The organism is Streptomyces sp. NPDC046870 (genome assembly GCF_040704595.1).
Taxonomy (GTDB): domain Bacteria; phylum Actinomycetota; class Actinomycetes; order Streptomycetales; family Streptomycetaceae; genus Streptomyces; species Streptomyces argyrophylli.
In genome coordinates this window covers 57,672-108,686 of the sequence record NZ_JBEYXM010000027.1, presented here as the reverse complement: position 1 = coordinate 108,686, position 51,015 = coordinate 57,672, and the positions used below count along the sequence as shown (strand labels likewise).

General features: G+C 74.0%; 50 protein-coding genes and 1 pseudogene (1 of these 51 cut by a window edge). 32 read left to right on the top strand and 19 right to left on the bottom strand.

The genetic code is table 11. The annotated features are described in order from the left end of the window. The 3 genes and pseudogenes from AB0946_RS35635 to AB0946_RS35625 all read right to left on the bottom strand — a co-directional run. Positions 1-276, bottom strand: a pseudogene (locus tag AB0946_RS35635) (crotonyl-CoA carboxylase/reductase); the annotation flags it as partial. A gap of 428 nt (positions 277-704) precedes the next feature. Continuing rightward, on the bottom strand, positions 705-1,523 hold the full coding sequence (locus tag AB0946_RS35630) for a TetR family transcriptional regulator (protein WP_225808084.1): 819 nt from the start codon (positions 1,521-1,523) through the stop codon (positions 705-707). Positions 1,524-1,683: 160 nt separating this feature from the next. After that, positions 1,684-3,489, bottom strand: a complete 1,806-nt coding sequence (locus tag AB0946_RS35625; protein ID WP_366764848.1) for a 3-hydroxyacyl-CoA dehydrogenase family protein — start codon at positions 3,487-3,489, stop codon at positions 1,684-1,686. A 385-nt stretch (positions 3,490-3,874) separates the two neighbouring features. On the opposite strand from AB0946_RS35625, the gene AB0946_RS35620 reads away from it, so the two are divergent. Further along, positions 3,875-4,456 carry an adenylosuccinate lyase gene (locus AB0946_RS35620; RefSeq protein WP_366764847.1) on the top strand — a complete coding sequence of 194 codons (582 nt, stop codon included), beginning with the start codon at positions 3,875-3,877 and terminating at the stop codon, positions 4,454-4,456. A 7-nt stretch (positions 4,457-4,463) separates the two neighbouring features. On the opposite strand, the gene AB0946_RS35615 is transcribed toward AB0946_RS35620, so the two are convergent. The 3 genes from AB0946_RS35615 to AB0946_RS35605 all read right to left on the bottom strand — a co-directional run bounded on the left by AB0946_RS35615 (position 4,464) and on the right by AB0946_RS35605 (position 6,444). Beyond that, positions 4,464-4,982, bottom strand: a complete 519-nt coding sequence (locus AB0946_RS35615; RefSeq protein ID WP_366764846.1) for a GNAT family N-acetyltransferase — start codon at positions 4,980-4,982, stop codon at positions 4,464-4,466. Further along, positions 4,979-5,269: a hypothetical protein gene (locus AB0946_RS35610; protein WP_366764845.1), complete on the bottom strand. Its 291-nt coding sequence runs from the start codon at positions 5,267-5,269 to the stop codon at positions 4,979-4,981. The genes AB0946_RS35615 and AB0946_RS35610 overlap by 4 nt, the downstream gene beginning before the upstream one ends. 131 nt (positions 5,270-5,400) lie before the next feature. Continuing rightward, positions 5,401-6,444 carry an Rv2578c family radical SAM protein gene (locus tag AB0946_RS35605; protein ID WP_366764844.1) on the bottom strand — a complete coding sequence of 348 codons (1,044 nt, stop codon included), beginning with the start codon at positions 6,442-6,444 and terminating at the stop codon, positions 5,401-5,403. A gap of 134 nt (positions 6,445-6,578) precedes the next feature. Here AB0946_RS35605 and AB0946_RS35600 point away from each other — a divergent pair, with 134 nt between their 5' ends. From AB0946_RS35600 to AB0946_RS35560, 9 genes are all read left to right on the top strand, one after another. After that, positions 6,579-7,022, top strand: a complete 444-nt coding sequence (locus AB0946_RS35600; protein ID WP_366764842.1) for an SRPBCC family protein — start codon at positions 6,579-6,581, stop codon at positions 7,020-7,022. A 162-nt stretch (positions 7,023-7,184) separates the two neighbouring features. After that, a complete protein-coding gene (locus AB0946_RS35595; RefSeq protein ID WP_366764841.1) occupies positions 7,185-9,584 on the top strand; it encodes an MFS transporter in 2,400 nt (799 codons plus the stop codon). Between the two features lie 143 nt (positions 9,585-9,727). Beyond that, a complete protein-coding gene (locus AB0946_RS35590) occupies positions 9,728-12,184 on the top strand; it encodes a SpoIIE family protein phosphatase (RefSeq protein ID WP_366764840.1) in 2,457 nt (818 codons plus the stop codon). A 139-nt stretch (positions 12,185-12,323) separates the two neighbouring features. Beyond that, entirely contained in the window at positions 12,324-13,043 is a 720-nt protein-coding gene (locus AB0946_RS35585) for a class I SAM-dependent methyltransferase (protein WP_366764839.1), read from the top strand. A 70-nt stretch (positions 13,044-13,113) separates the two neighbouring features. Beyond that, positions 13,114-13,947 (top strand): M55 family metallopeptidase, encoded by an 834-nt coding sequence (locus AB0946_RS35580; RefSeq protein ID WP_366764838.1) that lies wholly within the window; start codon positions 13,114-13,116, stop codon positions 13,945-13,947. Further along, on the top strand, positions 13,940-15,256 hold the full coding sequence (locus AB0946_RS35575; protein ID WP_366764836.1) for a M20/M25/M40 family metallo-hydrolase: 1,317 nt from the start codon (positions 13,940-13,942) through the stop codon (positions 15,254-15,256). The genes AB0946_RS35580 and AB0946_RS35575 overlap by 8 nt, the downstream gene beginning before the upstream one ends. A gap of 3 nt (positions 15,257-15,259) precedes the next feature. Then, positions 15,260-17,227, top strand: a complete 1,968-nt coding sequence (locus AB0946_RS35570) for a prolyl oligopeptidase family serine peptidase (RefSeq protein ID WP_366764835.1) — start codon at positions 15,260-15,262, stop codon at positions 17,225-17,227. Continuing rightward, positions 17,224-18,147 (top strand): LD-carboxypeptidase, encoded by a 924-nt coding sequence (locus AB0946_RS35565; protein WP_366764834.1) that lies wholly within the window; start codon positions 17,224-17,226, stop codon positions 18,145-18,147. The genes AB0946_RS35570 and AB0946_RS35565 overlap by 4 nt, the downstream gene beginning before the upstream one ends. A 260-nt stretch (positions 18,148-18,407) precedes the next feature. Beyond that, on the top strand, positions 18,408-18,953 hold the full coding sequence (locus AB0946_RS35560) for a GNAT family N-acetyltransferase (RefSeq protein ID WP_366764833.1): 546 nt from the start codon (positions 18,408-18,410) through the stop codon (positions 18,951-18,953). 6 nt (positions 18,954-18,959) lie between these two features. Here AB0946_RS35560 and AB0946_RS35555 read toward each other — a convergent pair whose 3' ends face one another. Further along, positions 18,960-19,307, bottom strand: coding sequence for a VOC family protein (locus tag AB0946_RS35555; RefSeq protein ID WP_132782751.1), 348 nt, complete (start codon positions 19,305-19,307; stop codon positions 18,960-18,962). A gap of 80 nt (positions 19,308-19,387) precedes the next feature. Between AB0946_RS35555 and AB0946_RS35550 the strand changes: the two genes are divergently transcribed. Next, positions 19,388-19,810, top strand: a complete 423-nt coding sequence (locus AB0946_RS35550; protein ID WP_366764832.1) for a phage holin family protein — start codon at positions 19,388-19,390, stop codon at positions 19,808-19,810. Between the two features lie 64 nt (positions 19,811-19,874). Here the strand turns inward: AB0946_RS35550 and AB0946_RS35545 are convergent, their stop codons facing one another. Then, positions 19,875-20,828, bottom strand: coding sequence for an LLM class F420-dependent oxidoreductase (locus tag AB0946_RS35545; protein ID WP_366764831.1), 954 nt, complete (start codon positions 20,826-20,828; stop codon positions 19,875-19,877). Between the two features lie 197 nt (positions 20,829-21,025). Here AB0946_RS35545 and AB0946_RS35540 point away from each other — a divergent pair, with 197 nt between their 5' ends. From AB0946_RS35540 to AB0946_RS35480, 13 genes are all read left to right on the top strand, one after another. Next, positions 21,026-22,612 (top strand): NAD(P)/FAD-dependent oxidoreductase, encoded by a 1,587-nt coding sequence (locus AB0946_RS35540; RefSeq protein WP_366764830.1) that lies wholly within the window; start codon positions 21,026-21,028, stop codon positions 22,610-22,612. A gap of 63 nt (positions 22,613-22,675) precedes the next feature. Then, entirely contained in the window at positions 22,676-24,523 is a 1,848-nt protein-coding gene (locus tag AB0946_RS35535) for a transketolase (RefSeq protein ID WP_366764829.1), read from the top strand. Beyond that, positions 24,520-25,455 (top strand): non-homologous end-joining DNA ligase, encoded by a 936-nt coding sequence (gene ligD / locus AB0946_RS35530; protein WP_366764828.1) that lies wholly within the window; start codon positions 24,520-24,522, stop codon positions 25,453-25,455. Before AB0946_RS35535 ends, ligD begins: the two co-directional genes overlap by 4 nt. Positions 25,456-25,500: 45 nt before the next feature. Continuing rightward, complete coding sequence (locus AB0946_RS35525; protein ID WP_366764827.1) at positions 25,501-25,875, top strand: gas vesicle protein; 375 nt, start codon at positions 25,501-25,503, stop codon at positions 25,873-25,875. Between the two features lie 79 nt (positions 25,876-25,954). Then, complete coding sequence (locus tag AB0946_RS35520) at positions 25,955-26,374, top strand: gas vesicle structural protein GvpA (RefSeq protein ID WP_366752511.1); 420 nt, start codon at positions 25,955-25,957, stop codon at positions 26,372-26,374. Continuing rightward, a complete protein-coding gene (locus AB0946_RS35515; protein ID WP_366764826.1) occupies positions 26,371-27,141 on the top strand; it encodes a GvpL/GvpF family gas vesicle protein in 771 nt (256 codons plus the stop codon). Before AB0946_RS35520 ends, AB0946_RS35515 begins: the two co-directional genes overlap by 4 nt. A 31-nt stretch (positions 27,142-27,172) precedes the next feature. Then, positions 27,173-27,430, top strand: a complete 258-nt coding sequence (locus AB0946_RS35510; RefSeq protein ID WP_171151123.1) for a gas vesicle protein GvpG — start codon at positions 27,173-27,175, stop codon at positions 27,428-27,430. A gap of 2 nt (positions 27,431-27,432) precedes the next feature. Continuing rightward, positions 27,433-28,104 (top strand): DNA primase, encoded by a 672-nt coding sequence (locus AB0946_RS35505; protein WP_366764825.1) that lies wholly within the window; start codon positions 27,433-27,435, stop codon positions 28,102-28,104. After that, entirely contained in the window at positions 28,101-29,312 is a 1,212-nt protein-coding gene (locus AB0946_RS35500; protein ID WP_366764824.1) for an SRPBCC family protein, read from the top strand. The genes AB0946_RS35505 and AB0946_RS35500 overlap by 4 nt, the downstream gene beginning before the upstream one ends. Beyond that, complete coding sequence (locus AB0946_RS35495; protein ID WP_031025541.1) at positions 29,309-29,644, top strand: gas vesicle protein; 336 nt, start codon at positions 29,309-29,311, stop codon at positions 29,642-29,644. The genes AB0946_RS35500 and AB0946_RS35495 overlap by 4 nt, the downstream gene beginning before the upstream one ends. Continuing rightward, the gene (locus tag AB0946_RS35490; RefSeq protein WP_366764822.1) at positions 29,641-30,438 is read left to right on the top strand and encodes a GvpL/GvpF family gas vesicle protein; all 798 of its coding nucleotides are present in this window, start codon (positions 29,641-29,643) and stop codon (positions 30,436-30,438) included. The genes AB0946_RS35495 and AB0946_RS35490 overlap by 4 nt, the downstream gene beginning before the upstream one ends. Beyond that, entirely contained in the window at positions 30,435-30,623 is a 189-nt protein-coding gene (locus AB0946_RS35485) for a gas vesicle protein (protein ID WP_030643599.1), read from the top strand. The genes AB0946_RS35490 and AB0946_RS35485 overlap by 4 nt, the downstream gene beginning before the upstream one ends. Then, positions 30,620-30,916, top strand: coding sequence for a gas vesicle protein K (locus tag AB0946_RS35480; RefSeq protein ID WP_366764821.1), 297 nt, complete (start codon positions 30,620-30,622; stop codon positions 30,914-30,916). The genes AB0946_RS35485 and AB0946_RS35480 overlap by 4 nt, the downstream gene beginning before the upstream one ends. 170 nt (positions 30,917-31,086) lie before the next feature. On the opposite strand, the gene AB0946_RS35475 is transcribed toward AB0946_RS35480, so the two are convergent. Both AB0946_RS35475 and AB0946_RS35470 read right to left on the bottom strand, forming a co-directional pair. Beyond that, positions 31,087-31,908 (bottom strand): class I SAM-dependent methyltransferase, encoded by an 822-nt coding sequence (locus AB0946_RS35475; protein ID WP_366764820.1) that lies wholly within the window; start codon positions 31,906-31,908, stop codon positions 31,087-31,089. A gap of 132 nt (positions 31,909-32,040) precedes the next feature. Beyond that, entirely contained in the window at positions 32,041-33,537 is a 1,497-nt protein-coding gene (locus AB0946_RS35470) for a phosphatase PAP2 family protein (RefSeq protein WP_366764819.1), read from the bottom strand. Between the two features lie 487 nt (positions 33,538-34,024). On the opposite strand from AB0946_RS35470, the gene AB0946_RS35465 reads away from it, so the two are divergent. Further along, positions 34,025-35,644 (top strand): ATP-binding cassette domain-containing protein, encoded by a 1,620-nt coding sequence (locus AB0946_RS35465; RefSeq protein WP_366764818.1) that lies wholly within the window; start codon positions 34,025-34,027, stop codon positions 35,642-35,644. Positions 35,645-35,677: 33 nt separating this feature from the next. On the opposite strand, the gene AB0946_RS35460 is transcribed toward AB0946_RS35465, so the two are convergent. After that, positions 35,678-36,796, bottom strand: a complete 1,119-nt coding sequence (locus tag AB0946_RS35460) for a Vms1/Ankzf1 family peptidyl-tRNA hydrolase (RefSeq protein WP_366764817.1) — start codon at positions 36,794-36,796, stop codon at positions 35,678-35,680. A 57-nt stretch (positions 36,797-36,853) separates the two neighbouring features. Between AB0946_RS35460 and AB0946_RS35455 the strand changes: the two genes are divergently transcribed. Next, the gene (locus tag AB0946_RS35455; RefSeq protein WP_366764816.1) at positions 36,854-37,141 is read left to right on the top strand and encodes a DUF6158 family protein; all 288 of its coding nucleotides are present in this window, start codon (positions 36,854-36,856) and stop codon (positions 37,139-37,141) included. Between the two features lie 73 nt (positions 37,142-37,214). Here AB0946_RS35455 and AB0946_RS35450 read toward each other — a convergent pair whose 3' ends face one another. The 4 genes from AB0946_RS35450 to AB0946_RS35435 all read right to left on the bottom strand — a co-directional run bounded on the left by AB0946_RS35450 (position 37,215) and on the right by AB0946_RS35435 (position 40,675). Continuing rightward, positions 37,215-37,757 (bottom strand): type 1 glutamine amidotransferase domain-containing protein, encoded by a 543-nt coding sequence (locus AB0946_RS35450; RefSeq protein WP_366764815.1) that lies wholly within the window; start codon positions 37,755-37,757, stop codon positions 37,215-37,217. Between the two features lie 5 nt (positions 37,758-37,762). Beyond that, positions 37,763-38,416 carry a diguanylate cyclase gene (locus AB0946_RS35445; protein WP_366764814.1) on the bottom strand — a complete coding sequence of 218 codons (654 nt, stop codon included), beginning with the start codon at positions 38,414-38,416 and terminating at the stop codon, positions 37,763-37,765. Continuing rightward, positions 38,413-38,790, bottom strand: a complete 378-nt coding sequence (locus AB0946_RS35440) for a DUF2795 domain-containing protein (protein ID WP_366764813.1) — start codon at positions 38,788-38,790, stop codon at positions 38,413-38,415. Before AB0946_RS35440 ends, AB0946_RS35445 begins: the two co-directional genes overlap by 4 nt. 88 nt (positions 38,791-38,878) lie before the next feature. After that, entirely contained in the window at positions 38,879-40,675 is a 1,797-nt protein-coding gene (locus tag AB0946_RS35435; RefSeq protein WP_366764812.1) for a thiamine pyrophosphate-requiring protein, read from the bottom strand. 391 nt (positions 40,676-41,066) lie between these two features. On the opposite strand from AB0946_RS35435, the gene AB0946_RS35430 reads away from it, so the two are divergent. The 3 genes from AB0946_RS35430 to AB0946_RS35420 all read left to right on the top strand — a co-directional run bounded on the left by AB0946_RS35430 (position 41,067) and on the right by AB0946_RS35420 (position 44,602). Further along, positions 41,067-42,008 (top strand): hypothetical protein, encoded by a 942-nt coding sequence (locus tag AB0946_RS35430; protein WP_366764811.1) that lies wholly within the window; start codon positions 41,067-41,069, stop codon positions 42,006-42,008. Positions 42,009-42,275: 267 nt separating this feature from the next. After that, on the top strand, positions 42,276-43,535 hold the full coding sequence (locus AB0946_RS35425; RefSeq protein ID WP_366764810.1) for an aminotransferase class I/II-fold pyridoxal phosphate-dependent enzyme: 1,260 nt from the start codon (positions 42,276-42,278) through the stop codon (positions 43,533-43,535). Continuing rightward, entirely contained in the window at positions 43,532-44,602 is a 1,071-nt protein-coding gene (locus AB0946_RS35420) for an MBL fold metallo-hydrolase (RefSeq protein WP_366764809.1), read from the top strand. The genes AB0946_RS35425 and AB0946_RS35420 overlap by 4 nt, the downstream gene beginning before the upstream one ends. Positions 44,603-44,622: 20 nt before the next feature. Here the strand turns inward: AB0946_RS35420 and AB0946_RS35415 are convergent, their stop codons facing one another. Together AB0946_RS35415 and AB0946_RS35410 are read right to left on the bottom strand one after the other, a co-directional pair. Further along, entirely contained in the window at positions 44,623-45,243 is a 621-nt protein-coding gene (locus AB0946_RS35415) for a VTT domain-containing protein (protein ID WP_366764808.1), read from the bottom strand. Then, positions 45,240-46,013 (bottom strand): MBL fold metallo-hydrolase, encoded by a 774-nt coding sequence (locus tag AB0946_RS35410; protein WP_366764851.1) that lies wholly within the window; start codon positions 46,011-46,013, stop codon positions 45,240-45,242. The genes AB0946_RS35415 and AB0946_RS35410 overlap by 4 nt, the downstream gene beginning before the upstream one ends. A gap of 84 nt (positions 46,014-46,097) precedes the next feature. Between AB0946_RS35410 and AB0946_RS35405 the strand changes: the two genes are divergently transcribed. From AB0946_RS35405 to AB0946_RS35395, 3 genes are all read left to right on the top strand, one after another. Next, positions 46,098-46,529 carry a hypothetical protein gene (locus tag AB0946_RS35405; protein WP_171151089.1) on the top strand — a complete coding sequence of 144 codons (432 nt, stop codon included), beginning with the start codon at positions 46,098-46,100 and terminating at the stop codon, positions 46,527-46,529. 148 nt (positions 46,530-46,677) lie between these two features. After that, positions 46,678-48,825 carry a phage holin family protein gene (locus AB0946_RS35400; RefSeq protein WP_366764807.1) on the top strand — a complete coding sequence of 716 codons (2,148 nt, stop codon included), beginning with the start codon at positions 46,678-46,680 and terminating at the stop codon, positions 48,823-48,825. 137 nt (positions 48,826-48,962) lie between these two features. Beyond that, the gene (locus AB0946_RS35395; protein ID WP_014676038.1) at positions 48,963-49,388 is read left to right on the top strand and encodes an OsmC family protein; all 426 of its coding nucleotides are present in this window, start codon (positions 48,963-48,965) and stop codon (positions 49,386-49,388) included. A 134-nt stretch (positions 49,389-49,522) separates the two neighbouring features. On the opposite strand, the gene narJ is transcribed toward AB0946_RS35395, so the two are convergent. Then, on the bottom strand, positions 49,523-50,017 hold the full coding sequence (gene narJ / locus AB0946_RS35390) for a nitrate reductase molybdenum cofactor assembly chaperone (protein WP_366764806.1): 495 nt from the start codon (positions 50,015-50,017) through the stop codon (positions 49,523-49,525). 146 nt (positions 50,018-50,163) lie between these two features. Further along, on the bottom strand, positions 50,164-51,015 hold the 3' portion of the coding sequence (locus AB0946_RS35385; RefSeq protein ID WP_366764805.1) for a helix-turn-helix transcriptional regulator. Its footprint extends 12 nt past the window's final position; only the last 852 of its 864 coding nucleotides appear in the window; the start codon falls outside the window, past its right edge; the stop codon is at positions 50,164-50,166.

Genomic DNA, 51,015 nt, shown 5'->3' with positions numbered 1-51,015 from the left:
GGACACCGGCTCGAAGATCGAGGTCCACACCGAGTTGTAGTTCACCGAGGAGGCCATGACGGCCACCAGGGCCTCGCCCGGGCCCAGCTCGGGCACGGGGACCTCGTCCAGGTGGATCGACTTGCGCGGGTCCTTGTCGCGGGTCTCCAGGCCCGCGAACATCTCCGTCTCGTCCTTGTGGACGGTGATCGCCCGGTAGGAGTCGGGGAGCGGCAGGGCGGCGAAGTCGGCGGACGTGGCGTCCTTCGACTGGATCGCGTCCAGGATGTCCTTCACGGTCACGGTGTTGCCTCCGGCGGGTGAGCGCCCTGAGGGAAGGGCGCCTAAAGGATTCGTCGGTGCTGTCAGTGCTGCTGAGGGTGGTGAGGGTGTGCCGTCGGTTCGGCTCGGTGGTGCTTCGGCAGCGCTTTGTGGCGCGGGAGGTTGCCTGTGACGCAGGCGTCCGGGCGCGCAGGCCGTGGCTTGCTGGGACAGCCGGCGAGCGAACGGTCTCTGCTCGCCGGCCGCCCGGACTCCTTCAACGTATGACACCGCGTGTCACCTCGCAAGGCACTGAGTGCCAGAACTTCCTCTCAGATGAAATCTTTACGTAACAGATGAGCGATGATCGATCGAACGGGCCTCCCGTGCCGCCCCAAAAGGGGCGCTGACATGCAAAAACGGCCACCCGGAGGGTGGCCGTCGTCACAGCGGGGAAAGGCGGGTCAGCGCTCCTTGAGGGCCTGCTCGATGGTGCGCATGACCTCTTCGAGGGGCGCGTCGGTCCGTGCGACGGTCACCAGCACCTCGCCCTCGACGGAGGCCGCCGCGGGCGCGGGGGCGGCGGGCCGGGGGGCCGTGCCGCGGCCGGCGCCGATCCCCGTGCCGAAGGTCTTGCGCACGATGGCGAAGGCGTGGTCCAGCTGGGCCTCCACGTCCCCCTGCCCGCCCGCCCGCAGCCAGCGCCTGAGGACGTGGTTGTGCGCGGTGACGACCGCGGAGGCGGCGACCTCGGCCAGCAGCGGATCGTCGTTGGCGTCGTCGGCGTGCGCGTGCTCGTCGAAGTGGCCGAGCAGATACCGCGTGAACAGGCGCTCGTAGCGGGCCACGGAGGCGATCTCGGCCTCGCGCAGGGTGGGCACCTCGCGCGTGAGCTTGTAGCGGGCGACCGAGATCTCCGGCCGCGCCGCGTACATCTTCATGACCTCCTTGATGCCCCGGCACACGGTGTCGAGCGGGTGCTCGTGCGCGGGCGCGGCGTTGAGGACCGCCTCCGCGCGGATCAGCGTGTCGTCGTGGTCCGGGAAGATCGCCTCTTCCTTGGAGCGGAAGTGGCGGAAGAAGGTGCGCCGGGCGACTCCGGCGGCGGCGGCGATCTCGTCGACGGTGGTGGCCTCGTACCCCTTGGTCGCGAACAGCTCCATGGCTGCTGCCGCCAGTTCCCGGCGCATCTTGAGCCGCTGGGCGGCCGCGCGGCTGCCTGCGGCACTCTCCGGCGCGTCGGGCGTAGCTGGTGTACGTGAGGACTTGGCGGGCTGGGACATGACCCGAACGTACTGCATGCGCGTGGCCTGATGCGCAGGTCCGGGGTGTCCCCCGCCCCCGGGGGACGGGGGGCCGCCGCGCCGGACGGGCGGGGGAGGGCCGCCCGGCTCGAGCAGCCCGCCCCACTCCGGCTCCGTCCGGTACCAGTCGCCGACGCCGTCAGCGGCGGGCATACTCGCGGAAGCCGCGGCCGGTCTTGCGGCCGAGGCAGCCCGCCGCCACCAGGTGCTCCAGCAGCGGCGCCGGGGCGAGACCGGGGTCGCGGAACTCCCGGTGCAGCACCTTCTCGATGGCCAGCGAGACGTCCAGCCCGACCACGTCCAGCAGCTCGAACGGGCCCATCGGGTAGCCGCCGCCCAGCTTCATCGCCGCGTCGATGTCGTCCAGGGACGCGTAGTGCTCCTGCACCATCTTGATCGCGTTGTTGAGGTACGGGAACAGCAGCGCGTTCACGATGAAGCCGGCGCGGTCGCCGCAGTCCACCGCGTGCTTCCCGATCTTCGCGCAGACCTCGCGCACGGTCGCGTGCACGTCGTCCGCCGTCAGCACCGTCCGCACGACCTCGACCAGCTTCATCGCCGGTGCCGGGTTGAAGAAGTGCATGCCGATCACGTCCTGCGGGCGCGAGGTGGCGCGGGCGCAGGCGACGACGGGCAGCGACGAGGTGGTGGTGGCCAGGACCGCGCCCGGCTTGCACACCTTGTCCAGCGCGGCGAACAGCTGCCGCTTGACCTCCAGGTCCTCGGCGATCGCCTCGACCGCCAGGTCGACCTCGGCGAAGGCGTCGTAGGAGCCCGCCGGCGTGATCCGGTCCAGGATCCCCGCGGCGGCCTCGGCGGTCAGCCGGCCCTTGTCGACGGAACGGGAGAGCGACTTGCCGATGCGGGCCCTGGCGGCCTGCGCCTTCTCCTCGCTGCGGGCGGCCAGGACGACGTCGTACCCGGCCTTGGCGAACACCTCGGCGATGCCGGAGGCCATGGTGCCGGAGCCGGCGACGCCCACCGAGCGCACCTCGCGGCCGGCGACCGGGGAGGCGCCCGCCGCCGGGGTCAGCGCGTCCGGCACGACCGTCCCGCTGCCCGGCGCCTCGTAGGTGTAGAAGCCGCGCCCCGCCTTGCGGCCGGTCAGGCCCGCCTCGCTGAGCTGCTTGAGAATCGGGGCGGGGGCGTGCAGCCGGTCACGGGACTCGGCGTACATGGCCTCCAGGACCGTCCGCGCGGTGTCGACGCCGATCAGGTCCAGCAGGGCGAGCGGGCCCATGGGCAGGCCGCAGCCGAGCCGCATGGCGGCGTCGATGTCCTCGCGGGAGGCGTACCTGGCCTCGTACATGGCGGCGGCCTGGTTGAGGTAGCCGAAGAGCAGCCCGTCCGCGACGAAGCCGGGGCGGTCGCCGACCGCGACCGGCTCCTTGCCCAGCTCGATCGCGAGGTCGGTGACGGCGGCCACGGCCTGCGGCGCGGTCAGCACCGAGGAGACGACCTCCACCAGCCGCATCGCGGGCGCCGGGTTGAAGAAGTGCAGTCCGAGGACGCGCTCGGGACGGGCGGAGTCGGCCGCCAGCCGGGTCACCGACAGCGCGTTGGTGCCGGTCGCCAGGATCGTCTCCGGGCGGACGATGCCGTCCAGCTCGCGGAAGATCTGGTGCTTGATCTCGTACGACTCCGGAGCCACCTCGATGACGAGGTCGGCGTCGGCCGCCGCGGTGAGGTCGGTCGCGGTGCGGACCCGGGCCAGTGCGCGGGCGCGCTCCTCCTCGGTGAGCCGGCCGCGCGCCACGGCACGGGCGGTGGCGGCCTCCAGCGTGGCGAGGGCCTGCGCGGTCCGCGCCTCGCTGATGTCGATGCCGATCACCTCGCGGCCGGCCTTCGCGAGGACCTCGGTGATGCCGGTGCCCATGGTGCCGAGGCCGACCACGGCGATCGTCTTGAGCGGGGACAGAGCTGAGTCGGACAGGGGAGTGGCCATCGCGGGACTCCAGGAATGAGGTGACGACGAGGAGCGCGCCGGGTGCGCCGGGAGGCGCACCACGGAGCGGAGAGTGCGGGTGTTGCCGGGCTGCGAGCGCACACGCCCGGGGGCGCCGGCGCCACGGGCGTGCACACGCCCGGGAGCGGCGGAACTTCCGACCGGCTCTGTCCCGAAGCCGGGTCGTACTGCGGTACACACGGCGTACCGAACCGACCTGCTCGCTCGCGACGGCCGCGTCACCAGACCGTCGCCAGCGGATGCGAGAGGGTTACTCGCTCGTATGAGCTTAACCGGCGGGTAACGAGCGCGCTAGTCCCCGGGCCGGAACCGACTTTGTGAGGTGGCTCCCCTCCTCCGCCGTCACCCGCCTACGCTGGACCTCGTGGACGAAGAGTTGCGATCACTCACGGAGCGCTTACGGCGGGAGTCGGGCGGCTCGGCCGCGTTCGAGCACCTGCTGGCCACCGGGGACCACGGCGAACTGGCGGAGGTGCTCACCGCCCCCGGACAGCCCCTGTGGGCCAGGGAACTGGCCGCGTTCCGCCTCGGCCGGGCCGGCGACCGGCGCGCCTTCGAGTCCCTGGTGCTGCTGCTCAACCACCGCGACCCGCCGCGCTGCGCCTCCGCCGCGCACGCCCTCGCCCGGCTCGGCGACCCCCGCACGGCCCGGGCCGCCGCGGCCCTCGCCACCAACGAGCTCCGCGTCGCCTACGCCCTGCACCCGGTACGGCTCCTGGTCGCCCTGCGCGCCCCGGAGTCCGTGCCCGCGCTGATCACCACGCTGGAGCGGCGGCTGCGCCCGCACGACCCCTACCGCCGGGTGGCCCTCGCCTGCGTGGAGGGCCTGGGCGCGCTCGGTGACGCCCGCGCCCGGCGGGTCCTCACCGAGGCCCTCGCACACCCCGCGCTCGCCGAGGCCGCGGTGCACGCGCTGGCGCGGATACCGGAGCAGCAGCCGAGCTGACGCCCGGTCAGCCGCCCATCGCCCGCACGTACCGCACCTCGGGCACCGGTACGCCGTCCACCTCGAAGGGCTCCTCGGCCCCGTCGGGCCGGAACCCCGCGCGCTCGTAGAAGCGGCGGGCGGGAGCGTTCTCCTTGAGGACCCACAGGAGCATGCGGGGATACGCCCGGCACCGCTCGGCCGACTCGGCCAGCAGCGCCCGCCCGATCCCGCCGCCGAGCCGGGCCGGGTCCACGTAGAGCGCGTACAGCTCGGCGTCGCCGGTGCGCGTGCCGCCGTCCCGGTACGGCCCGAACGCCGCCCATCCGACCACCGCGCCGTCCCGCTCGGCGACCAGGTTCACCACGGAGCCGTTCCCCTCGGTGAACCGGGCCCGGCGCCGCTCGGCGTCCGCGGTGACACTGAGCCGGTCCAGGTACGGCTGCGGCATGAGCCCCCGGTAGGCGTGCCGCCAGCCGCTGATCCGTATCCCGGAGACGCGGTCGCAGTCGGCGAGGGTCATCTCCCGGATCGTCAGGGCACTCACCCGGCCACCACCGCCCGGAGTGCCCCCACGCCCTTCGGCGGTGGGGGAGCCTCGGTCTCCGGTGGGAACTCCGGCGCCACCCGCACCGCGGAGGAGGCGGGCAGGCGCTCGCCGGGCATGTGGGTGACGAGGTACGCCGGCTCCGTCACGTCCTCGGAACCGGCGCGCGCGGCGGCCGGGCGGCGCCGCGCGTTCCCGGACACCTGCCGCGTCCGGGCCGCGGGGAACACTCCGGCCGGGGCGGGGATACGGACCGGTCCACGACCGTCCCGGGTCGTCTCGCTCATGACCCCCATGATGACCCACCCCACTGACAACGCCCCGACCGGAAGGGCCCGTTGCCGAAGCGCCGCGCGGGCCGGGGGTGAGGGCCGTGGTGGCCCGGAGCCGGAGCCGCGAGGAACGCCTCGCGGCGGTCTCACAGGAGACTGAGCTGGACCGGCTCCTCGCCGGTGGGGGCCGGTGCCGGCTCGGCCGGACGGATCCGGCGGGCCAGCCCCGCGCGCGCGGGCCCGATGCCGTACTCCTGCGCCAGCTCGTGCACCTGGCGGGTGATCCGGCGCTGGTACCACTTGGGCGCGTAGGCGCCCTCCGCGTACAGCCGTTCGTACCGCCGCACCAGGTGCGGATGGTGCTGCCCGAGCCAGTGCATGAACCACTCGCGGGCGCCGGGGCGCAGGTGCAGCACCAGCGGTGTGACGGAGGTGGCCCCGGCCGCCGCGATGGCCCGTACCGTGTCCCGCAGCTGGGCCGGGTGGTCGCTCAGGAACGGGATCACCGGCGCCATCAGCACCCCGCAGCCGATCCCGTGCTCCCCGAAGGCGCGGACGACCTCCAGCCGGCGCTCGGGCGCGGGCGTGCCCGGCTCCACCGTGCGCCACAGCGCGGCGTCCAGGAAGCCCACGGACACCGAGACGCCCACGTCCGTCACCTGAGCCGCCCGGACCAGCAGGTCCAGGTCGCGCAGGATCAGGGTGCCCTTGGTGAGGATCGAGAACGGGTTCGCGTGCTCGGTGAGCGCGGAGATGATGCCCGGCATCAGCCGGTAGCGGCCCTCGGCGCGCTGGTAGCAGTCGACGTTGGTGCCCATCGCCACGTGGTCGCCCTGCCAGCGGCGGGAGCCGAGCTGGCGGCGCAGCACCTCGGGCGCGTTGATCTTGACCACGATCTGGGAGTCGAAGCCGATGCCGGTGTCCAGGTCCAGGTAGCTGTGCGTCTTGCGGGCGAAACAGTAGACGCACGCGTGCGTGCAGCCCCGGTAGGGGTTGACCGTCCATTCGAACGGCATACGGGAGGCGCCCGGCACCCGGTTCAGCACCGAGCGCGCCCTGACCTCGTGGAAGGTGATGCCCTGGAACTCGGGCGTGTCGAACGTCCGGGTGGTGACGGCGTCCGCGCCGAACAGCGCGGTGTCGGCGGCCCGGCCGTGTTCGCTCTCGTCTGTGAGGTTCTCCCAGCGCATGACGCCTCCTCGCTCGCACTGCCCACACAATAGAACAGATGTTCCCATGATCGTGCGAACCCCGATTTGGGCGGCCGGGCGCCGGGGTGGTTGGCTTGCCCCAACCCCGAGGAACCAGGTCGTGGAGGAACGCAATGGCGCAGGTCGAGGCCACTACGGAGCGGGTCGTCGCGGCGGACGCGGAGAAGGTGTTCGACGCCCTCGCCGACTACCGCGGCACGCGGCAGAGGCTGCTGCCCGAGCAGTTCAGCGAGTACGAGGTGCGCGAGGGCGGCGACGGCGCGGGCACCCTCGTCCACTGGAAGCTCCAGGCCACGAGCAAGCGGGTGCGCGACTGCCTGCTGGAGGTCGGCGAGCCCACCGACGGCGAACTCGTCGAGAAGGACCGCAACTCGTCCATGGTCACCACCTGGCGCGTCACCCCCGCCGGCGAGGGTTCCTCGCGCGTGGTCGTCACCACCACCTGGCAGGGTGCCGGCGGCATCGGCGGCTTCTTCGAGAAGACGTTCGCGCCCAAGGGCCTCGCCCGGATCTACGACGCCCTGCTCGCCAGGCTCGCCGCCGAGGTCGAGAAGTAGCCCAAGCGCCCACCGGTGAAGGGGGGTTGGCCGCCGGCCGGCCCCTTCACCGGTTCGAGTGCATCTCCGGCCCATACCGGATCGCGCCGTAACTCGCCGGAGTTGTTCGCAGTTGTCGCCTTACGCGGGAAATGTGAACGGGTGTGACGAGGGGAGCGGTACGTGGGCGGGACGACACTGGTGAAGCCCGAGCCGGTCGCGGCACCGGCCGCCGGCGAGGAGACCGCGGCCGCACCGCCGCCTCCCGCGCCGCCCGCGGGCATCGGACCCCGCCGGGTGCGGCTGGTGTTCCTCGGGCTGATGCTGGCCCTGCTGCTGGCCGCCCTCGACCAGATGATCGTGGCCACCGCCCTGCCGAAGATCGTCGGCGAGCTGCACGGCCTGGACAGGATGTCCTGGGCGATCACTGCCTACCTGCTCACCTCCACCGTCGGCCTGCCGGTCTACGGCAAACTCGGCGACCTGGTCGGCCGCAAGGGCGTCTTCCAGTTCGCCATCGCCGTCTTCGTCCTCGGCTCCGCCCTCGCCGGCCGGGCCGGGACCATGGACCAGCTGATCGCCTTCCGCGCGGTCCAGGGCGTCGGCGCCGGCGGCCTCATGATCGGTGTGCAGGCGATCATCGCCGACATCGTCCCGCCCCGGGAACGCGGCCGGTACATGGGCCTGATCGGCGCCGTCTTCGGTCTCGCCTCCGTCGCCGGACCGCTGCTCGGCGGCTACTTCACCGACCACCTGTCCTGGCGCTGGTGCTTCTACGTCAACGTCCCCTTCGGCCTGGTCACCCTGGCCGTCATCGCCGTCGTCCTCAAACTCCCGAGGCCGCGCACCCGCGCCCGGCTCGACGTCCTCGGCACCCTGCTGCTCGCCGCCGCCTCGACCTGCCTGGTCCTGCTCACCAGCTGGGGCGGCACCGAGTACGCCTGGGGCTCCCGGCAGATCCTCGGCCTCGGTGCCGGCGCCCTCCTCGCCACCGTCCTCTTCCTGGTCGCCGAGCGCTTCGCCGTCGAACCCCTCATCCCGCTCAGGCTCTACCGCGACCCCGTGTTCACCCTCAGCAGCCTGGTCGGCCTGGTGATCGGCGTCGCCCTGTTCGGCGCCGCCAGCTATCTGCCGACCTTCCTGCAGATGGTCGACGGCGCCAGTGCCACCGAGTCCGGGCTGCTGATGCTGCCGATGATGGCCGGGATCGTCGGCGCCTCCATCATCGGCGGACAGCTCATCAGCCACACCGGCCGCTACAAGATCTACCCCGTGCTCGGCTGCGCCGTCGCCACCGTCGGCATGTGGCTGCTGTCCCGGCTGGAGACCGACACGCCCCGGCTGCACTACAGCGTCTGGATGGCCGTCCTCGGCACCGGGATCGGCCTGGTCATGCCCGTCCTCGTGCTCGCCGTGCAGAACTCCGTCCGCCCTGCCGACCTCGGCACCGCCACCAGCGCCAACAACTACTTCCGGCAGATCGGCGGCAGCGTCGGCGCCGCCGTCTTCGGCACCCTCTTCGCCGATCGCCTCGCCTCCTCGCTGCGCGAGGAACTGCCCCCGCGCGCGGGCACCGGGCTGCCCGCCGCCGACTCGATCACCCCGCAGCTCGTCCACGCGCTGCCCCCGGCCCTGCGCGACGCCTACATCCGCGCCTACGCCGACGCGATGCCCCGGATCTTCCTCTACCTGGTCCCGGTGCTCGCCCTCGGCCTGCTCATCGCCTTCTTCCTCAAGGAGAAACCACTGGTGTCCCACAACACCGCCGAAACGGAGCCGCAGACCGTGACCGCCTCGATCCCCGGCGCCCGGGCGCCCTACGCCGCCGGGGTCCCCGTCTGCGGCACCGTGCAGCACCCCGACGGCACCGTCGTGCCCCGCGCGGCCCTCACCCTCATCGACGTCGCCGGACAGCAGATCGGGCGGGGCGCCAGCGGCGACGACGGGCGGTACGCGCTCAGCACGCCCGGCTCCGGGTCGTACGTGCTGATCGCCGCCGCCGGCGGGCACCAGCCGCAGGCCGTCTCCGTCACCGTCGGCGAACGCCCCGTCGAACTCGACGTCGTCCTCGGCGGCGCCGGCCGCCTCGCCGGCAGCGTGCTCACCGCCGACGGCAGCCCCGTCCGCGACGCCACCGTCACCCTCACCAACGTGCACGGCGAGGTCGTTGCGAGCACCCGCAGCGGGCGCGAGGGCGGCTACGTCATCACCGAACTGGTCGCGGGCGAGTACACCCTCGCCGCCAGCGCCCCCGCCTTCCGGCCCGCCGCGCTCCCGGTCACCGTGCAGGCCTCCCGGGAGACCCGGCAGGACGTCGAACTCGCGGGCGGCGCCGTACTGCGGGGCACCGTCCGGGCGAGCGGCGGGCGGCCCGTGGAGGACGCGCGCGTGACCCTGCTCGACGCGGCCGGCAACGTCGTCGACACCCTCACCACCGGAGCCGACGGAACGTTCCGGTTCGTCGATCTCTCCTCCGGCGAGTACACCGTCATCGCCGCAGGTTACCCGCCGGTCGCCACGGTGTTGCAGGTCGCGGGGGGTGGCCGGACCGAACGGGACCTCCAGCTGGGCCACGAGGACTGAGCGGGGCGCCCGCCCGCCGCGCCGCAGCGATCCGCCGGAGCCAATTCCAGGATTGCCCCACATCGCGACCGGCGGTCGTCTTACCGTAGTGGCGGGCGGCACAGATCGTTTGCGGACAGCCGTGGGGAGAGAGGGCCTGGGCCATGGACCGTGGCAGCGAGCGGGACGCAGCTCCCGGGCGCGGCATCGGCGACACCGCCGCGGGCCGGATTCCGCTGGCCGTGGTCGTCGTCGACCGTGCCGGACTGGTGTCCCACTGGAGCACCGGCGCACGGCGCCTGTTCGGCGTGAGCCGCGAGGACGCCGTCGGACGGCCCGCGGCCGACCTGCTGCCCGTCTCCGGCACCCTGCCGGAGGACCTCCAGGACGGTCCGGTGCCCGACGCGTACGACGCGTGGGACGCAGGGCCCGGCCGCGACCTGGAGACGTCGCTCGGCGGACACACCGGCTACGCCACGACCGGACGCGCCCGCCTGCGTCCGCCCCCGCAGACGCCCGACGGCGAGCGGCTGGACGTGCTGTGGTGGGCCTACCCGCTGGTCGGCCCGGGACCCGCCCGGCTGCTCGTGCTCGCCGCCGACGCCACCCGGCTGCGCGACGAACGCGGCTACGACGACGAGACCGCCGAACGCATCTCGCCCGGCCTGGCCCGTCACACCGAACTGGCCGCCCCCGAGGAACTCGAACGGCGGCTGCCCGAGATCCTGCCCAACATGGGTCCGGGACTCAGCGCCCGCATCGTCGCGCAGGTCCTCGAACTCGGCTATCCGGTCCTGGAGTTCAGCCAGTACGACCGGGTGCCCGTGACCCCCTACTGGGGCGTGCCCCGCCGCCCGGGCCGCACCCGCGCCGGGGAGGCCGCCGTACCGCAGCAGCGGGCCGTGGCCGTGGTCCCGGCCGGCGCCGAGCAGGACCTGGAGTACGCCGCCGTCCGCGAGCGGCTGGAGTTCCTCAACGAGGTCAGCTCCGGCATCGGCTCCTCCCTGGACCTCGGCGAGACCATCCGCGAGGTCACCAGCGCCGCCGTGCCCCGGTTCGCGGACTTCGCCGGCACCCATCTGCGTGCCGCGGTACTGGCCGGCGAGGGCTTCCCGGACGGCCCGCCGGACGCCAGCACCGTGATGTTCCGCGTCTGGGTGGAGCACAACGACGAACCGGGCCGCTGGGACGACACCGTGCCCGTCGGCGAGTCCTTCGCCTTCCCCGAGCACACGCCCTTCTACAAGTGCATGGTCACCGGCGAGCCGGTGCTCATCCCGAGGGTCACCGAGGAGCTGTCCGAACGGATCTCCGGCGAGTTCGAGAAGCGTGACCTGCGGCCCCTCATCAACGGCCGGTCGCTGCTCATCGTCCCGCTCAAGGCGCGGAACGTCGTCCTCGGCTTCATGGTGCTGATGCGCCGCCCCGACCGGCCGCAGTTCGACGACATGGACCGCACCACCGGCGCCGAACTCGCCGCCCGCGCGGGCCTGGTGCTCGACAACGCCCGCATGTACACCTACCAGGAGAACGTCGCCGACACCCTCCAGGACAGCATGCTGCCGCAGGTCACCCCGCGGATGCCCGGCTGCGACATCGCCACCCGCTACCTGCCCGGCACCCGGCTCGGCCGGATCGGCGGCGACTGGTTCGACACCATCAAACTGCCCGGCTCCCGCACCGCCCTCGTGGTCGGTGACGTCATGGGCCACGGCCTCAACTCCGCCGCGATGATGGGCCAGTTGCGCACCGCCGTGCAGACCATGGCCGCGATGGAGACCCCGCCCGCCCAACTGCTGCGCAACCTGGACGACCTGGCCCGCAGGCTCGGCGACACCTACCTCGCGACCTGCCTGTACGCCGTGTACGACCCGATCCGCGGCGAGCTGACCCTCGCCAACGCCGGCCACATCCCGCCCGTGCTGGTCCGCGCCGAGGACGGCAGCAGCGAACTGCTCGAACTGCCCACCGGAGCCCCCATCGGCGTCGGCGGCGTCCCCTTCGAGGTCAGGCGCGTCAAGGTCGCGCCCGGCGACCGGCTGGTGCTGTGCACCGACGGCCTGGTCGAGGTGCGCGGCTCCGACATCGGCGAGGGCCTCGCCGCGCTCTGCGAGTCCGCCGCCCACCCCGCGGCCTCCATGGACGACGCCTGCGACACCATCATCCGCGCCCTGAACACCCGGGGCGGACGCAAGGACGACGTCGCCCTGCTCATGGCCCGCCTCAACGGCATCCCCGACGAGCACGTCGCCGAGTGGCGGCTCGACGCCGACCCCCGCGAGGTGGCCCGGGCCCGCCGCCTGGTCCGTGAACGCCTCCTTCAGTGGGGCCTGCCGCAGGCCGTGGAGACCGCCGAGCTGCTGGTCAGCGAGGTCGTCACCAACGCCGTCCGGCACGCGGAGAGCGACCGGATCGGGCTGCGCGTGGTCCGCTCGGACGCGCTGCTGTTCGAGGTCACCGACGACGAACCCGCGCTGCCCGCCATGCTGAGCGCCGGCCCCCACGACGAGTCGGGCCGGGGCCTGCGCGTGGTCAGCCGGCTGGCCCGGGAGTGGGGCGCGAGCGCCAGCGGACACCGCAAGACCGTCTGGTTCGAGCAGGCCGTCACCACCGGCCACTGACGGCGGGCGCGACGCGCGGACCGCGCGCCGCCCGGGGCGACCGGGGACCGTACATCTCGTGAAGGTGGCCACCAGACCCTTGCCCCGCTCCGGGCCCCCGCGATATCCCGATCACGGAACCGACCCGTGGGGAGATCGCATGACCGTCTCGGAGAACTACCGCAACACGTGGGAAAGTTACTGGAGCCAGACCGCCGAGGGCCGGGGCGAGGCGATATGGGACGCCGACCCCTCCCTGAGCGCCGCGCCGCACAGCGAACTGCTCCTGCCCCACGCCGACACCGGCCGGACGATCGTCGACCTCGGCTGCGGCAACGGCACCCAGACCCGCTACCTGGCCACCCGCTTCGCCCGCGCCGTCGGCGTCGACCTCTCGCACGCCGCCGTCGAGCACGCCCGGCGCGCCACGCACGGCGAGCCCGTCGAGTTCCAGCAGCTCGACCTCACCGACACCGACGCCGTCCGCGCCCTGCACCAGCGGCTCGGCGACAGCCACGTCTACATGCGGGCCGTCATCCATCAGAGCGAACCGGCCGCGCGCCCCGCGGTGGCCGCCGCCGTCGCCGAACTCATCGGCACCGAGGGCCGGGCCTTCGTGGTCGAGCTGACCTCCGGCTCCCGCGACGTGCTGCGGCGGGCGGCGTCCGAGCCGGGCGGCCCGGGACCCAAGCTCCAGCGCGTCTTCCACCACGGCCTCAAGCCCGCCGACGCCCCCGACGAGGAGATCCCGCAGCTGCTCGCCAAGGCCGGTCTCGCCGTCCTGGACGACGGAGAGACGACGCTGCCGCAGACCGAGCACCTCCGGGACGGCACCCGCATCGACCTGCCGGCCCGCTGGTTCGTGCTCGCCAGGGCCTGACCGGACCCGGGACCGCTTCGCCGGGCGAGGTCGTAGCCTGTCCGCCGCTCGACGCGTAACGTGACGGTCCATGAAGATCCTCATCAGTGCCGACATGGAGGGTGCCACGGGCGTCACCTGGCCCGCCGACGTGCTGCCGGGGACGCCGCAGTGGGAGCGGTGCCGGTCGATGTTCACCTCGGACGTGAACGCCGCCGCGGAGGGCTTCTTCGACGGCGGCGCCGACCAGGTGCTCGTCAACGAGGCCCACTGGACCATGCGCAACCTCCTCCTGGAGCGGCTCGACGAACGCGTCGAGATGCTCACCGGCCGGCACAAGGCGCTGTCCATGGTGGAGGGCGTCCAGCACGGTGACGTCGACGGCATCGCGTTCGTCGGCTACCACGCGGGCGCCGGCATGGAGGGCGTCCTCGCCCACACCTACCTGGCCAACCAGATCACCGGGGTGTGGCTGAACGACGTCCGCGCCAGCGAGGGTCTGCTCAACGCGCGCGTCGTCGCCGAGTACGGGGTCCCCGTCGTCCTCGTCACCGGCGACGACGTGGCCTGCGAGGACGCCCTCGGTTACGCGCCCGAGGCGCTGAAGGTCGCCGTCAAGGACCATGTGTCGCGGTACGCGGCCGTGTGCCGGACGCCGGCCCGGACCGCGGCCGACATCCGCGCGGCGGCCAAGGAGGCCGCCCGGCTGGCGGTCCGTCACGCGCCGGCCGAGGCCGGTCCGTTCACGGTCGCCGTCGAGTTCGACGCCGAGCATCTCGCGATGGCCGCGACCGTCGTGCCCGGCGTGGCGCGGACCGGGGAGCGGAAGGTGGCGTACACCAGCGCCACGATGTACGAGGGGATCAGGACGTTCAAGGCGGTCACCACGATCGTCTCTGCCGCCGTGGAGGAGCAGTATGGCTGACCAGCAGGCCGACGAACTGGCCCTGGCCGAGGTCGTGGATTTCACCTCCGGACTGATCCGGATCGACACCACCAACCGGGGCGGCGGGGACTGCCGGGAGCGGCCCGCCGCCGAGTACGCGGCCGAGCGGCTGGCCGGCGCGGGCCTGGATCCCCTGCTGCTGGAGCGCACCCCGGGCCGCACCAACGTGGTGGCCCGGATCGAGGGCACCGACCCGTCCGCCGACGCGCTGCTGGTGCACGGGCACCTCGACGTGGTGCCGGCCGAGGCCGCCGACTGGAGCGTGCACCCGTTCTCCGGCGAGGTCCGCGACGGCGTGGTGTGGGGGCGGGGCGCCGTCGACATGAAGAACATGGACGCGATGATCCTCGCCGTCGTCCGCTGCTGGGCCCGGCAGGGCGTCCGGCCCCGCCGCGACATCGTCCTCGCGTTCACCGCCGACGAGGAGGCCAGCGCCGAGGACGGCTCCGGGTTCCTCGCCGACCGGCACCCCGAACTCTTCGAGGGCTGCACGGAGGGCGTCAGCGAGTCGGGCGCCTTCACCTTCCACGACGGGACCGGGCGGGAGATCTACCCGGTCGCCGCGGGGGAGCGGGGCACCGCCTGGCTGAAGCTCACCGCGCGGGGCCGGGCCGGGCACGGCTCCAAGGTGAACAGGGAGAACGCGGTGACCCGGCTCGCCGCCGCCGTCACCCGCATCGGCGAGCACGAGTGGCCGCTGCGGCTCACGCCCACCGTACGGGCCGCCCTCACCGAACTCGCCGCGCTGTACGGCATCGACCCCGACTTCACCGACGTGGACCGGCTGCTGGAGAAGCTCGGCCCGGCCGCCAGGCTGGTGGAGTCGACCGTCCGCAACAGCGCCAACCCGACCATGCTGGACGCCGGTTACAAGCTCAACGTCATCCCGGGCGAGGCGGTCGCCCACGTGGACGGACGCTATCTCGCGGGCGGCGAGCAGGAGTTCACCGCCACGCTGGACGAGCTGACGGGACCGGACGTCGACTGGGAGTTCGCGCATCGCGAGGTGGCCCTCCAGGCACCGGTGGACGCACCGGTGTTCGCGAGGATGCGGGCCGCGGTGGAGGAGTTCGCGCCGGGCGCGCACGTGGTGCCGTACTGCATGTCGGGCGGCACGGACGCCAAGCAGTTCTCCCGGCTCGGCATCACCGGCTACGGCTTCGCCCCGCTGAAGCTGCCGGCGGACCTCGACTACCAGGCGCTGTTCCACGGCGTGGACGAGCGGGTGCCCGTGGAGGCGCTGCACTTCGGGGTCCGCGTCCTCGACCGGTTCCTGCGGACGGCCTAGACGATGGAGGAGCGGATGCGCAGCGCGCCGTACGGATCGTGGCCCTCGCCGATCGGCGCGGACCTCGCCGCCGCGCACGACGGACGGCCGGACTGGGTGGGGTTCGTCGGGGACGAGGTCTGGTGGACCGAGCCCCGGCCGGCCGAGGGCGGCCGGCGGGCCCTGGTGCGGCGGCGGGCCGAGGGGGGCGAGGAGTCGGTGCTGCCCGCGCCGTGGAACGTGCGCAGCCGGGTCATCGAGTACGGCGGACGGCCCTGGACCGGGGTGGTCCACGACGGCCGGCCGCTGATCGTCTTCGTGCACTTCGCCGACCAGCGGCTGTACCGGTACGAGCCGGGCGGCGAGCCCGCCCCGCTGACCCCGGTCTCTCCGGTGGGCGGCGGGCTGCGCTGGGCCGAGCCCCGGATCGACCTGGCCCGCGGTGAGGTGTGGTGCGTGCTGGAGGAGTCCACCGGGGAAGGCCACGACGACATACGGCGGGTGCAGGCCGCCGTACCGCTCGACGGTTCGGCCGCCGGTGACCGCGCCGCCGTCCGCGAGCTGATCGAGCCCCGGCACCGGTTCGTCACCGGCGCCCGGCTCTCCCCGGACGGCCGGCGGGCCGCCTGGCTGGCCTGGGACCACCCGCGGATGCCGTGGGACGGGACGGAGCTGCTGGTGGCCGACGTCGAGGAGGACGGCCGGCTGACGCACGCGCGGACCGTCGCCGGCGGCCCGGACGAGGCCGTCGCCCAGGTCGAGTGGTCGGCGGACGGCCGCCTGCTCTACACGAGCGACCGCAGCGGCTGGTGGAACCTCTACCGCGACGGCACCCCTCTGTGCCCGCGCGAGGAGGAGTTCGGCGGGCCGCTGTGGCAGCTCGGGCTGCGCTGGTTCGCGCCCCTGGACAGCGGTCTCCTGGCGGTCGTCCACGGCCGGGGGCCGGCCGCGCTCGGGATACTCGACCCGGAGTCCGGCGAGATCGTGGACGCCGTGGGACCGTGGACGGAGTGCGCCGCAGGGCTCGCCACCCACGGCCCACGCGTCGTCGCGGTCGCCGCCGGCCCCCGCACCTCCTACGAAGTGGTCGAACTGGACACCGCCACCGGCCGCGCCCGGGTCATCGGCTCTCCGCACCGGGACCCCGTCGACCCCGCCTACTACCCCGAGCCGCGGGCCCGCACCTTCACCGGCCCCGGCGGCCGCGAGGTGCACGCCCACCTCTACCCGCCGCACCACCCCGCCCGCACCGGGCCCGAGGACGAGCTGCCGCCGTACGTGATCTGGGCGCACGGCGGCCCCACCAGCCGGGTGCCGCTCGTACTGGACCTGGAGATCGCCTACTTCACCTCGCGGGGCATCGGGGTCGCCGAGGTGAACTACGGCGGCTCCACCGGGTACGGCCGGGCCTACCGGGAGCGGCTGCGCGAGCAGTGGGGCGTGGTCGACGTCGAGGACTGCGCGGCCGTCGCCCGGGCCCTCGCCGACGAGGGCACCGCCGACCCCGCCCGGCTGGCGATCCGCGGCGGCAGCGCGGGCGGCTGGACCACCGCCGCCTCCCTGACCACGACCGACGTCTACGCCTGCGGCACCGTCATCTACCCGGTGCTGGACCTCGCCACCTGGGGCCCCGGCGAGACCCACGACTTCGAGTCGCGCTACCTGGAGTCGCTGATCGGCCCGCGCGACGAGGTGCCCGCCCGGTACGCCGAGCGCTCCCCGACCGCGCACGCCGACCGGCTCACCGCTCCGTTCCTGCTGCTCCAGGGCTTGGACGACGTGATCTGCCCGCCCGCCCAGTGCGAACGCCTCCTCGCCCGGATCGCCGGCCGGGGCGTGCCGCACGCCTACCTCACCTTCGAGGGCGAGGGGCACGGGTTCCGCCGGGCCGACACCATGGTCCGCGCCCTGGAGGCCGAACTGTCCCTGTACGCCCAGGTGTTCGGGCTGGATCCGACACCGCCGGTGCCGAAGGTGGAGCTGAACCAGTGAAGGAACTTCTGCGGCCGCGCCGGCTGGCCCCGGGCGCGCGGGTCGCCGTCGTCGCCACCAGCGGGCCGGTGCCCGAGGAGCGGCTCCAGGCGGGCCTCGACGTGCTGCGCGGCTGGGACCTCGAACCGGTGGTCGGACCCCATGTCCTGGACCGGCACCCGGAGTTCGGCTACCTGGCCGGCACGGACGCCGACCGCGCCGCCGACCTCCAGAACGCCTGGTGCGACCCTGCCGTCGACGCCGTGCTGTGCGCCCGCGGCGGCTACGGCGCGCAGCGCGTGGTCGACCTGCTCGACTGGGACGCGCTGCGGGCGGCCGGGCCCAAGGTCTTCGTCGGGTTCAGCGACCTCACCGTCCTGCACGAGGCCTTCGCGACCCGCCTGGGCCTGGCCACACTGCACGGGCCGATGGCGGCCGGCGTCGACTTCGTCAAGAACGCGCGGGCCCAGGAGCACCTGCGGGCCACGCTGTTCGCCCCCGAGACCGTCCGCACGATCGCCTCCGGCGGTACGGCCCTCGTCCCCGGCCGGGCCCGGGGCGTCACCCTCGGCGGCTGCCTGTCCCTGCTCGCCGCCGAACTCGGCACCCCGCACGCGCGGCCCTCCGCGCGCGGCGGGCTGCTCTGCCTGGAGGACGTGGGCGAGGAGACGTACCGGCTGGACCGCTACCTCACCCAGTTGCTGCGCTCCGGCTGGCTGGAGGGGGTGCGCGGGGTGCTGCTCGGCTCCTGGGAGGACTGCGCGGACTACGCCGGGCTGCGGCCCCTGCTGGCCGACCGGCTCGGCGGACTCGGCGTCCCGGTCGCGGAGAACGTCGGATTCGGCCACGGAGAAGGGGCGTTGACGATTCCGCTCGGGGTCGCGGCCACGCTGGACGCGGAGACGGGCACGCTGACACTGGACGAGCCGGCGCTGCGCTGAGGCGCGGGCGGGCTGGTGCAGGGGGTGCCGGGGCTGTGCCGAGGTGCGGGCGGGCAGGCTGACCCTGGGTGTGCCGGCGTCGTGCCGATGCTTGAGGGGCGGACCGAGGCTGGACGAGCCGGGGCCGACGCTGGGCGGGCGGACCGAGGCTGGACGTACCGAGGCCGACGCAGGGCGGGCGGGCTGACATCGGTCGAGCCCGTGCCGGCGTGGGGCCGGCCGGGCGCGTCGGGGCCGGGGGGACGCCGTAGGCTGGGCGGATGCCGTATCCGCCGTCCCGCCCCCTCGCCGAGGGCCCGCGCGTCGCCATCCGTCCCTTCACCCTCGCCGACGGCCCCGAGTTCACCGCACGGGCCAGGGAGAGCAAGGACCTGCACCGGCCCTGGCTGTTCCCGCCCGACACCGAGGAGGCGTACGCGGACTACGCCGGCCGGCTCATCAAGGACCCGGCGCGGGCCGGCTTCCTGGTGTGCGAGAAGGACAGCGGGGCCATCGCCGGCTTCATCAACATCAACAACATCGTGCGCGGCGGCTTCCAGTCCGGCGCCCTCGGCTACGGCGCCTTCGCGCACGCGGCCGGGCGGGGCCTGATGCGCGAAGGGCTGGAGCTGGTGATCGGGTACGCGTTCGGGCCGCTCGGCCTGCACCGGCTGGAGATCAACGCCCAGCCGGGCAACGCGGCGTCCATCGCCCTCGCCCGGGGGGCCGGGTTCCGCCGGGAGGGCTTCTCACCCGACATGATCTACGTCGACGGGGCCTGGCGCGACCACGAACGCTGGGCGCTCACCACCGAGATGCGCGACTGAGCTGGTTCAGCCCCGCTGGTCCACGTACTCGAAGACGGAGCCGTCCGGGTGCACCGCCAGCAGGTTCCGGCCCACCGGCGTCGGCACCGGCCCCGCGACGATCGTGGCACCCAGCCCGGTCAGCAGCCGGTGGGCCTCGTCCACGTCCTTCACCGCGATCGTCGCCGTCACCTTGCGCAGGATCTCCAGCTCCGACTCGGGACCGCTCATGAGCAGGAAGGAACCGACCGCGGCGACCTGGACGCCACCGCGCTGGAAGCGCAGGGCCGTGCCGCCCGACAGGCTCTCGTAGAAGGGGATCGCGGCTTCGAGGTCGTCGACGCAGATGCGCAGCGAGGCGCCCAGAATCTCCATGCGTCCGAGCCTAGTTGGGGCCGCCGGGCGCGCGCAGGCCCCCGGCGTTACCCACTGTGCGCGACGGGTACCCGCAGGGTATGGACCGTTTGGATCACCTGGAACATCTGGACAGGCACCTCGTCGAAGAGCTGGCACAGGTGGCACGCGAGACGGTACGCGAGGAGCTGCGCGAGCAGTCCCGCAAGCGGCGCCGCACCGCCGTGCTGTACGCCGCGTCGGGTGCCGCCGCCCTGTACGCGGGCGGCGCGGTGGCCCTCGCCGTGGGCCTGGCCCTGGCGATCGGCCTGCCCGGCTGGGCCGCGGCACTGATCACCGCCGCGCTCCTCGGCGCGGTGGCCTACCTCCTGCGCGGCGCCGCCCGCTCCGGGCACGGGCCCCACGCCCCGCACCGCGTCGGCGCCGGCACCCCGCCGGCCGCCCCGGGCACGCCGTACCCGCCGGTGCCGGGGACGCCTCCGATGCCGCGGACTCCGCCGGACACCCCCCGCCGCGGGGCCTGACGGCGAGGGGGTGGGGCCGCCGGCCCCACCCCCTCCCTCCATCGGCGCCCCTGTGTCGGCTGTGTCAGCCGAGCTGCGGCAGCACCTTCGTGCGGTAGAAGTCGAAGAAGCCCCGCTGGTCCGGTCCGATCTGGTTCACGTACACCCGGTCGAACCCGGCGTCGGCGAACGCCTTCAGCGCCGAGACGTGCTCGTCCACGTCGTCCCCGCACACCGACTTCTCCCGCACCATCTCCTCGGTGACCAGCTCGTGCAGCTGCTCGAAGTGCCGCGGTGAGGGCAGCACCTGTCCCATCTCGCCGGGCAGCAGCTCGTTGTACCAGAGCCGGTGCACCGTACGGACGCACTCGTCGCGGTCGGTGCCGTAGCAGACCTTCGTGCCGCCGCTGACGAGCTTGGCGCCGCCGCCGCCCTTGCGGAACTGGGTGACCATCTCCTCCTCCGGCATCATCGTGATGTAGCCGTCGCCCACGCGGGCGGCCAGCGAGGTCGCCTTCGGGCCGAAGCCGGAGATGTCGATAGGGACGGGCTCCTCGGGGACGGTGTAGAGACGGGCGTTCTCCACGGTGTAGTGCGTGCCGTGGTGGTTGACCTCCTCGCCGGTGAACAGCCGGCGCATCACCTGGATCGCCTCCTCCAGCATCTCCAGGCGCACGTGCAGCGGGGGCCACGGGTCGCCGAGGATGTGCTCGTTGAGCGCCTCACCGGTGCCGAGGCCGAGCCGGAAGCGGCCCTGCGTCATCACGGCGCTGGTCGCCGCGGCCTGCGCCACGACCGCCGGGTGCATCCGCACGGTCGGACAGGTCACCGCGGTCTCGATGGGCAGGGACACCGCCTCCGACAGCGCTCCGATCACCGACCACACGAACGGGCTCTGTCCCTGCGCGTCGTTCCACGGGTGGTAGTGGTCGGAGATCCACAGCGCCTGGAAACCGGCCTGCTCGGCCATCCGGGCCTGTTCGACGAGGGCTGCGGGATCGTGTTCCTCGCTCGCCAGGAAATAGCCGTACTCGGGCATGGGGGAACCTCCGCGCGGGCGGTGCTGGTGGGTGATCCGGACCCGGCCCGGGTAACCGGGCCCGGGTGCGCGAAACGCCGGTGCGCGGCGGCGTACGGGTGCTCCGGCGGGCGTCCGGGTGACCGGCCCCGCGTTTGGGTGCCCCGGCCCCGGTTACGCGGAAGACCTCGGACGAGCCACACCGCCGGAGGCGCACCGTGAGCCGACCCCGCGTCGTGATCGTCGGCGCCGGTTTCGCCGGGTACCGGGCTGCGCGCACCCTCGCGCGGCTGACCCGGGGCCGCGCCGACGTCACCGTGCTGAACCCGACCGACTACTTCCTGTACCTGCCGCTGCTGCCGCAGGTTGCCGCCGGGGTCCTGGAGGCGCGCCGGGTCACCGTGTCGCTGCCCGGCACGCTGCGCGGGGTGCGCCTGGTGCTCGGCGAGGCGGACCGTGTCGACCTGGACGCGCGGACCGTGCGCTACACCGACCCCGAGGGCCGTGCGGGCACCCTCGGCTACGACCGGCTGGTGCTGGCCGTCGGCAGCGTCAACAAGCTGCTGCCGATCCCGGGTGTCGCCGAGCACGCGCACGGCTTCCGCGGGCTGCCCGAGGCGCTGTACCTGCGCGACCACGTGACCCGGCAGGTGGAACTCGCCGCCGCCGAGGAGGACCCGGGCAGCCGCGCCGCCCGGTGCACCTTCGTGGTGGTCGGCGCCGGTTACACGGGCACCGAGGTGGCCGCCCACCTGCAGATGCTCACCGACCGCCTGGTCCGCCGGCATCCGCTGCCCGGCGGGCCGCGCCCCCGCTGGATCCTGCTGGACGTGGCGCCGCGCGTGCTGCCGGAGATGGACGAGCGGCTGTCCCGCACGGCCGACCGGGTACTGCGGGCGCGCGGCGTCGACGTGCGGATGGGCACCTCGGTGCGGGAGGCCACCCGGGACGGGGTGGTGCTCACCGACGGGGAGTCCGTCGCGTCCCGGACGCTGGTGTGGTGCGTGGGCGTGCGGCCCGATCCGCTGGTGGAGGCCGTCGCGCAGCCGCTGGAGCGCGGCCGGCTGATCGTCGACCCGTATCTGCGACTGCCGGGCCGCGCCGACGTGTTCGCCTGCGGGGACGCGGCGGCCGTGCCCGACCTGGAGCGTCCGGGGCAGTTCACGCCCATGACCGCCCAGCACGCCTGGCGGCAGGGCCGGGTGGCCGGGGAGAACGTGGCCGGTTCGCTCGGCCTCGGCCGCCGCCGGCGCCCGTACCGCCACCGGGACCTGGGCTTCGCCGTCGACCTCGGCGGGGTCCGCGCCGCCGCCAACCCGTTCGGCGTCCCGCTGTCCGGTCCGGTGGCCGGTGCGGTCACCCGCGGCTACCACCTGGCGGCGCTGCCCGGCAACCGGGTCCGGGTCGCCGCCGACTGGCTGCTGGACGCCGTACTCCCGCGCCAGGGCGTCCAGTTGGGCCTGGTCCGAGCGTGGTCGGTCCCGCTGGACACGGCCTCGCCGGAAGTGGCGCGGGTACCGGGCGGCCCGGAGCGGCCGGCCGCGCAGACAGGAGAGGAACTCATGACGCACAAGCCGAGGCCGCAGGAGCCGGTGAAGCCACAGCCGGGCGGCGAGCCCGCGAAGAACCAGCCCGGCGGCGAGCCGGCCAGGGAGCAGCCGGGCGGCGAACCGGCGAAGAACCAGCCCGGCGGCGAGCCGGCGAAGAACCAGCCCGCCGGCGGCGGGCCGGGCCATCCGGCACCCGGACCCGTCGAGCGCGCGGACCCCGCCGGTCCCGCGGACCGCGCCGACGAAACCGACTGACCGCGACGGAGCGCCGCCGAGCGCCCTCCGCCGCGACCGAGCGCAAGGAGACCGAGGAGACTCATGAACACCGACGAACTCGTCGAACTGGGACAGCAGCTGCGCGTGGACAGCGTGCGGGCGTCCGCCGCCGCGGGATCCGGGCACCCCACGTCCTCCATGTCCGCCGCCGACCTGCTGGCCGTCCTGCTCGCGAACCACATGCGCTACGACTTCGAGCGCCCCGAGCACCCGGCGAACGATCGCTTCGTGCTGTCCAAGGGGCACGCCTCACCGCTGCTGTACGCCGCGTACAAGGCGGCCGGCGCCATCGAGGACGGTGAGCTGGTCACCTTCCGCAAGCTCGGCAGCCGGCTGGAGGGCCATCCGACGCCCCGGCGGCTGCCCTGGGTGGAGACGGCCACCGGCTCGCTCGGCCAGGGCCTGCCGGTCGGGGTCGGCATCGCGCTCGCCGGGAAGCGCCTGGACCGCTCCGACTACCGGGTGTGGGTGCTGTGCGGCGACAGCGAGCTGGCGGAGGGCTCGGTGTGGGAGGCCGCCGAGCACGCCGGCTACGAGAACCTGGACAACCTCGTCGTCGTCGTGGACGTCAACCGGCTCGGCCAGCGCGGCCCCACCCGGCACGGCCACGACCTGGACGCCTACGCCCGCCGCTTCCAGGCCTTCGACTGGCACACCGTCGAGATCGACGGCCATGACGTCGACGCGATCGACCGGGCCTACGGCGAGGCGCTGTCCACCACCGGTCAGCCCACGGTGATCCTCGCCCGCACCCTGAAGGGCAAGGGCGTGGCCGCCGTCCAGGACCGCGAGGGCCTGCACGGCAAGCCGCTGCCCGAGGCCGAGGACGCCATCGCCGAACTCGGCGGGCCGCGCTCGCTGCACGTCCGCGTGGCCGAGCCGCAGGCCGCCGCCGCGCTGCGCTCGCTCACCACCGAGCCGGTCCAGCTGCCGCGCTTCGAGCTGGGCGAGGAGGCCGCGACGCGGGACGCCTTCGGCAAGGCGCTCGCCGCGCTCGGCACCGCCCGCGGCGACGTCGTCGCCCTGGACGGGGAGGTCGGCGACTCCACCCGCACCGAGGAGTTCGGCAAGGCGCACCCCGACCGCTTCTTCGAGTGCTACATCGCCGAGCAGCAGCTCGTCGCCACGGCCGTCGGCATGGCCACGCGCGGCTGGGTGCCGTACGCCTCCACCTTCGCCGCGTTCCTGACCCGCGCCCACGACTTCGTGCGCATGGCGTCGATCAGCGGCTCCGGGATCAACCTGGTCGGCTCGCACGCGGGCGTCGCCATCGGGCAGGACGGACCCTCCCAGATGGGGCTGGAGGACCTGGCGATGTTCCGGTCCATCCACGGCTCCACGGTGCTGTACCCGTGCGACGCCAACCAGACCGCCCGGCTCGTCGCGTCCATGGCGGGCCTGGACGGCATCCGCTACCTGCGCACCTCCCGCGGCAAGACACCGGTGATCTACGGCCCCGACGAGGAGTTCCCGGTCGGCGGCAGCAAGACGCTGCGCTCCAGCGAGGAGGACCGGCTGACGGTCGTGGCGGCCGGGGTCACCGTGCCCGAGGCGCTGGCCGCCGCCGACCGGCTGGCCGCCGACGGCATCCGGGTCCGGGTGATCGACCTGTACTCGGTCAAGCCCGTCGACGCCGCGGCCCTGCACCGGGCCGCCGAGGAGACCGGCTGCCTGCTCACGGTGGAGGACCACCACCCGGAGGGCGGCATCGGCGACGCCGTCGCGGAGGCGTTCGGCGACGGCAGGCCGGTGCCCCGCCTGGTCCGGCTCGCGGTGCGCACCATGCCGGGGTCGGCCGCGCCCGACGAGCAGCTGTACGCGGCCGGGATCGACGCCCTGGGCATCGCCGCGGCGGCCAGGATGCTGGTCGAGGAGGCGGTGGTGCGATGAGCGGCGACGACGCGCGGGCCATACGCGCGGGCCGCCGCACGGTGGAGATCAAGCGGCCGGGGAAGGTGCTCTTCCCCGGCGGCGGGGGTGCGAAGGAATACACCAAGGGCGACCTCGCCGACTACTACCGGTCCGTCGCGCCGTACCTGCTGCCGCACCTGCGGGGCCGTCCGCTGATGCTGGAACGGTATCCGGACGGCCTCGACGGCCAGCGGTTCATGCAGAAGAACACCCCGGAGCACTACCCGGAGTGGATCGACCGGACCGAGGTCGCCAAGGAGGGCGGCACGGTCACCCACGTCGTCTGCGACGACACCGCGACCCTGCTGTACCTCGCCGACCAGGCCTGCCTCACCCTGCACCGCTGGCTCTCGCGCACCGACCGGGCCGGTGGCCTCGACCACCCCGACCGGCTGGTCTTCGACCTCGATCCGCCCGGGGACGACTTCGGCGCCGTCCGCGAGGCCGCCGGCCGGCTGCGCGAGCTGCTGGACGAACTCGGCCTGCCCGCCGCCCCGATGACCACCGGCTCGCGCGGACTGCACCTCGTCGTCCCGCTCGACGGCCGCCAGGGCTTCGACGCCGTGCGGGAGTTCGCCCACGACGTCGCCGAACTCGCCGCGGCACGGCACCCGGACCGGCTCACCACCGCCGCCCGCAAACAGCAGCGCGGTGACCGGCTGTACCTCGACGTGCAGCGCAACGGGTACGCCCAGACCGCCGTCGCGCCCTTCACCGTCCGCCCCCTGCCCGGCGCCCCCGTCGCCGTCCCCCTCACCTGGGAGCAGCTCGACGACCCCGGCCTGGACGCCCGCCGCTGGACCATCGCCGACGCCGTCGACCAGGCCCGCACCGACCCGTGGGCCGGGCTGCCGGCCCGCGGGCGTTCCCTGGGCCCCGCCCGGCGCCGTCTCGCCGACATGCGCTCCTGAAGGTTTGGCCAAGGAATGAGGGGCCACCCGCAGGAAGAGGTGGCCATGTCGAACACACACAACACATCACAGTCACGGGATTCACAGAAATCCCAGAAGTCGGACAACACCGAGCAGACGCACGACACCGCACAGAACGAGCCGGAAGTCCGGCGTCCGCCCCTGATGGAGGTGCTGCGCGAGGCGCGCAGCCAGCTCGCCGAACTGACGGGACTCGTCCCGGAGACCGTGTCCTCCTTCGAGCAGACCGAGGACGGCTGGTCGCTGGAGGTCGAGGTGATGGAACTCGCACGGGTCCCGGACACCATGAGCCTGATGGCGAGCTACCAGGTCGAACTGGACCCCCAGGGGCAGCTCACCGGCTACCGGCGCGTTCGCCGGTACGAGCGCGGGCGGGCCGACGCACGCCGCGGCGGCTAGGCCCCCACCCGCGTCCGGCGGGCCACGCGTCCGGCGTGGACCCGATCACCCACCACACTCACGAGGAGGAGCGGCCGGCATGACCGTTGTCCCGGCACAGCAGTCCGGCGGCGGAGGCGGAAGCAGCGGCCTCTACGACGTCCTGGAACTGGTTCTCGACCGGGGGCTCGTCATCGACGCGTTCGTACGGGTCTCCCTGGTCGGCATCGAGATCCTGAAGATCGACGTCCGGGTCGTCGTAGCCAGCGTCGACACCTATCTGCGCTTCGCCGAGGCGTGCAACCGCCTCGACCTGGAGGCAGGGCCCCGCAAGTCCCCCGGGCTGCCCGATCTCGTCGGCGAGATCACCGAGAGCGGAGCCCGCGGCAAGTCCAAGGGCGCGCTGTCCGGCGCCGCGCAGACCATATCCGACGCGTTCAAGCAGGCCCGCGAGGAAGGCGAGACCGAGACCCGGCGCCCCCGTAAGACCGCGGCCCGCCGGAAGGAGGGAGACGAGTGAGCACCTACGTCTACGGCATCACCGCGCGCTCGCACCCGGCGCTCCCCGAGGGGATGACCGGGGTGGGCGAGCCGCCCCGGCCCGTGCGGGTCCTCACGGCGGGGGAGCTCGCCGCCGTCGTCAGTGACGCCCCGGAGGACCTGCGTCCCAAGCGCAGGGACCTCCTCGCGCACCAGAACGTCCTCGCCGAGGCGGGCGCGGCCGGCTGCGTGCTGCCCATGCGCTTCGGCAGCGTCTCCCCGGACGACGACACCGTCATGTCGGTGCTGACCGAGCGGGCGGAGCACTACCTGGAGCGACTGCGCGAGCTGGACGGCAAGGTCGAGTACAACGTCAAGGCCACGCACATCGAGGAAGCCGTCCTGCACCGCGTGATGGCCGAGAACGCGGAGGTCCGCGCCCTCGCCGAGGCCAACCGGCAGGCGGGCGGCGGAAGCTACGACGACCGGATCCGCCTCGGCGAGATGGTCGCCGCCGCCGTCAAGGCCAAGGAGGGCGAGGACGCCACCGAGGTGCAGCGCCTGCTCCAGCCGTGCGCCGCGGCGGTCAGCGTGGGCCCCGAGTCCACCGGATGGCTGCTCAACGTCTCGTTCCTGGTCTCCCGGGAGACGGCCGAGGACTTCCTGGCCGCGGCCGAGCGGGTACGCAAGAGCCACGGCCATCTCGAACTGCGGGTCAACGGCCCGCTGCCGCCGTACAGCTTCGTCGAACCCGGCCCGACCGCGCCCGCGGGCGCCACGGCCGGCGCCGGCACCGGAGCGTCGTAGCGGCCGGGGCCCGGACGGAAGGAGGAGATCCGTGGGACTGATCTCGGAGGTGCTGCTGCTGCCCTTCGCACCGGTGCGCGGCAGCGCGTGGGCGATTCGGCATGTGCTCCGGGAGGCGGAGCGGATCTACTACGACCCGGCCACCGTCCGGGCCGAGCTGGCCCGCCTCGAGGAGCAGCTTCAGGCGGGTGAGATCACCGAGGAGGAGTTCGACCGGCGCGAGGACGAACTGCTGGACCGGCTGGAGATCGCACTGCATCACGGCGACACGACAGGCAATGGGACGTGACCATGAACCGAACCGCACTGGGCCTCGCCGTAGGGGCCGGATATCTGCTCGGACGCACCAAGAAGCTGAAGATGGCCCTCGCGGTCGGCTCCCTGGCCGCCGGGAAGAAGATGAACCTCAGCCCGCGCGCGCTCGCGGAACAGCTGAACCGGCAGCTGCTGGACAACCCGCAGTTCAAGGAGATCGGCGACCAGCTCCGCCAGGAGCTGCGGGGTGTCGGCAAGGCCGCCACCGGCGCGATGGTGGAACGGCAGATGAACTCGCTCGCCGACCGGCTGCACGGCCGTACGGCGCAGGTGCGCGACCAGCTGTCCGGAACCGCACCGGCCGGCTCCGAGGAGGAGCGCGACGAGGACGAGGGTGAGGACGAGGAGCAGGAGGAGCACGAGGGGAAGCGGGGTGAGCGAAAACAGCCCAGGGGCGAGACCCGGGGCGGCGAGGGCGAGGCGCCCCGGAAGAAGACGGGCAAGAAGCCGGCGAAGCAGGCCCCGGCCAAGAAGGCTTCCGGCGGGACGGCGACCGGCCAGGCCCCGGCCAGGAAGGCCCCGGCCAAGAAGGCGGCGGTCAAGAAGACGGACGCGGCCCGCAAGACGGCCGCGAAGAAGACGGCGGCGGTCGGCGGTGCCGCCCGGAGCGCCGTCTCCCGGCAGTCGAAGGGCGGCGATGACCGATGACCGAGACCCTCGGAAGAGTGACCTCCAAGGCCGGCGGGGCCACCGGCGGCCTGACGGCCCCGCTGGCCGGCCTGGCCCACAGCGAGGCCGCGGACCGGCTGAAGGAAGAGGCCCAGGAGTACCTGAACGCCCAGGCCCAGCGGTTGCTGACCGGGATCGGCCGCAAGCTCGGCGAGACGACCGGCAAGCTGAACGACATCGCCGAGGGCAAGAGCCCGGGCTTCGCCAAACTGGCGCTGGAGGGCGGGCGCAAGCTCGCCGAGGGCAAGGGACCGCTGCGTTCCGCGGTGGAGCTGGGCGCCTCCCACGCCAAGGACAAGGTGCTCGACACCGTGCGCAGCCTCGGCGGCAGCAAGGGCAAGAAGGGCGGCGCCGGCAAGAAGCCGACCGTCATCATCGAGTCCGTCGACGTGGGCGTGCCGCTGCGCACGGCCTACGACCAGTGGACCCAGTACCAGTCCTTCTCCACCTTCGCCAAGGGCGTCAAGAGCGCGAGCCGCGCCGACGACACCCACTCCGACTGGCGGGCCAAGGTCTTCTGGTCCACCCGCAGCTGGAAGGCGAAGACGACCGAGCAGATACCCGACTACCGCATCCAGTGGACCTCGGAAGGCGCCAAGGGCACCACCAGGGGCGTGGTCTCCTTCCACCGGCTGGAGGAGAACCTCACCCGGGTGCTGCTGGTCATGGAGTACTACCCGACCGGCCTCTTCGAGAAGACCGGCAACATCTGGCGCGCCCAGGGCCGCCGGGCCAGGCTGGACCTGAAGAACTTCGCCCGCTTCATCACCCTCAAGGGAGAGGCGGAGGACAGCTGGCGCGGTGAGATCCGCGACGGTGAGGTCGTCCGCAGCCACGAGGACGCCCTCGCGGAGGAGGAAGAGGAGTCCCGGGCGGAGGAAGAAGAGGGCGAAGAGGGCGAAGAGCAGGAAGAGGGCGAGGAGCCCGAGGGCCGGGAGCGCCCGGAGGAAGCGGAAGAAGGCGAGGAGGAGGAAGAGGAAGAGGAGCCCTACGAGGACGAGTACGAGGGCGAGACCGAGGAAGAAGCCGGAGAGGGCGAAGAGGAGGGCGACGAGGGCTCGTACGAGGACGAGGCCGAGGAGCCCGCCGAGGACGAGGAGGGTGCCGAGGAGGACGAGGGCGAGGAAGGCGAGGAGGAGTACGAGGAAGAGGAGCCTGAGCACGCCGAGCGCGGGAGCCGTCGATGACGACACCCAGCCGCTTTCCCGAGCCCTATGGCCAGGGCTCGGGGGCGAACCTCGCCGACATCCTTGAACGTGTACTCGACAAGGGTGTCGTCATCGCGGGGGACATCAGGATCAACCTGCTCGACATCGAACTGCTCACCGTCAAGCTGCGCCTCATCGTCGCCTCGGTCGACAAGGCCAAGGAGATGGGCATCGACTGGTGGGAGAGCGACCCGGCCCTGTCCTCCCGGGCCCGCCGTGACGAGCTGACCCGGGAGAACGCCGAGCTGCGAGAACGGCTCGCCCGGCTGGAGGAACTGGAGTCGGGCCGCGCCCCGAAGGAGGCACCATGACGACCGGACTGCGGTACGTGTACGCCGTCTGCCGCCCCTTCGGCACCCCTCTGCAAGCACAGCTGCGGGGCGTCGGCGGCGCCCCGCCGGCGCTGCTGCACCATCACGGGCTGGTCGCGGTGGTCAGCACGGTCCCGGAGGCCGACTTCTGCGAGGAGGCCCTGAAGGCCCACCTGGAGGACCTGGACTGGCTGGCCGCGACCGCCCGCGCCCACCAGGGCGTGGTCGACGCGCTCACCACGGTGACCACCCCGCTGCCGCTGCGGCTCGCGACCGTCTTCCGGGACGACAGCGCCGTGCGCATGATGATCGAGGCGCGTGAGGAGGACTTCGGGCGCCTGCTCGACCGCCTGCACGGCCGCGTGGAGTGGGGCGTGAAGGTGTATCTGGAACCCGAGCCGGCCGAACCCGAGCCCGCCGAGGCGGCGCGGCCGGCCAGCGGGCGGGACTACCTGCGCCGGCGGCGCCTGGAGAGCCACGCGCAGGAGGAGAAGTGGCAGCGGGCCGAGCGGTTCGCCCACTCCCTGCACGAGCGCCTCGCCGAGCGCGCCGAGGATTTCCGGATGCATCCCCCGCAGAATTCCGCGCTCTCCGAAACGCCGGGACGGAACGTGCTCAACGCCGCCTATCTGGTGTCCCGGGCGCATTCCGAGGAATTCGTGGAACTGGTCGACCGGACCAAGGACGAGGCGCCCGGAATACGGGTGGAACTCACCGGTCCGTGGGCCGCCTACTCCTTTTCCGGTGAGGCTTCGGGAGCGGAACCGGTCGTGGGATCGGGGGAGGGGCGGTGACCGTAGTCGAACGCCGCGAGATCGCGCTGGTCGACCTCCTGGACCGGCTGCTGGCCGGCGGAGTCGTCATCACCGGCGACATCACCCTGCGCATCGCGGACGTCGACCTCGTCCGCATCGACCTCAACGCGCTCATCAGTTCCGTGAACGAGCAGGTCCCGTCGCCCTTCGAGGAGCTCCTATGACCGCGCGGCAGCGCCGCAAACAGCTCGACCTGGAGCCCGACACGGTCGAGCGCGACCTGGTGAAGCTCGTGCTCACCGTGGTGGAGTTGCTGCGTCAGCTGATGGAGCGGCAGGCCGTGCGACGCTTCGACACCGGCGAGCTGACCGAGGAGCAGGAGGAGCGGATCGGGCTCACCCTGATGCTCCTCGAGGACCGGATGGCCGAGCTGCGGGACCGCTACGGGCTGCGGCCCGAGGACCTCAACCTGGACCTCGGGCCGCTCGGGCCGCTGCTTCCGCGCGATGGGCACTAGGGTCTTTCGTTTGGATCAGGCCGGATCAGGGCGCGGTGCCAGGGCCCGCGAGCCCGGCATGATCCGGACGAGAGGCCCTAGCGCGGTGGAGCGCTCCGGGCATTAGCGCGGTGGACCGCTCGCCGCCCCAGGCGAGCGTCCTGCGGCCAGGGTCTCCCGAATTCCGCGCGTCAGACTTCCTTGCGGCACAGAATCTCCCCGTGCAGGACCGCGAACCAGCCGTCCTCCCGCCGGCCCCAGTCCCGCCACGCCTCCGACACGGCCCGCAACCGCTCCGCCGTCGCGTGACCTCCCCGCGTGGCCCGGTCGGCGTAGTCGGAGGCGAGGGTGCGGTCCGCCCACAGGCCGCTCCACCAGGCCCGCTCCTCGGGCGTGGCGAACGTCCAGGTGCTGGAGCCGGCCGTGACGTCCCGCAGGCCCGCGGCCCGCGCCCACGCCGCCAGCCGGCGCCCGGCGTCGGGTTCGCCGCCGTTGGCCCGGGCCACCCGCTCGTACAGGTCCAGCCAGTCCTCCAGACCGGGCACCGCCGGATACCAGGTCATCGCCGCGTAGTCCGCGTCCCGTACGGCGATGAACCCGCCCGGCCTCGTCACCCGGCGCATCTCGCGCAGCGCCCGCACGGGGTCGCCGACGTGCTGGAGCACCTGGTGGGCGTGGACCACGCAGAAGGTGTCGTCCGGGTAGTCCAGGGCGTGGACGTCGGCCACCGCGAAGTCGACGTTCGTCAGACCGCGGCCGGCCGCGGTGGCCCGGGCCTGTTCCAGGACGCCGGGTGCCCGGTCGACGCCGGTGACCCGGCCGTCGGGGACCAGTTCCGCCAGGTCGGCGGTGATGGTCCCGGGCCCGCAGCCGATGTCCAGGATCCTCATGTGGGGCTTCAGCACGCCGAGCAGGTAGGCCGCGGAGTTGGCGGCGGTCCGCCAGGTGTGCGACCGCAGCACCGACTCGTGGTGCCCGTGCGTGTAGACGGCGGTCTCCCGCGCTTTCGGCATGGCTGAACCCCTTCACCCTGGGCGGCGTCACCGGCCGGACCCGTCCGCCGGTACGGCCCCACCGTACGCGGGCATGCCGAATGATGAGACCCGGATTTCATGATGTGGACAGCAGGGGTGTCTCGCACGCCCTCAGCGGGTGGCCGGCAGGGGGCGGTAGACCGTCAGTGCCTCCGGGAGCTTCTCCAGGGTCATCTCGCCCGACACCGTCGTCACCTCACCGTCGTACGCCAGCGGGGTGTCCGGCGCGATGCCGGTCAGCCGCAGCCGGTTCACCTGGACCGCCGCGTGACCGGGCGAGCGGGTCAGCGGGCCCGCGACCGCCGCCGTGAGCAGCCGCAGCGCGGGCCTGCCGTTGCCGTGCACCACCCGCACGTCCAGCAGGCCGTCCGCCAGATCGGTACGGCGGCCCGGCGTGAGGCCCATGCGGTGGTAGACGCCGTTGCCGACGAACAGCAGCCACAGGGGCCGCCGCTCACCGCCCAGCTCCACCTCCAGCGGGTGCCGGCCGGCACGCAGTACGCGCAGCGCGCCGAGCACCCCGGCCGGCCAGCCGCCGATCCGGCTCGACCAGCTGTCCCGCGCGCGCACCAGCTCCGGGTACACGCCCAGGCTCAGCGTGTTGAGGAACAGCCCCCGGGCCTTCCGGGTGGTGAACCGGGCCGCGTCCACCCGGACCGCCTCGCCGTACCGGACGGCCTGGGCCAGCTGGCGCTCGTCCTCCACGCCCAGGTCGTAGGCGAAGTGGTTGAGGGTGCCGCCCGGGAGCACCGCGAGCGGCAGATCGTGCCGCAGCGCGACCCCGGCCGCCGCGTTCACCGTGCCGTCGCCCCCGCACACCCCGAGCACCCGGGCCCGGGCCGCCGCCTTCTCCAGTTCGTCGCCGACCTCCTCCGGCGCGCACTCGACGATCTCCGCCCTCGGCAGCGCGTCCTGCAGCGCCCGCACGCGGTCCGCGGTCCCCGACGCCCGGTTGGCGACCATCACCAGACCGTCGCCCTCGGGCAGTGCGGGGGCCGCGGCGCGCGGCCGGTCGGGGCGCCGGATCTGGGAGCGGGTCGGCACCAGGCGCCGGACCAGGAAGGCGGCGCCCGCGCCGAGTGCCGCCCCGGCGAGCACGTCGCTCGGGAAGTGCACCCCCGTGTACACCCGGGACATCGCCACCGAGAACGCCGCCGGTGCCACCGCGGCGCCCCATGCCGGGGACTCCAGGGCGACGCCGGTGGCGAAGGCGGCGGCGGACGCCGCGTGGCCGGACGGGAAGGACGTGGTGATCGGCTGCCGCTTCAGCCGCCGCACCAGCGGGACCGGGTCCAGCACCGGCCGGGCCCGGCGCACCGAGCGCTTGCCGAGCGTGTTGATCGTCAACGAGGCCAGGCCCAGCGAGACCAGTCCGCGGGCCGCCGCCCGGCGGGCCCGGGGCGTGCGGCTCGCGGCCATCGCGGCGGCCGTCGCGGCCCACAGCACCCCGTGGTTCGCGCTGCGGCTCAGGCGGGGCAGGACGCGTTCGGCGCCGGGCCAGTGCCAGGCTGCGGCGGCGTTGAACAGGCGGCCGTCGAGGTCGAGCAGCGTGCGCAGCGGGGCGCGGGCGGCGGTCGCGGGGGCAGTCAGGTCCACGTCTGGGCTCATGGGGTCCGCTTACCCTGAAGCGCCCGCTTCTTGTCCTCGCCCCCGTCCGCCGACCGGGTGGCAGACGAGCCCCCGGCCGCCCCGGCTCCCGTCCGCCGGGCCGGTCCCCGCCGGGAGACGGCGGCCGATGCGGTGGTGGCCGGGGGGCCTGCCCGTGGTCCGACGCGCCCGCCCGCCGGATCCGCCCGGCACCACCACGGCCGCACGCCACCAGGGCGACCCCCCCGAGCCGGCCGTGGCGTCCCCCGTGCCGGCCGGTGCTCTGGTCCGCCGGTCCGCCGCCTGGCCGGGCGAGCGGGTCAGCGGGCCCCGCGACCGCCGCCGTGAGCGGCCGCGGCGCGGGCCTGCCGCTGCCGTGCGCCACCCGCGCGTCCCCTGGCGGGGGCCCCGGTCCCCGCGGCGGTCCGCTCCCGCCCGTCGGGCGGCGGGCCGGGGTGGCGGATAAGGGTTTGCCCCGGACGGGGGGTGACTCGGAGAATGCCTGGCCATGGGACATCTGGAAGCCGCGCACCTGGAGTACTACCTCCCCGACGGGAGGGCGCTGCTCGGCGACGTGTCCTTCCGGGTGGGCGAAGGGGCCGCCGTCGCCCTGGTCGGCCCGAACGGCGCGGGCAAGACCACCTTGCTGCGGCTGATCTCCGGCGAGCTGAAACCGCACGGCGGCAGTGTGACCGTCAGCGGCGGCCTCGGCGTCATGCGCCAGTTCGTCGGCTCCGTGCGGGACGAGACCACCGTGCGCGACCTGCTCGTCTCCGTCGCCCCGCCCCGCATCCGCGAGGCGGCGAAGGCGGTCGACGAGGCCGAGCACGCCATCATGACCGTCGACGACGAGGCGGCCCAGCTACGGTACGCGCAGGCCCTCGCCGACTGGGCCGAGGTGCGCGGCTACGAGGCCGAGACCCTGTGGGACATGTGCACCACCGCCGCGCTCGGCGTGCCGTACGAGCGCGCCCAGTGGCGGCAGGTGCGCACCCTCTCCGGCGGTGAGCAGAAGCGGCTCGTGCTGGAGGCGCTGCTGCGCGGCACCGACGAGGTGCTGCTGCTGGACGAGCCGGACAACTACCTCGACGTGCCCGGGAAACGGTGGCTGGAGGAGCAGCTCAAGGAGACCCGGAAGACGGTCCTGTTCGTCTCCCACGACCGCGAGCTCCTCGCCCGCGCCGCCGAGAAGATCGTCTCCGTCGAACCGGGCCCGGCCGGCGCCGACGCCTGGGTGCACGGCGGTGGCTTCGCCACCTACCACGAGGCCCGCCGCGAACGCTTCGCCCGCTTCGAGGAGCTGCGCCGCCGCTGGGACGAGAAGCACGCCCAGCTGAAGAAGCTCGTCCTGACGCTCCGTCAGGCCGCCGCCGTCAGCCACGAGATGGCCTCCCGCTACCAGGCCGCCCAGACCCGCCTGCGCAAGTTCGAGGAGGCCGGCCCGCCGCCGGAGCCGCCCCGCGAGCAGGACATCACCATGCGGCTGAAGGGCGGCCGTACCGGCGTACGGGCCGTCACCTGCCAGGGACTCGAACTGACCGGGCTGATGAAGCCGTTCGACCTGGAGGTCTTCTACGGCGAACGGGTCGCCGTCCTCGGCTCCAACGGCTCCGGCAAGTCGCACTTCCTGCGGCTCCTCGCCGGCGAGGACGTCGCCCACACGGGGCAGTGGAAGCTGGGCGCCCGCGTCGTGCCCGGCCACTTCGCCCAGACCCACGCCCACCCCGAGCTCCAGGGCCGCACCCTCCTCGACATCCTCTGGAAGGAGCACGCCCAGGACCGGGGTGCCGCCATGTCCCGGCTGCGCCGCTACGAACTCACCCAGCAGGCCGAACAGACCTTCGACCGGCTCTCCGGCGGACAGCAGGCCCGCTTCCAGATCCTGCTGCTGGAGCTGGCCGGCGCCACCGCGCTGCTCCTGGACGAGCCCACCGACAACCTCGACCTGGAGTCCGCCGAGGCCCTCCAGGAGGGTCTGGAGGCGTTCCAGGGCACGGTCCTCGCGGTCACCCACGACCGCTGGTTCGCCCGCTCCTTCGACCGCTTCCTGGTCTTCGGCTCCGACGGCCGGGTCCGCGAGACCGCGGAACCGGTCTGGGACGAACGGCGGGTCGAGCGGGCCCGGTGACCCGGGCCCGCCCGGCCGGTCCGCCGCGCCGGGTCACCTCCAGCGCAGCAGCGCGCCCATGCCGCCCGCCGCGACCTCGTCGCCGGCCTCCTCCAGCACCGGCGTCAGCGAGACGACCGGCGCGTCCGTCACCACGGCCGCCCGCACCAGCGCGTCATCGGCGCGGGCCGGCCAGGCGTGCTGCTCGCCGATGCTCTTGAGCTCCGTACGGCGGGCCGCCAGCTGGTCCGGGTCCTCGCCGATCCAGACCTCGCGGTGCGTGTCCGGCGCGTCCGGACGGATCAGCAGCTCGGCCAGCCGGTGCTCACGCGCCGCCTGGATCAGCTGCGGCACGCCCTCGATCGCCGCGGCCCGCCGCTCGTCGTCGGGGGCCCGGGCGGCCCGGTAGCGGTCCACGTCGGCCAGCACCCGCTCGCGGACGTGCCGGGCCCGGATGTCCTCCACCTCCTGCGGCAGCAGCCTGCTGCCGATGCCGTGCGCCGCCTCGACGGCCCGGTCCCGCAGCGGCTGGGGCAGCTGCTCGTGCACCGACCGGCACTCGCGCTCCTCCCCGCACAGGATCAGCAGGTCTGCCCCGGTCTCGGCCTGACAGGCCGCGAGGGCCTCGGCGATCTCCCGGGCGTTGTGCTCCCAGGTGTTCTCCACCTTCAGCTGGAAGTGCCGCTCCGACCAGTCGGAGGCCTTCGCCCGGTGCATCGGCCACTGCCGGCTGCCCATCACGTGCCCGGCCTCCTCCTGGAGCACCGCGCTGCGCAGCTCGAAGTCGGCACCGGTGCGGTCGACGTACGCCACCAGCGACACCGGGTCCTCCCCGGCCAGGTCGAGCAGCGGCGTGACGTGCGGCAGCGTGCCCCAGTGCACCAGGCCCTGCGGTGGGGCCTGGGTCAGCGGCACCTGGAGCACGACCTCGCCGTTGCGGGCGAACACGGCCCGGCCGTACGGCTCGGTGCTGTGCCGCAGCGCGTCCACGGTGTCGTACACCGCCCGGCAGGTGGCCTCGTCGGCGCCCTGTTCGCGCAGTTGCCGGGCCACCGCCTCCGCCGTCAGGTGCCGCCGGTGCGCCATGTCCTCGTCGTGCTGCGACAGGTCGACGTAAGCGGAGGCCCAGGACCCCGGATGTTCGTACAGTGGACTCAGGAACGCGAGCTCCATGGATTCCTCCCGGAAATCGCTCGGGGGCAGTGCGTGCCGGGCGGGTACCCGTAGCCCATGAACGAACACGACGAGCGGGGCACCACCATGACCGGAGTCGACCCCAGCCGGCTGGACGACCAGCAGCTCATGAAGGAGCTGGAGACGATCCACCGCACGCGCCACGACACTCTCCTGTACGGCTCGAACGACGCACTGCGGGCCCACAACGAGCGCATGGCGCAGCTGGAGGGCGAGTACCTGCGCCGCAACCCCCGCCGCCTGGTGAGCGCCGCCCGCACCCGCGAGGGCGCCCGTGAGCGCGGCTGCGGCGAGGCGGCGGCTCCGGGCACCACCGGCACCTGACGCCCTCCACGGGACGAGGCACCACACGAAGGGGCCGGCCCTGACGGGCCGGCCCCTCACATCCCGCGGCCGGTCAGCCGGCCTCGCCGGCGAACACGTGCAGGAACGCGTCGCAGAACGCCTTCAGGTCGTCCGGCTTGCGGCTGGTCACCAGCTGGTTGGAGCCGTGGTCGCAGATCTTCACCTGCTCGTCCACCCAGGTGCCGCCGGCGTTCCGGATGTCCGTGCGCAGACTCGGCCAGGAGGTCAGCACCCGGCCGCGTACGACGTCCGCCTCCACCAGCGTCCACGGCGCGTGGCAGATCGCGGCCACCGGACGGCCCCGCTCGAAGAAGTCCTTCACGAACGCGACGGCCTTCTCGTCCATCCGCAGGAAGTCCGGGTTGGCCACCCCGCCCGGCAGGACGAGACCGCCGAACGACCCGGCCGACGTCTCACCCACCACCTCGTCCACGGGGAACGTGTCCGCCTTGTCCAGATGGTTGAACGCCTGGATCTTCCCGGACTGGGTCGACACCAGCACCGGCTCGTGCCCGGCACCGGAGGCCGCCTCCCACGGCTCGGTCAGCTCGACCTGCTCGACGCCCTCGGGTGCCACCAGAAACGCGATACGCATGATCCTCAGTTTCCTTTCACTCTCCGTAGTGCGGCCCGGCGGGCCCGGGCCCGGCGCTTGTCAGCCCGGGCCGCCCGCCGGCAGCGCACCAGTTCCTCCCCGTACGGCAGCAGCACGCACGCGCCGATCAGGAGGCCGATGCCCGCCAGGTAGCCGGGCGACAGCGGGCGCCTGCGCGGCACCAGACGCCACGCGTCCGGATCCCCGCGCCCGCCGCGCAGCAGCGACCGCACCTGGTCGGCGTGCAGGCACATCAGCGAGGCCAGCCCACCGAACGGCAGCGACTCCAGAAAGCTGTGGATGTGCTGTTCGAGGGGTTTGACCTCACGGTCGCTGTGGACGGCGGTCCGCACGTCCCACAGGGCCGTCGCCTCGTGCACCGCCGCCGCGCCCAGCTGCACGGACAGCAGCAGCGGATTGACCTCGTAGCGCAGGGTGAGCGCGATGGGCAGGCCCACCTCGGCCATCATCAGCGAATGGATCAGGGACTCCTTCGTCCCCGCCGTCTCCTCGATCCGGGTCCGCCGGTGCATCGCCCAGTCGGCGAGCCCCGGCACGAACCAGCCGGGCAGCAGCCCGTACAGCAGGAACCGGGTGGTCGCGTCCCCCACGTCGACCGTGGTACCGCGTGCGATGTCGGCCGCCTGGTCCTGGCTCATGCGCCGCCCACCACCGCCTCGGCCAGCTGCTGCACGTTCTCGTACCGGCCGCCGTGCGGCAGCTCGGCCACCGCGTCGATCAGCCCGCCGGGCGCGTTGCTCCGGCGCAGCGCCCGGGCCAGCTCGCCCGGCTTCGCGGGGAAGGCGTGCCGGCTCAGATGCCGGGCCAGCTCCAGCCGGGTCCGCTCCAGCGACGCCGGGGACCCCAGACCGCCCACCGGTCCGCTCCACACCTCCGGATCGTCGTCCGCGGCCGGCTCCGGGTCGTGCCACTCCTCGACGCGTGTGGGATGGCCGGACCGGAGCAGCCCCTTCAGTTCATGCTTCATCTCGTCGTCCCGGTGGACGCTCAGCCGGTCACTGCCTCGCTGCATGTCTCCCTCCAGAGGGTCGAAGGTCCGCACCGCGTACCCGGTACCGGGCGTCCGACACAGGGTCGGCGCCGCCCGGCCACCGCTCGGCCTAGTGCTTCTGCCGGCCCGGCAGGAACTCCTGCACCTTCGCCTTCAGCCCCTGCTTGACCATCGCGCCCCGGTCGGCGTCGCCCTTGAGGATCGACGCGGCCGTGGCCTCCATCTGCTCCCAGCTCGCGTGCGGCGGGATCGGCGGTACGGCGGGGTCGGTGAGGAACTCGATCACCGCCGGTCCGTCCGCGTCCAGGGCGGCCCGCCAGCCCGCCTCCACGTCCTCCGGCTTCTCCACCCGCACGCCGGTCAGACCGAGCGACCGGGCGAACGCCGCGTACTGCACGTCCGGGATCGACTGCGACGGCAGGAACGACGGGGCGCCCTCCATGGCCCGCATCTCCCAGGTCACCTGGTTCAGGTCCTGGTTGTTCCACACGGCCACCACGAGCCGCGGATCCGACCAGCGGTCCCGGTACTTCGCCGCCGTGATCATCTCCGCCAGGCCGTTCATCTGCATGGCCCCGTCCCCGACCAGGGCGACCACCGGCCGGTCCGGGTGCGCGAACTTCGCCCCGATGGCGTACGGCACGCCGGGGCCCATCGTCGCCAGCGTCCCGGACAGCGAACCGCGCATGCCCGGCCGCATCGTGATGTGCCGCGCGTACCAGTTGGCGACCGAACCGGAGTCGGAGGTGAGGATCGCGTTGTCCGGCAGCAGCGGGTCGAGTGCCCGGGCCACGTACTCCGGGTTGATCGGGTCGGCCGACAGCCCGGCCCGCCGTTCCATCGTCTCGTGCCAGCGCTTCACGTTCGCGCAGACCGTGTCGTACCACTCGCGCCCGCGCCCCTCCGCCTTCAGCAGCGGGATCAGCCGCCGCAGCGTGGCCCGGGCGTCGCCGACCAGGTTCACCTCGTACGGGTAGCGCATGCCGATCATGTGCGGGTCGATGTCGATCTGCACCGCCCGCGCCTTGCCGAAGTCCGGCATGAACTGGGTGTACGGGAAGGACGAACCGATCGTCAGCAGCGTGTCGCAGTCCCGCATCATCTCGTACGACGGCCGGCTGCCCAGCAGCCCGATCGGCCCGGTCACGTACGGCAGTTCGTCGCTCAGCACGTCCTTGCCGAGCAGCGCCTTCGCCACCCCCGCGCCGAGCATCTCGGCGACCTCGCGGACCTCGGCGACCGCGCCCGCGGCGCCCTGCCCGATCAGCACGGCGACCTTGTCGCCCGCGTTCAGCACGTCCGCGGCCCGGCGCAGCGCCTCGTCCGTCGGGGTCGCCGTGTAGTCGCTCATCCCCAGGCTGGAGGGCACCATCTTGAACTCGTGCGTCGGCGGCGAGTAGTCCAGCTCCTGCACGTCGCCGGGGATGATCAGCGCGGTCGGGCAGCGCCGGGCGTAAGCCGTCCGGATCGCCCGGTCCAGCACGTTCGGCAGCTGCTCCGGCACGGTCACCGTCTCGACGAACTCCGAGGCGACGTCCTTGTACAGGGTGTGCAGGTCCACCTCCTGCTGGTACGAACCGCCCATCGCCGTCCGGTTGGTCTGCCCGACGATCGCCAGCACCGGCACATGGTCCAGCTTCGCGTCGTACAGGCCGTTGAGCAGATGGATGGCCCCCGGTCCGGAGGTCGCCGCGCACACCCCGATCCGGCCGCTGAACTTCGCGTACCCGACCGCCTCGAACGCGGACATCTCCTCGTGCCGGGACTGGATGAACCGCGGCTGGTCCTCGGCACGGCCCCAGGCGGCGAGCAGCCCGTTGATGCCGTCACCCGGGTAGCCGAAAACCTGCTCCACCCCCCAGGCGCGCAGGCGCTCGAGGATGTGGTCCGAGACCTTGGTGCTCATGGAGAGACCTCCCGGTGGAGTGCGAAGCGGACGATCCGGTCAGCGGTTACCGAGTGACCTGCGCGGGGGGCGGAAAACCTCGGGGGCGGGTACCGGGGCGGGTTCCGGACGCCCGGGACGTGCCGCCGGCCGGACCGTCACCCGGCCGGCCCCGTGCGTCCCGCGAATGGGCTCCGGCCGCGCGCGGTACGGCGGTACGCGGGCTGTCATGGCAGCGAGGGCACGGGCCCCGTGCCCCCGTCACCCGGGCACCGCACGGTGCCGCCGACGCCGGTGTACGGCCGCCGCACCGCGCGACCGGTACGCCGGTGGACGCCGTGCGTACCGGCGCCCGGCCGGTCCCGCCGCTGCCCGTTGTCCGCCGTCCGCCGCCCGTCGAGGAGCCCCTCCCATGCGCCGCACCGTCCGCGCCCTGTCCGCCGCCCTCGCCGCCGGTGCGGTGCTCGTCCTCACGGGCCCGGCCGCCGTCGCCGGCCCCGCCCCGGGCACCCGCACGGCTCCCGTGTCCTGTGACCCCGCCGGGGCACCGGTGCCGGTCACGCTGTCCGCCGTCACCGGCCCCGCCGCCGCCCGGACCGCCGACGGCCCCTGTCCCGCCGCCCCCGGGACCCCGGGCAGGTCGTCGGCCGGCGGCCACCCCGTCACCCGGAGCGGCGAGGCCCCCACGGCTCCGGCCACGGCCTGCGTGGACGGCACGCCGTGCGGCCCGGACGGCCCGCCGACCGCCGGGCGGGAGGGCGCGCAGGCCGTACCCGGACCACGGGACGGAGCCGGGGACCCGGGCGCGGGAACCGGGCCGGGCGAAGGGTGGGACGGCACCGGGCAGGAGGGCCTTGGTCAAGAGGGCCTCGGCCAGGACGGTGCCGGCCGGGTCGGCGCGGGCGAGGCGGGGTCCGGACAGGTGACCGGACCGGACGGCGGGGGCGAGGCGGGAAACGGGCGGGAGAACGCCGGCAGGGATCCCGCCGGGACGGGCAAGGACCCCGGCGGGACGGGCAAGGACCCCGGCGGGCAGGACGGGTCCGGGCGGGAGTGCGCGGGGGCGGGAGCCGGTGCGGCGGCGGACGCCTGCGGTCATGACGGCCAATGGTGCGCCGAGTCCCGGGACGGAGGCTGCTCGGACGGCGGTACCTGCCGCGAGTCCGACGGCTCCGGCACCTGCGCGCCCGCCGGCGTCCAGCACGGCGTGGACGCCGGACAGGGCGGCACCTTCGGCGACTCGGTCCCCGCCCTGGCCGCCGGCGCAGCCCTGATCGCCGCCGCCTGCGCGGGTGCCGTCTACCGGCTGTCCGGCCACCGGCGGTTCCGGGGAGACGCACACGCGGGGATGTGATCCGGGCAACTTCCGGCGCCGCCCATGGAGGTCCGTCCGGCGGGTACACACCTCCCGAGGGCACCGACGGGGGACCTCACCGGAACCGCCCGCCGCACGAGCCGGTCCCGGACACCCCACCACGCGGCACGGCACGGACGACGAGACGGACACCCGCCCAGGCAGGTCGGAGATCCACACGGCACACGCGGACGGCACAGCGGCCCCCGACGACGGCACGGCCCGAGGCGGGCGCCACGACGGCACACGGACTGCGCGGAGGCGGACATGCGGCGGACGGACCCCGGAGAAGGCCACGGTCCCGTCCGGTACGGTCCGCCGCTCCCCGGCGACGGGTTGCCCGTGCTTCCCGAACTCTCCGCCGTGCTCTGTGCCGCCGCGAGCCGCGCCGACGCCCACCCCGTCGGCGGCGCCCCCGCGCTGCTGGAGGCGGCCTGCGGTTACTGGACCCGCCGCGGCCTGCCCTGTGTGCCCGACCAGGTGGCCGCCGGACCCGGCGCCCCCGCCCTGCTGCTCGCCCTGACCGCCGCGCTCGCCGGCGACGGCGCCGACGTCCTCGTGCCCCGGCCCTGCCCCGCCTGGTGGGCCCCGTACGCCCGCGTCCTCGGCCGGCCCGTCTACCACGTGCCGACCCCGGCCGAGGGCGGCGGCGTTCCCGACCCGTACGCCCTGCTGGAGACCGTCCGCCGGGTCCGCGCCGAGGGAGGCGACCCCCGGCTGCTGGTGCTGTCCGTCGCCGACGACCCCACCGCCACCGTCACCCCGCCCGAACTGCTGCACGAGACCGTCGAGGCCGCCACCGCCGAGGGCCTGTACCTGGTCAGCGACGAGACCTGGCGGGACACCCTGCACGCTCCGCACGACACCGTCCTGCTCAGCCCCGCCGAGATGTGGCCGGCGCAGGTCACCGTCGTCACCGACCTGGCCGGCTCCCTGCTGCCGCCCGGCTGGCCCGCCGCCGTCGCCCGCTTCCCGGCCACCGACGGCGGACGGCGCCTCCACGCGCGCGTGCTCGACATCCTCACCGCCCTCGGCGCCCGCCTCCCCGCACCGGTCGCGGCGGCCGCCGGCTACGCCCTGGACGAGCCGCCGCCCGTCGTCGAACGCCGCGAGGCCACCGTACGGCTGCACGCGGGCGTGGCCGCCGCCGCGCACGCCGCCGTCGTGGCCGCCGGCGCGCTCGCCCGGCCCCCGCAGGCCGGCCGGCACCTGTACGCCGACCTCGGCCCGCTGCGCGAACCGCTCGCCGCCCAGGGCGCCACCGACGCACAGGAACTGGAGGACCTGCTCGGCGCACGGCTCGGGATGCCCGCACCCGGCGGCCACCGCTTCGGCGACGACCTCGCGGCGCTGCGCGTCCGGCTCGCCACCGGACCGCTGCTGGGCGCCACGGACGAGGAACGCACGGAATGCCTCACCTCACCCGCACCGTTGGAACTGCCACACGTGCACCGTGCGTTGACCTCCTTGAGGTCGGCCTTCGACGATCTCCGCGACGACGCTCAGCGATGGGAGCCTCCTCGATGACGCAGCAGACGCAGCAGACGCATGAGCCCGGCGCGGCCACGACGACGGCGGTGGCAGCCGGCGAACCCGCCGCGCCGGCCCCCCTCGCGCCCCCTTTCCCGCCCCTGGCCGAGCCCCGCCCGCTCGGCGAACTCCGGGTCTGGCCCCGCACGTTCCACGACCGGCTCACCGCGCCGCTGCCCGGCCTGAAGGCCCTCGCCCGCTTCGCCCGCGAAGGCGCCGTGCGCCCCGGGCCCGACGGCCTCGCCGACATCCCGCGTCTGCCCTACGCCCCCGCCCCGCTGCCCCGCGTCGACACCCGCACCCTGGCCGTCACCTGGGCGGGACACGCCAGCTGGATCGTCCGCATCGGCGGCCTGACCGTCCTCACCGACCCCGTCTGGTCCCGCCGCATCCTCGGCACCCCGGCCCGCATCACCCCCGTCGGCGTGCCCTGGGAGAGCCTGCCCCGCGTCGACGCCGTCGTCATCAGCCACAACCACTACGACCACCTGGACGCCCCCACCCTGCGCCGACTCCCGCGCGACACACCGGTGTTCGCGCCCGCCGGTCTCGGCCCCTGGTTCCGCCGCCGCCGGTTCACCCGCGTCACCGAACTCGACTGGTGGGAGGGCGCCGAACTCTCCGGCGTCCGCTTCGACTTCGTCCCCGCCCACCACTGGTCCAAGCGCACCCTCACCGACACCTGCCACAGCCTGTGGGGCGGCTGGGTCCTCACCGACCCCGACGGGCAGCGCCTCTACTTCGCCGGCGACACCGGCTACGGCCACTGGTTCTCCCGCATCGGCCGCCGCTACCCCGGCATCGACCTCGCCCTGATGCCCATCGGCGCCTACGACCCCCGCTGGTGGCTCAGCGACGTCCACTGCGACCCCGAGGAAGCGGTCCAGGCCACCCTCGACCTCGGCGCCCGCCGCATGGCGCCCATGCACTGGGGCACGTTCATCCTCGCCGCGGAACCGGTCCTGGAGCCGCTCACCCGGGTGCGGACGGCCTGGGAGAAGGCGGGGCTGGAGCGCGAGGACCTGTGGGACCTGCCGGTCGGCGCCTCAAGAGTGCTGGACTGACTCCGCGCCCCCGCGCGGCCTCACCCGGCGGCCCGGACCCGCCGCCACACACCGGGCGCCGCGCTGATCAGAACCGTCAGCACCACCGCGACCACCACCCCCTCCCACGGCTCGGCGAACAGCGAACCCCCGAGTATGCCGATCACCTGGTAGGTGGCCGCCCAGGCGAGACAGGCGGGCAGGTTCCCGCGCGCGAACCGCCTCAGCGGCCACTCCGCCATCAGACAGGCCAGCATCACCGGTATCCGCCCGGCCGGCACCAGCCGGGACAGCACCAGCACCGCGATCCCGTGCTCGGCCAGTTTCCCCCGCGCCTGCGCGAGCCGTTCCTCCGGCGCCCGCGACCGTATCGCCTCCAGCCACCGCGAGCCGTTCTTCGACCGCATCCCGCGCCGCCCCAGCCAGTACAGCGCCGCGTCCCCCAGGAACGCGGCCAGCGACGCCGTCAGGAACACCGACGCCAGCGAGAGCGGCGCCGTCTGATGGAACGCCACCACCGCAGCGGAACTCACCAGCGCGCCCGTCGGCACGACCGGCACCAGCGCCCCGATCAGCACCAGCAGGAACAACGACGGATAGCCCATCACCTGCTGCGCCGACCCGGGCGTCACCGCCCGCGACGCGTCGGCGAGCCACGTCACCGCGCGACCTCCAGCCGCACGCTCTCCCCGTGCCCCAGCTTGTGCACCGCCACCCCCGGCGCGGCCACCGCCGCCAGCCGCACGAACTCGTCACCCGGCGCGTGGAACTCGTGCGGGCGCACCGCGTCCATGCCGACCGGCCAGTACGTCCCGTAGTGCACCGGCACCGCCATCCGCGGCCCCAGCCGGGCCAGCGCGCGGGCCGCGCGGCCCGCGTCGAGATGGCCCTCCCCGAGATACGGCCCCCAGCCGCCCACCGGCAGCAGCGCCACGTCCACCGGCCCCACCCGCTCGGCCATGTCGTCGAACAGCCCGGTGTCCCCGGCGAAGTACGTCCGCGCCTCGCCCTCGACGACGTAGCCCAGCGCGGGCGAGCGGTGCGGACCCACCGGCAGCCGCCGCCCGTCGTGCAGCGCCGGCACCACCCGCACCAGCAGCTCGCCGATCCGCACCTCGTCCCCGGGGACGACCTCGGTGATCCGCAGCTGCCGCAGCCGGCGCAGACCGGGCACCGCCCGTGGTGCGCCCCGGGGCACGAGCAGGCGCGTGCCCGGTTCGAGACTGGCCAGCGACGGCAGGTGCAGATGGTCGGCGTGCAGGTGGGAGACGAGCGCGGCGTCCGCGCGGCGGGCCCCGGGGGGCGGCACCGCACCCCGGCGGCGCCGCAGGTGCGCCAGCCGCCGGGCGAACAGGGGGTCGGTCAGCAGGCGTACGTTCGCATCCTCCAGCGCACAGGTGGCGTGACCCCACCACGTGATCTCCACCGGCACCTTCTTCGCCTCCTTCACGCGACTCCCCGAAGCCTACGGGCAGGAGTAGGGTCGGCGGCGAAACCCGGAGGTGAGGGGGACGCCATGGGACAGCCGCGGGGTGCCTTCGGGGCGCTCACGACCGTGCGGGTCACCGCGATCGCCAGCCTCACGCCCCTGGAGGAGCTGGAGGCCGACCCCTTCCTGGTGGACTCGCGCAGCCAGCACGCGATGTGCGCCCGCTGGGCCGCCGAGCGCGGCCTGGTGGTCGCCCGGGAACTCCTCGTCGGCGGACTGCGTTTCGACCACTGCGCCCTCTGGGACGGGGTGCGGCCCGGGGTGGACGTGTTCGTCGCGCCCAGCCTCCGGGTGCTGCGCAGGGCCCTGTCGTCGGTGGAGGAGTTCACCGCCGAGTGCGCGCGGCGGGGCGTGCGCGTGGAGACGGTGGGGCGGGCCGAGCCGGCGTACGACGCGCAGATGAAGGCGCGGGTGCACCGCCGGCTGTCCATGCCGACGGCCGGCTACGACGGACGGTGACCCCGCCCCGGCCCCGCTCCCGATGACCCGCCGGGGCGGACGACCGCGCGTGTGACAAGGTGGAGCCGGGCTCGATCGGGCCGGTGAAGCGGGAGGAGGCCCCCCGGCCACAGGGCGGGGGAGGGCCGGGACGTGAGGTGTGCGGGGCGTGGGCGGGGTGCGGTGGCGACGGATCGCCAGTCAGGTCGGGCGCAGTATCGCCGTATGGGCGGTCTCCACGGTCACCATGCTGGTCCTCGCCGGGATCCTGCCCGACTTCCAGCTCCAGTCCGCCGACGGTGACAGCGCCACCCGCATCGCCGTGGCCGCCGCCTGCGGTGCCGGCGCCTTCGGCATCCTCTCGGCCGTGGTCTGGCCGCTCCTGGTCCGCCTGCTGCTGCTCGTCCCCGCCCTCGTCCTCGGCCTGCTGGTCTTCTTCCTCAACGGCTCGCTGCTGCTGCTCGCCCTGCGCATCAATCCCTCCGGGCGCGGCGAGGCCGCGCCCGAGACCGCCGTCATCGTGGCCGCCGTGATGTCCGCCGTCGCCTCCGCCACCGGCGCGGCCCTCGCCGTGCGCGACGACGAGACCTACCGGCGCCGCCTGCACCGCCTCGCCACCCGCAGCAGACGGGCCCACCCGCCCTGCCCCACCGCGCCCGGACTGCTGTGCGTGCAGCTCGACGGCGTCGGCCACGACGTCCTGGTCGACGCGGTCCGCAAGGGGCTGATGCCGACGGTGGGCCGCTGGCTGTCCGGCGGCGACGGCGTACGGCCGGCGAGCGGGGGCGAGCGCACACCGCCGGCGGACGGCACCCCGCGGCCGGCGGCCGGCCGGGTACGGCCCACCCACCGCCTCACGCCCTGGCGCACCGACTGGTCCAGCCAGACCGGCGCCAGCCAGCTCGGCATCCTGCACGGCAGCACCTTCGACGTGCCCGCGTTCCGCTGGTACGAGAAGGACCGGGGCGAGGTGATGGTCTGCAACCGGCCGACGAGCGCCGCCGAACTGCAGCGCCGGGCCGTCCGGCGCACCGGCGACGGCGGACTGCTCACCGCCGACGGCGCCAGCCGGGGCAACCTGTTCAGCGGCGGCGCCGGTGAGCAGGCCCTCGTCCTGTCGATCGCCACCCGTCGCCGCGGTCCGGCGAACCGTTCCCGCGCCGGGTACTTCGCCTACTTCCGCGACCCGGCGGGCGCCGTCCGCACCGCGCTGTCGTTCGTCGCCGAGGTGGGCCGCGAGATCGGCCAGTCCACCCGCGCCCGTCTGCGCGGAGAGCGCCCGCGCGTCGGCCGGGGCGGCCTCTACCCGTTCGTCCGCGCCTTCGCCACCGTCGTCGAACGGGACGTCGTCGTCGCCGCGGTCATGGGCGACATGCTCGCCGGCCGCACCGCCGTCTACGCCGACCTCGTCGCCTACGACGAGGTCGCCCACCACTCCGGCCCGCGCAGCCGCGACGCCGAGAAGGTCCTGCAACGCCTCGACCGTTCCCTCGCCCTCCTCGAACGGGTCGCCGAACACGCCCCGCGCCACTACCGGATCGTCGTCCTCTCCGACCACGGACAGAGCCCCGGCGAAACGTTCCGCGCCCGCTACGGCCTCACCCTCGGCGACCTGGTCCGGGCCGGCTGCGGACTGCCCGTCCCGCGCCGGGCCCAGCGCACCCGCAGCGGCGCCGAGGCCCGCGCCGCCGTCCGCGCCGCCCTGCGCCGGCCGGTCGAGGAGGAGGGCGAGCACCACCGCCCCTCCCGCCGCTCCGAGCCGATCGTGCTCGCCTCCGGCAACCTCGGCCTGATCTCCTTCCCGGACGTCCCGCACCGCATGACCAAGGAGGAGATCGACGCCCGCCACCCCGCCCTGCTCACCACCCTCGCCAACCACCCCGGCATCGGCTTCCTCCTCGTGCGCAGCGAGGAGCACGACGGCGTCGTCCTCGGCGCCTACGGTGCCGAGATACCCCTGGCCGAACTGGACGACGACGCCGGTCCGCTGGCCCGCTTCGGCCCCGGTGCCGCCGACGCCGTCCGCCGCACCCACTCCTTCCCGCACACCGCCGACATCATGGTGAACTCCGCCTACGACCCCGCCGACGGCGAAGTCCTCGCCTTCGAGGAACAGATCGGCTCGCACGGCGGGCTCGGCGGCGCCCAGTCCCACCCGTTCCTGCTCTCCCCGCACGAGCTGTCCGCGCCGGCCGGGGACGGGGAGGAACTGACCGGCGCCGAGCACGTCCACCACGTGCTGCGCCGCTGGCTGAGCGAGCTGGACGGGCCCCAGGTGCCGCTCACCGAGGCGGTGGAGGAGGAGCGGGCCGCCTGACGTCCGGCGGCGTCCGCGGGGACGTCACCTGCCGTTCACGCCCCGTGGACCGGTCTGCGGAGTGCGACGAGCCCGGATGTGATCGGATAGGGGCATCCGGGAACCCCGGAACCGCGACACTCGCGAAAGGAAGCATCGTGGCAACCACGCGCACCGCGCACACCGTCTGGGAAGGCAACCTGCTCGAAGGCAACGGCATCGTCACCTTCGACTCCTCCGGCATCGGCCAGCAGCCGGTCACGTGGGCCTCGCGCGCCCAGGACGCGAACGGCAAGACCAGCCCCGAGGAGCTGATCGCCGCCGCCCACTCCAGCTGCTTCTCCATGGCGCTCTCGCACGCCCTGGCCGGCGCCGGCACCCCGCCCACCCGGCTGGAGACCAACGCCGACGTCACCTTCCAGCCCGGCGAGGGCATCACCGGCATCCACCTCACCGTGCGCGGCGAGGTGCCCGGCCTGGACGCGGACGGCTTCCGGTCCGCCGCCGAGGACGCCAAGAAGAACTGCCCGGTCAGCCAGGCCCTGACCGGTACGACGATCACCCTGACGGCCGAACTGGCCTGACGCCCGCCAGGGTCTTTCGTTCGGATCAGGCCGGATCAGGGCGCGGTGCCAGGGCCCGCGAGCCCGGCATGATCCGAACGAGAGGCAGCCCTGGGCCCGGCTGCCGCGCCCCCGCCCGGGGGCGCGGCACACGGTCACGGGGGCGTACCGGCGGACGCGGCGGGCAGGGTGGCGCAGACCGCGCCCAGCACGCCCGCGTACGGCGTGCCGTAGTCGGTCAGCCGCGCGCGCAGCCGCTCCAGGCCGTCGCGGTACTCGCTCAGCAGGCCGGTGTCGCCGGTCCGCGCGGTGAACTCCAGCACCGCCGGCAGGAAGTCCGGCAGCTCCTCGCCGCTGCACTCCAGGCCGTGCCGGCGGTAGACGTCCTGGAAGCGGACCAGGGACGTCCCGTGCCGCCCGGTGCCGCCGTCGTGCCACCGGCTCAGGTACAGGCTGTGCCGGTTCCCCAGGTCGAAGACCCGTACGTAGTGCGCGGCCAGCTCCCGCCGTGGGGTGACGGCCGCGTGGTCGGTGAACGCACGCAGCTGCGGGGCGGCCTCGCGCAGCAGCGGAAGCCGGGCGATCAGGTCGTCGTCCGGGTAGGTCAGGCACAGCGCCGCCGCCTGGTAGAGCACCGCGTCCGAGGGCATCGGGCCTCCTTCGCGTCGTCGGCACGGACCCGCCGGCCCCGTCGGGGCCGCACCCCCCGCGGCACTACTCAGAACCTAGGGGCGGCCCCGGGAACGCACCCGTCCGCAGACCCGTACGGGTCACGCCGGACCGGGCCGCCCGGGACTCAGAGGCTCTCGCGATGCTCCCGCAGCAGCTTCAGCGTGCGCTGGGCGGACGCGGCCCGGGCCGTCATGTGGTCCAGCACCTCCAGGTGCGCGGCCACCTCCTGGCGCGAGTCCAGGTAGAGGGCGCCCGTCAGGTACTCGGTGAACACCATGTCCGGCAGCTCCGGCTCGGCGAACCGGAACAGCGTGAACGGCGCGTACGTACCGGGGTGCGGGCCCGCCGCGAACTCGGCGATCTGGAGCGTGACCCGGTCCCGCCCGGCGTACTCCAGCAGCCGGTCCAGCTGGTCCCGCAGCACCTCGGGCCGCATGCTCACCGGACGCCTGAGCACCGTCTCGTCCATGATGACCCACAGGTGGGGCGGGTCCTCCCGTTCCAGCAGCCGCTGCCGCTCCATGCGCAGCGACACGTGCCGTTCGACCGTCTCCGGCGAACTCTGCCCGATCGTCCCCGCCTCCAGCACCGCGCGCGCGTACTCCTCGGTCTGCAGCAGACCGGGCACGAAGTGCGGTTCGTAGGAGCGGATGACCCGGGCGGCGCCCTCCAGGCTGACGTACAGGCTGAACCAGTCCGGCAGCACGTCGTGGAACCGCTGCCACCAGCCCGGCTGGTTCGCCTCCTCGGCCAGCCGCACGAACGCGTCGGCCTCCTCCTCGGGCACCCCGTAGGTGGTCACCAGCACCTGGACGTAGGGGATCTTCAACGCGACCTCGGCCATCTCCATCCGCCGTACGGTCGCCGACGCCACCCGCAGGACCCGGGCGGCCTCCTCACGGCTGAGGCCCGCGGCCTCCCGCAGTTCCTGCAACCGTTTGCCCAGCACCACCTGGCCCACGGTGGGCGCAGCCCG

Coding starts and splice junctions, on each gene's coding strand:
- AB0946_RS35630 (WP_225808084.1), bottom strand. CDS start 1,523: ATGTCCCAGCCCGCCAAGTCCTCACGTACACCAGCTACGCCCGACGCG.
- AB0946_RS35625 (WP_366764848.1), bottom strand. CDS start 3,489: ATGGCCACTCCCCTGTCCGACTCAGCTCTGTCCCCGCTCAAGACGATC.
- AB0946_RS35610 (WP_366764845.1), bottom strand. CDS start 5,269: ATGAGCGAGACGACCCGGGACGGTCGTGGACCGGTCCGTATCCCCGCC.
- AB0946_RS35605 (WP_366764844.1), bottom strand. CDS start 6,444: ATGCGCTGGGAGAACCTCACAGACGAGAGCGAACACGGCCGGGCCGCC.
- AB0946_RS35600 (WP_366764842.1), top strand. CDS start 6,579: ATGGCGCAGGTCGAGGCCACTACGGAGCGGGTCGTCGCGGCGGACGCG.
- AB0946_RS35590 (WP_366764840.1), top strand. CDS start 9,728: ATGGACCGTGGCAGCGAGCGGGACGCAGCTCCCGGGCGCGGCATCGGC.
- AB0946_RS35585 (WP_366764839.1), top strand. CDS start 12,324: ATGACCGTCTCGGAGAACTACCGCAACACGTGGGAAAGTTACTGGAGC.
- AB0946_RS35580 (WP_366764838.1), top strand. CDS start 13,114: ATGAAGATCCTCATCAGTGCCGACATGGAGGGTGCCACGGGCGTCACC.
- AB0946_RS35575 (WP_366764836.1), top strand. CDS start 13,940: ATGGCTGACCAGCAGGCCGACGAACTGGCCCTGGCCGAGGTCGTGGAT.
- AB0946_RS35570 (WP_366764835.1), top strand. CDS start 15,260: ATGGAGGAGCGGATGCGCAGCGCGCCGTACGGATCGTGGCCCTCGCCG.
- AB0946_RS35560 (WP_366764833.1), top strand. CDS start 18,408: ATGCCGTATCCGCCGTCCCGCCCCCTCGCCGAGGGCCCGCGCGTCGCC.
- AB0946_RS35555 (WP_132782751.1), bottom strand. CDS start 19,307: ATGGAGATTCTGGGCGCCTCGCTGCGCATCTGCGTCGACGACCTCGAA.
- AB0946_RS35550 (WP_366764832.1), top strand. CDS start 19,388: ATGGACCGTTTGGATCACCTGGAACATCTGGACAGGCACCTCGTCGAA.
- AB0946_RS35545 (WP_366764831.1), bottom strand. CDS start 20,828: ATGCCCGAGTACGGCTATTTCCTGGCGAGCGAGGAACACGATCCCGCA.
- AB0946_RS35535 (WP_366764829.1), top strand. CDS start 22,676: ATGAACACCGACGAACTCGTCGAACTGGGACAGCAGCTGCGCGTGGAC.
- ligD (WP_366764828.1), top strand. CDS start 24,520: ATGAGCGGCGACGACGCGCGGGCCATACGCGCGGGCCGCCGCACGGTG.
- AB0946_RS35525 (WP_366764827.1), top strand. CDS start 25,501: ATGTCGAACACACACAACACATCACAGTCACGGGATTCACAGAAATCC.
- AB0946_RS35520 (WP_366752511.1), top strand. CDS start 25,955: ATGACCGTTGTCCCGGCACAGCAGTCCGGCGGCGGAGGCGGAAGCAGC.
- AB0946_RS35505 (WP_366764825.1), top strand. CDS start 27,433: ATGAACCGAACCGCACTGGGCCTCGCCGTAGGGGCCGGATATCTGCTC.
- AB0946_RS35500 (WP_366764824.1), top strand. CDS start 28,101: ATGACCGAGACCCTCGGAAGAGTGACCTCCAAGGCCGGCGGGGCCACC.
- AB0946_RS35495 (WP_031025541.1), top strand. CDS start 29,309: ATGACGACACCCAGCCGCTTTCCCGAGCCCTATGGCCAGGGCTCGGGG.
- AB0946_RS35490 (WP_366764822.1), top strand. CDS start 29,641: ATGACGACCGGACTGCGGTACGTGTACGCCGTCTGCCGCCCCTTCGGC.
- AB0946_RS35480 (WP_366764821.1), top strand. CDS start 30,620: ATGACCGCGCGGCAGCGCCGCAAACAGCTCGACCTGGAGCCCGACACG.
- AB0946_RS35475 (WP_366764820.1), bottom strand. CDS start 31,908: ATGCCGAAAGCGCGGGAGACCGCCGTCTACACGCACGGGCACCACGAG.
- AB0946_RS35470 (WP_366764819.1), bottom strand. CDS start 33,537: ATGAGCCCAGACGTGGACCTGACTGCCCCCGCGACCGCCGCCCGCGCC.
- AB0946_RS35465 (WP_366764818.1), top strand. CDS start 34,025: ATGGGACATCTGGAAGCCGCGCACCTGGAGTACTACCTCCCCGACGGG.
- AB0946_RS35460 (WP_366764817.1), bottom strand. CDS start 36,796: ATGGAGCTCGCGTTCCTGAGTCCACTGTACGAACATCCGGGGTCCTGG.
- AB0946_RS35455 (WP_366764816.1), top strand. CDS start 36,854: ATGAACGAACACGACGAGCGGGGCACCACCATGACCGGAGTCGACCCC.
- AB0946_RS35450 (WP_366764815.1), bottom strand. CDS start 37,757: ATGCGTATCGCGTTTCTGGTGGCACCCGAGGGCGTCGAGCAGGTCGAG.
- AB0946_RS35445 (WP_366764814.1), bottom strand. CDS start 38,416: ATGAGCCAGGACCAGGCGGCCGACATCGCACGCGGTACCACGGTCGAC.
- AB0946_RS35440 (WP_366764813.1), bottom strand. CDS start 38,790: ATGCAGCGAGGCAGTGACCGGCTGAGCGTCCACCGGGACGACGAGATG.
- AB0946_RS35435 (WP_366764812.1), bottom strand. CDS start 40,675: ATGAGCACCAAGGTCTCGGACCACATCCTCGAGCGCCTGCGCGCCTGG.
- AB0946_RS35430 (WP_366764811.1), top strand. CDS start 41,067: ATGCGCCGCACCGTCCGCGCCCTGTCCGCCGCCCTCGCCGCCGGTGCG.
- AB0946_RS35425 (WP_366764810.1), top strand. CDS start 42,276: ATGCGGCGGACGGACCCCGGAGAAGGCCACGGTCCCGTCCGGTACGGT.
- AB0946_RS35420 (WP_366764809.1), top strand. CDS start 43,532: ATGACGCAGCAGACGCAGCAGACGCATGAGCCCGGCGCGGCCACGACG.
- AB0946_RS35405 (WP_171151089.1), top strand. CDS start 46,098: ATGGGACAGCCGCGGGGTGCCTTCGGGGCGCTCACGACCGTGCGGGTC.
- narJ (WP_366764806.1), bottom strand. CDS start 50,017: ATGCCCTCGGACGCGGTGCTCTACCAGGCGGCGGCGCTGTGCCTGACC.